Raw genomic sequence first — 55,560 nt, forward strand, 5'->3', positions numbered from 1 at the left:
GTGGCGGGCCTGGCGAGCCAGGTCGCGGCGCAGGTCGGCGGCCTCGGCGTCGCTGGCCTCGGCGGCCAGCGGGCGTGCGGCGCAGGCCAGGTGGAACACCCGCCGCTCCAGGCAGTCGGGCCCCCAGGAGAAGGCGTTCCACTTGCCGAACACCCGCCGCCAGTCGTCGAGCAGGCGCAGGGCGCGGCGCGCGCCGTCGGGGCCGGCGGCGACCAGGTCGGGCAGCCAGTCGAAGCGGTGCAGGCTGACGGCGAAGCGGCGTGTCGGGCTGGCGGTGTCGAACGGGTCGCCCGCCTCGCCGATGCGCAAGCTGCCGCCGTCCAGGGCCAGGGTCCCGGCCAGCACGCGGCGGCCCTGGCCGGCGTTGACGGGGCGCGGATCGCGCGGATGGGCGGCCAGGGCCTCGACCTTGCGGCCGGAGAGCAGCAGGCGGTGCGGACCCGAGCCGAACCACTCGCGCTCGATGTGGGTGGACAGCTCGGCCGACAGGGCCCGCCAAAGGACCCGGGCCCGCTTCCTGGCGGGAGGACGATAGCCGTTGGCGGAACGCTTGACGGCTGGAGCCAAGGGATCAGCCGCCCTTCAGCGCGCGGATATTGGCGGCGTAGGCCTCGCGGCCGCCCTTGAACACCGCCGAGCCGGCGACGAGGGCGGTGGCGCCGGCGGCCACGCATTGCGGGGCGGTGACCGGGGTGACGCCGCCGTCGACCTCCAGAAGGATGTCGAGGCCGGCCTTGTCGATCATCTTGCGCAGGGCCTCGACCTTGCGCAGCTGGCCGGGGATGAAGCTCTGGCCGCCGAAGCCGGGATTGACCGACATGACCAGCAGCAGGTCGACGTCCTCCAGGATCCACTCGACGTGGTCGATGCTGGTGGACGGGTTGAAGACGACGCCCGCCTTGGCCCCCAGCTCGCGGATCCGCTTCAGGGAGCGGTGCAGGTGCGGGCCGGCCTCGGGGTGAATGCTGATGATGTCGGCCCCGGCGGCGCGGAAGGCCTCCAGATACGGATCGGCCGGGCTGATCATCAGGTGCACGTCGAACGGGATCTTGGCGTGCGGACGGATGGCTTTGACGATATCGGGGCCCAGCGTGATGTTGGGCACGAAGTGGCCGTCCATCACGTCGACATGCACCCAGTCGGCGCCGGCCGCCTCGATGGCGGCGACCTCCTCGCCCAGGCGGGCGAAGTCGGAGGCGAGGATCGACGGGGCGATGAGCGGCGCGGTCATGACCCTGGGATAGCGGGCCTGACTCGCTCTGTCATCCCGGGCGGGACTCGTTAAGCGCAGAAATACCCAAGCTTGGGCGTTGGCTCAGCGCGCCTTGCGGAACCGGGCGGCGAAGAAGCCGTCCTGGCCGCCGTCCAGCTGGTGGGGCAGCAGGCGCAGCGTGCCGCGGGCGGTCAGGCTGGCCTCCGGCGCGCCGGCTTCGCCGGGCTGGATCGGGTCCAGTTCCATGTCCGGGCGGCGGGCCAGGAAGGCCTCGACCTGGGCCTCGCCCTCCTCGGGCTCCAGCGAGCAGACGCAGTAGACCAGGCGCGCGCCGGGCTTGAGGCGGCCGGCGGCGCTGTCGAGGATGCGGGCCTGGACATTGGCGAGGCTGGCGACATCGCCGGGCCGCGCGGCCCACAACACGTCCGGATGGCGGCGGAAGGTGCCGGTGGCGCTGCACGGGGCGTCCAGCAGGATGGCGTCGAAGGTCCGCGCGTCATCCCAGGCCGCGCCGTCGGCGACCACGACCTGGGCGGAAAGGCCGGTGCGGACCAGGTTTTCCTCCAGCCGCTTGAGGCGCGCGGCCGAGCGGTCGAGGGCGACGACATCCGCGCCTGCGGCGGCCAGCTGCAGGGTCTTGCCGCCGGGCGCGGCGCAGAGGTCGAGCACGGCCTCGCCGGTCTTGACGTCGAGCAGGCGGGCGGGGACGGCGGCGGCGGCGTCCTGCACCCACCAGCTCCCGTCCTCGAAGCCCGGCCAGGCGGCGACGTCGCCCTTGCGGCGCAGGCGCAAGGTCCCGCCGGGCAGGACCTCGCCCTCCAGCGCCTCGGCCAGGGCGGCCGCGTCGGCGTTCGGCTTCAGGGAGAGGTCGGTGGCGGGCTCCAGCGCGATCTGGCCGGCGATCTCGCGCGCCGTGGCCTCGCCGAACGCGGCGACCCAGCGCGAATAGAGCCAGGGCGGGGCCAGCAAGGTGGGATCATCGCCCAGGCTATCTGGGGTCGGCGCGTCGCGCAGCAGGCCGCGCAGCACGGCGTTGACCAGGCCCTTGAACGGGCGGCTGGCCTTGTTGGCGCCGGCCAGCTCGACCGAGGTCGCCACGGCGGCGAAGGCCGGGACCTCCAGGTGGAAGGCCTGGGCCGCGCCGAGACGCAGCAGGTGCATGACGCGGTCCGGCGGCGCCTTCTGCAGGCGGGCGGCCAGGGCGCGGTCGATGGGGCCGAGGTGGCGCAGCACGGCCATGGCCAGGGCGCGGGCGAAGGCCCGCTCGCGCGGTTCCAGGAAGCGGAAACCGTTGGCCGAGGCGGCTTCGTCGAGGCCGCCGCGCCGCGACAGGGCCGCGTCGATCAGGGTCAGGGCGGCCTCCCGGGCGGGGAGGCCGTCGTTCAGTTCTTGAGTCACCGCCCCGCCGTGCCAAGAGGCGGGCGCGAGCGCAAGCGGATTCGAACGGCGCGGCGCCCTAGGCGGCCTTCGCCAGGGCGTTGAACAGGCCCCGGATCGCCGTGATTCCGAACACGAAGAAGCCCAGCACGACCAGCAGCGAGCCCGCCGCGATCATCGGCTCGAACACCGACGAGGGCCCGGCCTGACCCAGATACATGAACAGGCCCGGGATCATCAGCAGCACGCCCAGGTTCGAGATGGCGAAGTTCGTCGCCTTGACCTTGTTCGACACGTCCTGGCCGAGGGTGGCGTAGAAGGTCCCCATCATCGCCAGGCTGAGCCAGCCCAGCAGATTGAGGTGGGCGTGCGCCGAATAGGTGGTGTGGTTGTGGGTGATCCCCATGGCCAGGCCCCAGCTGACCCCGACCATGGCGTAGAAGGCGGCCGACGCGAAGAAGGCGTGCGGCCAGCGACTGCGGTTCATCTCAAATTATCCCGGTCTTCGAACGTTGTTATCTTGGAGCGGGGTTTGAACAGCATGTGACTGGCGGCTTCAACCGCGATGATGTTAAACCTTTGTCATGTCTGATCTTCCCGTAGACCCGACCGACGCCCCCGAAGTCCCCGGCGCCGCGCCCGGCAAGGCCTTGAGCCCCGCCGCCCGCCGCGCGCTGGAGGAGGCCGCCGCCCGCCGCGCGGCCGAGGCGGCGCTGGCGCTTCCGCCCGAGAAGGGCGGTCGCGAAGGTCCCGAGCCGACGCGCTTCGGCGACTGGGAGAAGAAGGGCGTGGCGGTCGACTTCTAGGTCGTCGGGATCCGCGTCTGAGAAGGCGCTGGACGCGGCGGACGCGACGGGGTGACAGTCTAGCTCCGGGCGCGGCAATGCTCTTGTCCTGTCCTGGAAATCCAGAGTTGGCGGATCGGACGGCGGCATGTCGCGCGATGGCTTCACCGGACTGACCGAGGCCGAGGCGGCGCGCCGTCTCGCCGAGTTCGGCCCCAACGCCCTGCCGCGCGCCGTGGGGCGGGGTCTGGCCGAGATCCTGCTCGACACCCTTCGCGAGCCGATGTTTCTGCTGCTGATCGGGGCGGCGGGCCTCTATCTGGTGCTCGGCGATCTGGGCGAAGGCCTGTTCCTGATGGCGGGCGCCGTGGCGACCATCGGCCTGGTGGTGCTCCAGGAAGCGCGGAGCGAGCGGGCGCTGTCGGCCCTGCGCGACCTCTCCCAGCCCCATGCGCGGGTTGTCCGCGACGGGGTCGAGGTCCGGCTGGCGGCGCGCGACCTCGTTCCGGGGGACATCATCCTGATTGGCGAGGGCGAACGGCTGCCGGCCGACGGCGTGCTGCTCGGCGGCGACGTCCTGAGCATTGATGAGTCGGCCTTGACCGGCGAATCCGCCCCCGTCTCCAAGCGTCCGTTGACGGAGGGCGAGGCGGTGGACGCCGACGCTCAGCCCGGCGCTGAGACCGGACCCTATCTTTTCTCCGGCGCCTTGGTGGTGCGAGGCCAGGCTGTGGCCAGGGTTGAACGGACCGGCGGAAGAACGGCGCTGGGCCGCATCGGCGTCTCCCTGGCCGCGATCGAGCATCAGCCCACGCCGCTGCAGAAGACCGCCGGGCGGCTGGTGACTTTGCTGGGCGGACTGGCCATCGCCTTCTGCGCGGTCGTGGCCATCGCCTATGGTCTGATGCGCGGGGACTGGGTCGGCGGCGTGCTGGCCGGCGTGACCGTCGCCATCGCGCTGATCCCCGAGGAATTTCCGATGGTGCTGGCCGTCTTCCTGGCGCTGGGGGCGGGACGCCTGGCGCGACGGAAGGTGCTGGTGCGCCGCAGCGCGGTGATCGAGGCGTTGGGCGGCGCGACATTCCTTTGCGTCGACAAGACCGGCACCCTGACCGAGAACCGGATGCGCGTGGCGCGGATCTGGACGGCGGGTGAGGATTGGGCGGACGCGGCCGACGCGCCCCCGCTCGGCGCCGCACGCGCCTGCCTCGGCGCGGCCGGACTGGCTTGCGCCGTTAGGCCCGTCGATCCGATGGACAAGGCCGTCCGAACCTTGCTGGACGAAACGGCCGCTTCGGACACGGACGCCTTGGAGGCGCCGGAGCGGACCTGGCCTCTGCGGCCCGATCGGATGGCCATGATCCAGGCCTGGCGCGCGCCCCAGGGCCGCTGGCGGATCGCCGCCAAGGGCGCGCCGGAGGCGATCTTTCGGCTATGCGGACTGTCCGAGACGCAGGTCGGCGACCTGACCCCCGTCATACAGCGCTTCGCTCGCGACGGGCTGCGCGTGCTCGGCGTGGCGTCCTGCGTAACGGACGGAGCGCTCTCCGACGCCCCCGAGGACTCCCCCTTCGCGTTCGAAGGTCTTATCGGCTTCCTGGATCCCGTCCGCGCGGACGTCCCCGCGGCGCTGAGCGAGGCGAGAGCGGCGGGCATTGCGGTGGTGATGATCACGGGCGACCACCCGGCCACCGCCCTCGCGGTCGCCGAGACCGTCGGACTGGACGCCTCGAGCGGCGTGTTGATCGGCCCGGAGATCGCCGCGCTGGATGACGCGGCCTTGGCCGGGCGACTGCGCGAGACGCGCCTCTTCGCCCGCATCACGCCCGACCAGAAGCTGCGGATCGTCCAAGCCTTGAAGATCGACGGCGAGATCGTGGCCATGACCGGCGACGGTGTGAATGACGCGCCGGCCCTCGAGGCCGCCCATATCGGTATCGCCATGGGCCGGAAGGGCACCGACGTCGCGCGCGAGGCCGCCGACCTGGTCATCCTGGACGACAGTTTCGCCTCGATCGTGGGCGGGGTGCGGCTGGGGCGGCGAATCTTCGCCAACCTGCGCAAGGCGCTGGTCTATGTCACGGCCATCCACGTCCCGATCGCCGGCGTCGCCCTCATTCCGATCGTGCTCGGTCTGCCGCCGCTGCTGTATCCGATGCACGTGGTGTTCCTGGAGCTCTTGATCGATCCCGTCTGCGCCATGGTGTTCGAGGCCGAGCCGGGCGGCGCCCACGCCATGCGGCGTCCGCCGCGTCGGCGGGACGAGCCTCTGTTCGGACCTCGCCAGGTGGGCTTGGCCCTGCTCCAGGGCGCCGGCGTGCTGGCCGTCGTGCTGGCGACCTATGTCTGGGCGCTGAACCATCATTCGGAAAACCAGGCGCGGGGCGCGGCTTTCCTGGCGCTGGTGGCGGGCAACCTGATCCTGGCCCTGGCTGACGCCTCGTCGTCGGGAGGGCGGTTGTTCGCCCCCCACCGCCGGATTTACTGGACGATCGCGGCGGCGGCGTCCGGCGCCCTGGCCCTGATTTTCGCCGTCCCGCCCCTGGGCGACATCTTCAAGGTCGCGCCGCCGTCTCCGGGCTTGCTGCTTGGCGCCCTGGCGCTGGCGGCGGTCGGCGGGGGTTGGTTCGGCCTGGTTCGCGCTGTGGACCGTCGTCTCCCGCTTAGACCTCCGCGATCTCCGCGATCACCTTCAGCGCCGCTTCGCGCGGGTCGTTCGCCGCCGTGATCGGGCGGCCGCAGACCAGGTGGCTGGCGCCGGCGCGGATGGCGGCTTCGGGGGTGGCGGCGCGGGCTTGGTCGTTCTTGGCCGACCAGAAGGGGCGCACGCCCGGCGTGACGATCAGGAAGTCCGGGCGGCCGGCCTCTCTGGCGATCTCGCGGGCCAGCGCCGCCTCATGCGGCGAGGAGACGATGCCGTCGACCCCGCATTCGATCGCCTGGCGCACCCGGCGCTCGACCAGTTCGCGGGCCCCGAAGGCGTAGCCCATCTCGACCAGGTCGGCGTCGGTCAGGCTGGTCAGCACGGTGACGGCCAGGATCTTCAGGGACGACGAGCCCCGCGCCTGCACCGCGGCCTTCATCACCTGCGGCTCGGCGTGGACGGTCAGCAGGTCGCAGCCGCTCCCCGCCAGCACGCGGGCCGAGCGCTCGACCGTGGCGCCGATGTCGTGCAGCTTCCAATCGAGGAAGATCTGTTTGCCGCCAGCCTTCAGGTCGCGCGCCAGGGTCATGCCGTCGCTGGCCAGGAGCTCAAGGCCGATCTTGTAGAAGCTGACCGCGTCGCCCAGGCGCTCGACCATGTCGCGGGCTTCCTCGACGGTGGGCAGGTCGAGCGGCACGATCAGGCGCGGGTCGGCGGTCATATTCTAGTCCCCATGTTTGGTCGCAAGGGTTGGCGCGCGCGATCAGCCGCCCTAGGAAGGGCAAGCTTGGGCGCGATCTGAAAGGTAGGGACGTCGAATGACCGAGGCCAAACTCGCCGTCAACTTCTTCGTCGCCCTGTTCGCCCTGATCGACCCGATCGGCAACGTGCCGCTGTTCGCCGCCGCCACCCTGGGCGCGGCCGCGGCGGGGCGGCGGATGGTGGCCGTCTATATCGGCCTGTTCATGACCGCGTTCCTGATCTTCTTCTACTTCACGGGCGTGGGCCTCCTGGCCTTCTTCGGCATCTCGATGCCGGCCTTCCGGATCGCCGGCGGCATCATCCTGTTCATTCTGGGCCTGGACATGGTGCGCGACGACTTCACCACCATGTTCGCCGACGCCGCCGAGGGCGTGGAGGACCAGTCGCCGCGCGCCTACGCCCGGCAGCGGTTCGAGCGGCTGATCGTGCCGTTCGCCATGCCGTTGCTGATCGGCCCGGGCGCGATCTCGACGGTGATCATCTACGCCGCCGAGGCCAAGCCGCTGGGCCTGGCCGGTGCCGGGATCGGGGTGGCGGTGATCGTCGCGGTCTCGCTGGTTGTCGTGGCCGCCTTCTGGGCCGCGCCGCTGATCAGCCGGGTGCTGGGCCGCATCGGCATGAGCATCGTCGTCCGTGTCCTGGGCCTGATCCTCTGCGCCCTGGCCGTCCAGTTCGTGATGATGGGGGTCGGCGACGCCACGCGCGGGCTGATCCGCGGCGACGCCCAGAACCCCTACGCCGAAAAGGCCCCTTACGCGGAAAAGAAGTAGCCGCGCGTCTGGACAGGCTCTCCCCGAGGAGCCCATATCCCCGTCATGCGCGCTCATGATGCAGACGTGATCATCGCGGGCGCCGGCATGGCCGGCGCCACCCTGGCCCTGGCCCTGAAGTCCGGCGGCCTCAAGCCCCTGCTGGTCGATCCCCAGCCGTTCGACGCCCAGCTGGCGCCGACCTTCGACGGCCGCAGCTCGGCCATCGCCTATTCCTCGTTCCGCCAGTGGCGGGCGATCGGCGCCGGCGAGAGCCTGGAGCCGCACGCCCAGCGCATCGAGCAGATCCTGGTCACCGACGGGCGCACGCCTGGGGCGGCGGCGCGCAAGCCTTCGGCGTCCTTCCTGCGCTTCGACTCCGGCGAGATCTCGGGCCGCATCGAAGGCGAGCCGCTGGGCTATCTGGTTGAGAACCGCCAGATCCGCGCGGCGCTCTCCAAGGCCGTGATCGAGAAGGAGATTCCGGTCATCGCGCCGATGGCGGCCAAGAATCTGGAGGTCACGCCCGGCGCGGCCCGCCTGATCCTCTCCGACGGCCGCGCCCTGACCGCGCCGCTGGCGGTCAGCGCCGAGGGGCGCGGCTCGGTCCTGCGCCAGGCGGCCGGCATCGGCCACATCGGCTGGGGCTATGGCCAAAGCGGCGTCGTCTGCACCGTCAAGCTGGAGCGCCCCCACGAGGGCGTCGCCCACGAATATTTCCTGCCCAGCGGCCCGTTCGCCATCCTGCCGCTGACCGAGCAGCGGGCCAGCCTGGTCTGGACCGAGAGCACGGCGCGGGGCGAGGCGCTGCGGAACGCGTCTCCCGAGGTCTTCCACGCCCACCTGATGCGCCGGTTTGGCGATTTCCTTGGGCAGGTCGAGGTGGTGGGGCCGACCTTCGTCTACCCGCTGTCACTGCTGCTGGCCGAGCGGATGACCGCGCCGCGCCTGGCTCTGATCGGCGACGCCGCCCACGGGGTGCACCCGATCGCGGGCCAGGGCCTGAACCTGGGTCTGAAGGACGCCGCGGCCCTGGCCGAGGTGCTGGTCGAGGCCGTGCGCAACGGCGAAGACATCGGCGCCGAGGCGGTGCTGGAGCGCTACGCCCGCTGGCGGCGGTTCGACACCGTCACCAACGCCCTGGCCTTCGACGCCTTCGTGCGGATCTTCTCGAACGACAACCCGCTGCTGCGCGTCGCGCGCGGCGCGGGCCTGGCGGTCGTCAACCGCATCGCCCCGGCGCGGCGGTTCTTCATGCACGAAGCCGGCGGCGGCGTGGGGGACCTGCCGAAGCTGTTGCGGGGGCAGAGCCTGTAAAATCCTCTCCCTTTGGGAGAGGTGTCGGCGCAGCCGACGGAGAGGGGAATGGCCGGTTCGGCGGGACTTCCCCCACCGGCGCTTCGCGCCACCTCCCCCGCTAGGGGGAGGATTTAAGCCTCCAGCTCCCGCGCCTCTTCCGGCAGCATGATCGGCACGCCGTCGCGGATCGGGTAGGCCAGCTTGGCCGAGCGGCTGATCAGTTCGCCGGCGGCGCGGTCGTACTCCAGCGGAGCCCGGGTCACGGGGCACACCAGCACTTCCAGCAGGCGCGGATCGACATCGACGGGGGGAGGGGCGGCTTGGGTCATGGCGCCTGTCTACTGAATCGAAGTCGGTTCGTCATCGTCGCTCGCGGCCGCGTCGATCTCGAGCAGCGCCGTCAGGGTCGCCTTGCGCTCGAAGATGGTCTCGGCCTCGAGCAGGGCCTGCTTCTCCATCGGATCGAACGGCAGGGCCATGGCCAGGCTGTTGATCAAGGCGTCCGACGGCGCGCTCTCGGCGTCGCCCCAGTCGATGGCCAGGCCCCGGTGGTCCAGATAGCGGCGCAGGGCGACCAGCAAGCGGTCGATGTCGGCGGCGGTGCGTTCGCCCGCCCCGTCCTCGCGCAGGTCGGGCTCATAGGGGCTGAAGTCGACGCGCATCTGCCGGTAGGGCGTGCGGACCGGCAGCTCGTCGCCGGCTCGGAAGCGGCAGAGGCCGGTCAGGGTGATCAGGTAGCGGCTGTCGCTGGTCTCGGCGAAGCTGGTGACGCGGCCGGCGCAGCCGACCGGCGCCAGGGCCGGGCGCTGGTGGTCGCCGCCGGCCCTCGTCTGGATCATGCCGATGATCCGCTCGCCCGACATGGCGTCGTCCAGCATGTTCAGGTAGCGCGGCTCGAAGATGTTCAGCGGCAGCTGACCGCCGGGCAGCAGCAGCACGCCGTCCAAGGGAAAGACCGGGATCACCAGGGGTAGGTCGCCAAGCTTTCGATAGACGGCCGGCATGGACTCTCCGTGGGCTTTAAGGTCCTAGCTGAACAGGATCGAGGATAGCTTCCGTCGCCCTTGCTTGGCGACTTCCGAGGTCGGGCCGGCGGCCTCGAACACGGTCAGCAGCTGTTTGCGGGCAGCCTCTTCGTTCCAGGCTCGGTCGCGGGCGATGATCGTCAAAAGATGATCGGCGGCCGCCTGCAGATGGCCAGCGCCGGCCAGGGCCTTGGCCAGCTCGAAGCGGGCCTCATGGTCGTCGGGATCGGCCGCCAGGCGCTTCTCGACGGCGGCGGTCTCGGACGGGGCTTCCTCGGCCAGGGCGAGCGCCGCGCGGGCGGCGTCGAGGTCGGGATCCTTGGCGTCGGCGGGGGCCATGGCCACCACCTCGGCCGCGCCCTCCAGGTCGCCGCCGATCAGGTAGGCGCGGGCCATGCCGCCGATGGCCTTGACGTTGGTGGGGTCGGTCTGCAGGGCCTGGGCGAAGGCCTGGGCCGCGCCGCCGACGTCGCCGATCTCCAGCGACTCCTTGCCGAGCGCGATCAGTTCGTCGAGCGGGCTCTCGCCGCCCCCGGCCTTGGCCAGCTTCTCGACGAAGGCCTTCACCTGGCTCTCGGGCAGGGCGCCCTGGAAGGCGTCCACCGGGCGGCCGTCGACGAAGGCGTAGACGGTGGGGATCGACTGCACGCGCAGCTGGCCGGCGAAGGCCGGGTTGGCGTCGACGTCGATCTTGACCAGCTTGACCGCGCCCTTGGCGGCGTTGACGACCTTCTCGATCGTCGGGGTCAGCTGACGGCACGGGCCGCACCAGGTGGCCCAGAAGTCGACGATGATGGGCTGGGTCTTCGACGCCTCGATGACGTCGGCCATGAAGGTGGCGTCCGAGCCATCCTTGATGTGTTCGCTTTTGCCCGAGGCGGGGGCGGCGGGCTTTTCGCCGATCAGGGACATCGGGTCTCTCGTATGCGGTGCTGGGGCAGGAAACGCGTCAGCCGCCAAGATGGTCCCTGGCGGGCGCTCGCGCAATGATGAGATCGCTTGACGGCGGGGATCAGATCACCGCCATCGCCTCGAAGTCGACGATCATGGGCGCGATCCCCAGGGCCTCCAGGAACTTGCGAAAGCCGGCCTGGCTGACGGCGGTGGTGGCGTCGTTCTTCAGCGGGTGAAAGTTGACCGGGTCACTGTCCGCGAGGGCCTTGTCCAGCACGAAGCGGACGCGCTTGTCCGTATCGTTGATCAGGCCGAAGGCGGTGACCGAGCCCGGGGTCACGCCCAGGGTCTCCAGCATCATCGCCTCGGGACCGAACGACAGCCGGCCAGACCCGATCACGTGGTGCAGCTTCTTCAGGTCGATCCGGGTCTCGCCCAGGGCCGAGATCAGCCACAGCTGGCCCTTTGCGTCCTTCAGGAACAGGTTCTTGGTGTGACCGCCGGGCAGGGCGGCCTTGATCTCCAGCCCCTCCTCGACACGGAACACCGGCGGGTGGTCGAGGGTCTTGTGGTCGACGCCGTGGGCGTCGAAGAAGGCGAACAGGTCGGCGCGGGTCTTCATGCGGTCTCTCTAGACGGCCGGAGGGCCGCAGGGCTAGACCAGACGACAGGGGCAGGAAGCCAAGAAAAGGACCGGCATGGAACTGGAGTGCTATCCCACCGAGAACCGTCCGCCGGAAATCGTGCCGGGCCGGCCGCAGCGCGCCTGGATGGATCGGTTCGCCGAGCGTCACCCCTATCGCTGCCTGCCGCTGACCATGGCCAACACCACCGGCTGGGATATCCTCTGTCCGGTCGGCTTCTCGATGACCTGGGACGGCGGGGCGCACCAGGAGTGCATCAAGTTCCAGCCCGACCACCCCTATCCGGGCTTCACCGACTTCGTGAAGTCGCACTTCACGCGGGGGGTGGTGACCTTCCACACCGGCTATCTGTTCCGCACGCCGCCGGGCTGGTCGATGATGGCCATGGGGCCGCCCAACCACGTCAAGGACGGCATCCAGCCGCTGGCGGGCGTGATCGAGACCGACTGGCTGCCGTTCCCCTTCACGATGAACTGGATCTTCACCCGGCCGGGCACGGTGCGGTTCGAGAAGGGCGAGACCTTCTGCTTCCTGATGCTGTTGCAGGACAAGGCCATCGAGTCGTTCCAGCCGGTGATCCGCTCGATGAACTCCAATCCCGAGCTGCGCCGCCAGTACGACGTCTGGGCCGAGAAGCGCACCGAGTTCAACAGCCTGATCTTCAAGCGCGACCCGGAGGCCACCAAGGAGGCCTGGCAGCGCTTCTACTTCAAGGGCGAGTACCCCGAGGAGATCCAGGCCGAGGCCCCCAGCCACCACGTCAACAAGCGCCGCCTGAAGTCGCCGAAGCTGGGGGTTTAGGCGCCGGCCCGATCCCTCTCCGCCAGCGCCAAGCGCCGCCGTGACTTCGCTCGCCTTCCCCCTTAGGGTCGCGTCCAAACGGGCCTAGGGGTCATGGGGGAAATCGAATGAATCGTCGGCTGACGGCGCTGGCCGCCTTGTTGTTGATGTCGGGATCGGCTCTGGCCCATCAGGCCTTCGCCCAGGCGACACCGCCCAGCGCGACCCCGGCCGCCGGCGCGGTCAAGTCGGACAAGCCCGAGAAGTGGAACGTCAACGCCCCGCCAGGCGTCGCCACCCGCGAGGTGCGCATCGCGGTCGACAACGGCACCTGGATGAACGTCGACGTCTCGCGCGACGGCAAGCTGATCGCCTTCGACCTCTTGGGCGACATCTACACCCTGCCGATTGCCGGCGGGACGCCGACGCGGATCGCCGAGGGTCTGGCCTATGACCAGCAGCCGCGGTTCTCGCCCGACGGCAAGCGCATCGCCTTCACTTCGGATCGGGCCGGCGGCGACAACATCTGGGTGATGAACGTCGACGGTAGCGACAAGCGCCAGGTCACCAAGGAGGAGTTCCGCCTCCTCAACCAGCCCAGCTGGAGCCCGGACGGCCGCTTCATCGTGGCTAAGAAGCACTTCACCACCGGCCGGTCCCTGGGCACAGGCGAGGTGTGGGTCTACCACGTCTCGGGCGGCGGCGGCGTCCAGCTGGTCAAGCGCGCCAGCGAGGCGCTGCAGAAGGAGCTGGGCGAGCCGATCTACGCGGCCGACGGCAAGAGCGTGTTCTACACCCGCAACGTCACGCCGGGGCCGATCTTCGAGTACGCCCAGGACTCCAACACCGCCCTGTTCGACATCGAGCGCTACGACCTCGAGACCGGCGAGGTCACGACCGCCGTGTCGGGCCTGGGCGGCTCGGTGCGGCCGACGCCGTCGCCCGACGGCGGCAAGATCGCCTTCGTCCGCCGCGAGCGGACCAAGTCCAAGCTCTATGTGAAGGACCTGACCTCGGGCGAGGAACGCAAGATCTACGACGCCCTGGACCAGGACGTGCAGGAGACCTGGGCGGTCACCGGCGTCTATCCGAACATGGCCTGGACGCCGGACGGCGCGACCGTGGTGTTCTGGGCCGGGGGCAAGATCCGACGGGTGAACGTGGCGGACGGCGCGTCCAGCGTGATTCTGTTCAAGATCGACGACACCCGCGTCGTCGTCGACGCGACCCATCCGCAGGTCGAGATCGCCCCCGATCGCTTCGCCACCAAGATGCCGCGCTGGGCCAGCGTGTCGCCCGACGGCAAGTCGGTGGTGTTCGAGACCCTGGGCAAGCTCTGGATCAAGCCCGCCTCGGGCGGCGAGCCGCGCCGGCTGGTCACCGGCGGCGACGAAGCGGCGTTCGAGCTCTATCCGTCCTGGTCGCGCGACGGCCGCACGGTGGTGTTCGTCAGCTGGACCGACGCGGGGCTTGGACGCCTGCGCACCGTGGCGGCCAGCGGCGGCGCGGCCAAGGACGTGATCGCCCAGCCCGGCCACTACGGCGCGCCGCGCTTCTCGCCGGACGGCAAGACCATCGTGTTCGAGCGCCGCCGTGGCGGGGGGCTGACGTCCTCGCGCTGGTCGCAGGACCCGGGCGTGTATCGCGTGGCGGTGTCGGGCGGGACCCCGGTGCGGGTCTCGCGCGGGGGCTCGTCGCCGCAGTTCGGGGCCGCCAACGATCGCGTGTTCATGCTGATGTCCGAGAAGGACAAGCGGCAGCTGGTCAGCACGGACCTGAGCGGCCAGGCCAAGCGGGTCCACGCCAGCGGCGAGATGATCAACGACTACCAGGTCTCGCCCGACGGCCGGAACGTCGCCTTCCGCCAGAACTACGAGGCCTTCGTCATGCCGCTGATGCCCGGGACCCAGGAGGTCGCGGTCGATCAGAAGGGCGGGCCGCTGCCGGTGACGCGGGTCAGCGCCGAGGGCGCGGACTTCATCAACTGGTCCAAGGACGGCAAGCAGGTCCACTGGAGCATGGGGCCGACGCTGTTCACCGCCGAGACCGACGCGCTGTACGCCAGCGCGCCGGCCGCCGAGGGGGCGGGCAAGGACGACGGCAAGTTCAAGCCGGTCAAGACCGGACTGGACCTGTCGATGCAGGTGGCGGCCGACAAGCCGACGGGCGTCGTCGCCCTGACCGGCGCGCGCATCGTCACCATGGCCGACAAGACCGGCGGGATCATCGACGACGGCGTGATCGTCATTCGGGGCGACCGCATCGTCGCGGTGGGACCCAAGGCCAGCACGCCGGTTCCCGCCGAGGCCAAGGTGGTGGACGTCGCCGGCAAGACCATCATCCCCGGCCTGGTCGACGCCCACGCCCACGGGCCGCAGGGTGATGACGACCTGGTGCCGCAGCAGAACTGGTCGTCGATGGCCAACCTGGCGATGGGCTCGACGACGATCCACGACCCCTCGTCCCGCGCCGCTGAGATCTTCGTCGCCGCCGAGCTGCAGCGCGCCGGCAAGATCCTGGCTCCGCGCACCTTCTCGACCGGCGAGATCATCTACGGAGCCAAGGCGGCCGAGGTCTATGCCGAGATCAACAGCCTGGACGACGCCCTGGCCCACGTCCGCCGCCTGAAGGCGCAGGGCGCCCACAGCGTCAAGAACTACAACCAGCCCCGTCGGGAGCAGCGCCAGATGGTGGTGGTCGCGGCCCAGAAGGAGGGCATGGAGGTCGTGCCGGAGGGCGGGTCGCTGTACGCCATGGACGTGACCCTGGTTCAGGACGGCAACTCGACCGTGGAGCACAACCTGCCGGTGGACCGCTTCTACGACGACATCGTCAGCCTGTGGTCGCAGAGCAAGACCAACTACACGCCGACCCTCGTGGTGGCCTACGGCGGCCTGGCGGGCGATCCCTACTGGCGCCAGCACATGGACGTCTGGACCCACCCGCTGCTGTCCAAGCATGCGCCGCCGGCCCTTCTGGCGGCGCGCAACGTCCGCCGCGCCGCCGCGCCCGAGGAGGATTATGTCGACGCCTCCACGGCGCGCGAGGCCAAGAAACTGGCCGATCGCGGCGTGCAGGTGGCCATCGGCGCGCACGGCCAGCAGGCGGGGCTTGGCCCGCACTGGGAGCTCTGGTCGTTCGTTCGCGGCGGCTGGACCCCGGTCGAGGCCCTGGCGGCCGGCACGATCAACGCGGCGCGATCGCTGGGCTACGCCAAGGACGTGGGGTCGCTGGAGACGGGCAAGCTGGCCGACCTCCTGGTGCTGGACGCCGATCCGACCCAGGACATCCGCAACAGCGACAAGCTGTTCCGCGTGATGCTGGGCGGGCGGCTCTACGACCCCGCGACGCTAAACGAGACGGTGACCGGCCAGCGCGTCCGCCAGCCGTACTGGTGGGAGCGTTCCGGCGAGGCCTGGGGCGGCGGCCAAGGCGGGTCGGGGCACACCGACGACGTGGGGTAGGAAAGGGGGCGGCCTCCTTAGGCCGCCTTCACCGCGCCGACGATCGACTTGACCACCTTCTTGACCAGGGCGGGGTCGTCGCCCTCGGCCATGATGCGGATCAGCGGTTCCGTGCCCGAAGCGCGGACGACGATGCGGCCCGCGCCGTTCAGCTGGGCCTCGCCGTCGGCGATGGCGTCCTTGACGGTCTTGGCCTCCAGCGGCTTGCCGCCGGCGAAGCGGACGTTTTCCAGGAGCTGGGGCACCGGCTCGAACTGGCGGCCTAGCGCGCTCATCGGCTGGCCGGTCTCGACCATCACCGCCAGCACCTGCAGGGCGGCGATCAGGCCGTCGCCCGTGGTCGAGAAGTCCGACAGGATCAGGTGGCCCGACTGCTCGCCGCCGACGTTGAAGCCGCCCTCGCGCATGCGCTGCATGACGTAGCGGTCCCCCACGGCGGTGCGCTCCAGACTCAGGCCCTGGCCGTTCAGGCAGCGCTCGAGGCCGAGGTTCGACATGACGGTGGCGACGACGCCGCCGCCCTTCAGTGTTCCGGCCTTGGCCAGCGCCCCGGCGATGATCGCCATGATCTGGTCGCCGTCGACGACCACGCCCTTCTCGTCGCAGATCACCAGGCGGTCCGCGTCGCCGTCCAGGGCGATGCCGATGTCGGCGCGGTATTCGCGGACCATCTTGGCCATGGTCTCGGGGTGGGTCGAGCCGCACTCTTCGTTGATGTTTGTGCCGTCGGGGCTGACGCCCAGCGAGATGACCTCGGCGCCCAGCTCGTAGAGGGCGGTGGGGGCGACCTTGTAGGCCGCGCCGTTGGCGCAATCGATGACGATCCGCAGGCCCGACAGGTTGCGGTGGCGCGGGAAGGTCGCCTTGACGATCTCAACGTAGCGCGCCTGGGCGTCGTCGATCCGCTTGACCCGGCCCAGCTCGCGCGGCGCGGCGAGGCCTTCCTGCAGGCCCTCGTCCATCAGGGCCTCGATCTTCAGTTCTTGCTCGTCCGACAGCTTGTAGCCGTCGGGGCCGAACAGCTTGATGCCGTTGTCGGCGAAATTGTTGTGGCTGGCCGAGATCATGACGCCGAGGTCGGCGCGCATCGAGCGGGTCATCATCGCCACCGCCGGGGTCGGCAGAGGTCCGAACAGCCGCACGTCCAGGCCGACGCTGGTCAGGCCCGCCACCAGGGCCGGCTCGATCATGTAGCCGGACAGGCGCGTGTCCTTGCCGATCACCACCAGGTGCCGGCGCGCATCCTGCGAGCGGAACAGCTTGCCGGCGGCCAGGCCGACGCGCAGGGCGACCTCGGCCGTCATCGGGTGCTTGTTGGCCTGGCCGCGGATACCGTCGGTGCCGAAATAGGCGCGCTTGCTCATATGATTTCGTTGTCTCTTGGCGAGCGTACAGTCGTTGGGTCGCTCATTGTCCCAATTCTGAGCCATTCAGAAGCGATTGGCTCGCTGAAATTCGGCTCGCGAAACGATCCGAAATGCAGATTTATCGGAGCCGCTCCTGGACGGGTGCTAAAGCCGGCTTCGTAAAGCCGGCGCCCGCACCCGATCCGCAGGCGCGTTCTACAAAGGATCATGGCCCATGTGCGGCATTATCGGCATCGTCGGCAAGCAACCCGTCGCCGACCGTCTGATCGAGAGCCTCAAGCGGCTGGAGTATCGCGGCTATGACTCGGCCGGGATCGCCGGGGTCGTGGACGGAAAGGTCCAACGCCGTCGCGCCCAGGGCAAGATCAAGGCGCTGGAAGCCGTCTTGGCCGATGAGCCGCTGAACGCCGCCACCGGCATCGGCCACACCCGCTGGGCCACCCACGGCGCGCCGAACGTCAAGAACGCCCACCCGCACGCCGCCGGCCGCGTGACTCTGGTCCACAACGGCATCATCGAGAATTTCGCAGAGCTGAAGGCCGAGCTGATCGCCGCCGGCCGCGTGTTCGAAAGCGACACCGACACCGAGGTCATCGCCCAGCTGATCGACGCCGAGCTGGCGACGGGTCTGGCCCCCCTCGAAGCCTTCAAGGCCACGCTGGATCGCCTGACCGGCGCCTACGCCCTGGCCGTGCTGATCGAGGGCGAGGAGAACCTGATCCTGGGCGCTCGCCGCGGCAGCCCGCTGGTGGTGGGCGAGGGCCAGGGCGAGATGTTCCTGGGCTCAGACGCCCTGGCCGTGGGCCCCTTCACCAACCGCGTGATCTATCTGGACGAGGGCGACTACGTGGCGCTCGACCACGACAGCCATCGGATCTTCGATGTTTCGGGGACGCCGGTGACGCGGCCGGTGCGGGTGGTCCCGACCTCGGCGGTGATGCTGGAGAAGGGCAACTACCGGCACTTCATGGAAAAGGAGATCCATGACCAGCCGGAGGGCTGCCAGCGCACGATCGCGGCCTATGTCGACACCCTGACCTCGCGCGCGGCGATTCCCGGCGATATCGACTTCGCCAAGCTGGAGCGCATCCAGGTCGTGGCCTGCGGCACCTCGTACATCGCCGGCGTGGTCGGAAAGTACCTGATCGAGCAGCTGGCCGACCTGCCGGTCGACGTCGAGATCGCCTCGGAGTTCCGCTATCGCCAGCCGGCCCTGCGGCCAGGCTCGCTGGTCATCGCCATGTCGCAGTCGGGCGAGACCGCCGACACCCTGGCGGCCCTGCGCTACTGCAAGGCCAAGGGCATGAAGAGCGCCGTGGTGGTCAACGCCCAGGAATCGACCATGGCGCGCGAGGTCGACGTGGTCTGGCCGATCCACTGCGGCCCCGAGATCGGCGTCGCCTCGACCAAGGCCTTCACCGCCCAGGTCAGCGTGATGATCGCCCTGGCCATCGCCGCCGCCAAGGCGCGCGGCACGATCGACGCGGCCGAGGAGCGGCGCCTCGTGAAAGTGCTGCTGGAAGCGCCGCGCCTGATCGCTGAGGCCATCGGCCTGGAAGACGCCATCAAGGAGATCGCCGCCGATGTCGCCAAGGCGCGGGACGTGCTCTATCTCGGTCGCGGCCCGATGTCGGCCCTGGCCCTGGAAGGCGCGCTGAAGCTGAAGGAGATCAGCTACATCCACGCCGAGGGCTACGCCGCCGGCGAGCTGAAGCACGGCCCGATCGCCCTGGTGGACGACCAGACCCCGATCGTCATCCTGGCCCCCTACGACAGCTATTTCGAGAAATCGGCCTCGAACATGAGCGAGGTGATGGCGCGCGGCGGCCAGGTGATCTTCATCACCGACACCGAAGGCGTGAAGCACGCGCCGGCCGGGGCGAAGGTGGTGGTCACAGCGCCGGCCTCGGACCCGCTGGTCTCGACCCTGGTCATGTCGGCCCCGATCCAGCTCTTGGCCTACCATGTCGCCGTGGTGAAGGGCGCGGACGTCGACCAGCCGCGCAACCTGGCCAAGTCCGTGACGGTGGAGTGAGGATGGCGTGCGTCAATCGACGCGCGATGTCGCTTGCTTGACACTTACTGAGTGTGGCGAGACGCTCGGAGTCCAATCAGGGGGTGCTGATGGATCTCCATGACAACCTGCGGGCGGAGTATGTGCTGATCCAGGGCCAGTACGAGGCCTTCGATCAACGGGCCCTGTCGCTCAAGGCGCTGGCGACTCCGCTGCTGGGGACGGGCCTCGCTTTCGGCGTCAAGGAACACAGTGTCCTGATCGTGCTCGCCACCGCCATGATCGCGATCTGTCTTTGGGCGCTGGAAGCGATCTGGAAAGGGTTCCAGTACGCCTACATCGACCGGATCTCATTGCTTGAGGCGTGGTTCCGGGGCGAGGTGGCGGATTTGAAGCCCTTCCAGGTCTTTCAGGCCTGGAGCGCGGCGTACCGAACTCGATATGGAAGGTTGGGGGCCACGGTCCGTCTCATGGGCGCGCCCTTCGTGGCCTTGCCGTATGCGGTCATTGTTCTCGGCGCGCTTCTGACCATTGGATATCTGACGGGTGGTCGAGGCTGACGCCAAGGATCTAGCGCGTTCCCCTGACCCGGTCCCGTTGGGCTTACGCCAGTTTCGAATTCCGCATGGAATAGCCGAAGTAGATCGCGCACGCTCCCGCCACCCACGCGGCGAACAGCAGCCAAGTGTCCAGCGGCAGGCCGACGATCAGGTAGGCGCAGAAGGCCACGCTGGCGATCGGCAGCACCGGGTAGAGCGGAACCTTGTAGCCGCGCGGCAGGTCCGGCTGGGTCCGGCGCAGGATGATCACGCCCAGCGAGACGATGGCGAAGGCGATCAGCGTGCCCATGCTGGTCAGGTTGACCAGCACGTCCAGCGGCACGAAGGCCGCCAGCACCGCGATGAAGGTCGCGACGATGTAGGTGTTGAGATCCGGGCTGCGGGTCTTGGGATGCAGGCGCTGGAAGACCTTGGGCAGCAGACCGTCGCGGCTCATGGCGTAGAGGATCCGCGTCTGGCCGTACATGACGACGAGCGTGATCGAGAAGATCGAGACGATCGCGCCGACGCACAGCACCAGCGAGGTCCAGGCCTGCCCCGTCAGGTTGCGCAGGATCACGGCGAGGCCCGCCTCCTGGCCGGCGAAGGCGGTCCAGGGCTGGGCGCCGACCGCCGCCAGGGCGACCAGGATGTAGATCGCCGTGACGATCAGCAGGGACAGCACGATGCCCAGCGGCAGGGTGCGGCGCGGGTCCTTGACCTCCTCGCCCGCCGTCGAGACCGCGTCGATGCCGATATACGAGAAGAAGATCGACGACGCGGCCGCGCCCACGCCCGCCACGCCCATCGGCATGAACGGCGTCAGGTTCCGGGCCTGGAAGCCGCTGAAGGCGATGACGACGAAGAACAGCAGGACCAGCAGCTTCAGGATGACCAGGATCGCGTTGGCCCGCGCCGACTCCTTCACGCCGCGCAGCAGCAGGATCATGCAGGCGCCGACCAGCACCACGGCCGGCAGGTTGACGATGCCGCCCGCGCCGGGCGGCTTGGCGATGGCGTCGGGCAGCCGCCAGCCCACGAGGTCGACCAGCATCTCGTTCAGGTACTGGCCCCAACCCACGGCGATGGCCGAGGCCGAGACGGCGTATTCGAGCAGCAGGCACGCGCCGACGAGGAAGGCCACGAACTCGCCCAGGGTCGCGTAGGCGTAGGAATAGGACGAGCCCGACACCGGAATGGTCGAGGCCAGCTCCGCGTAGCACAGCGCCGTCAGGGCCGCGGTGATCCCGGCCAGCACGAACGAGACGATCACCGCCGGGCCGGCGGCGGGCACGGCGGTGGTGAGGGCCACGAAGATGCCCGTGCCGATCGTGGCGCCGACGCCCAGCATCGTCAGCTGGAAGAGGCCCATCGAGCGATGCAGGCTCTCGGGCGGATGCTCGCCCTCCACCTGGGCGACGGGCTTGCGGCGCAGAAGGTCGGCCGCGCGGAACGGGGCCATGGCGGCTCCTTCACGGGAAATCAGGCGGCGCCTATGAACGCCGGCCGCTTTCCCGTCAACCGCCAGCCTTCAGCAGATAGTCCCGGGTCAGCGGAACGGCGTCGCGCTTCTTGGCCAGCTGGATCTGGAAGACCATGTGGCCGCCGTGCCGAAAGCCCAACTCCGCGCCCGCCAGGTAGAACTCCCACATCCGCCGGAACCGCTCGTCGAACATCTGGGGGATGTCGGGATCGGCCATGAAGCGCTCGCGCCAGATGCGGCAGGTCTCGGCGTAGTGCAGCCGCAGGATCTCGATGTCGGTGATCCACAGGCCGGCCCGCTCGATAGCGGTGACGATCTCCGAGAGGCCGGGAATGTAGCCGCCCGGGAAGATGTACTTCTGGGTGAAGGCGTTGGTCGCGCCCGGCCCGTGCATCTTGCCGATCGAGTGGATCAGGGCGACGCCGTCCTCGTCCAGCAGGCGGGCGATGGTGTCGAAATAGGTCTGGAAGTTCGGGGCCCCGACGTGCTCGAGCATGCCCACCGAGACGATGCGGTCGAAGGGCTCGTTCAGGTCGCGATAGTCGGTCAGGCGGAAGTCGATCCGGTCCCCGAGCCCGGCCGTCTCGGCGCGTTCCTTGGCCAGGGCCAGCTGCTCGGTCGACAGGGTCACGCCGGTCATCCGCGCGCCGAAGTCCTTGGCCAGGGTCATGGAAAGCCCGCCCCAGCCCGAGCCGATGTCCAGGGTCTTCATGCCGGGTTGGATCAGCAGCTTGCGGCCGATCAGCGCCTTCTTGGCGGCCTGCGCCTCCTCCAGCGTCATGTCGGGACGCTCGAAATAGGCGCACGAGTACTGCATGTCGGCGTCGAGGAACCGCCGGTAGAGGTCGTTGGAGAGATCGTAGTGGTGGGCGACGTTGCGGCGTGAGGCGACGCGGTCGTTGACCTGCTGGATCCGCCGCTTCAGCGCCTTGCGGAACCGGGTGAGCGCCGAACCGCGCTTGGGTTTACGCCCGCCGCTCTCGCCGACGATGGTCAAGAGGTCCGAGATCGTCCCCCGCTCGAAGACGATGTCGCCTTCCATATAGCCTTCGCCGAGGCCCAGGCTGGGATTGGCGAGGCGGCGCAGGCCGCGGCTGTTGATCCGGATGACGACGGGCGGACCCGAACCGTCTCCGGCCTTGACGATGCGACCGCCGGGCAGGTGCGCCGTGAAGTCGCCGGTCTTGATCATCTTCGCGAGCAGAGCTTCGATCATCCGACCAACTTAAGCGGTCGTACGCCCGCGACAACCTGTCGCACACGGAGGAAAGCGCATGGCGATCGAAATGATCCCGATCGGACGTGTCGAGGGTGGTCGCGCCGCCCCCGAGGACGACGACTGGGGAGACAGCCGGGCGCGCATCGTCCTGGACGACGAGCGCTTCGACGACGAGGCGCTGATGGGGCTCGACGCGTTCAGCCACGCCGAAATCGTCTACGTCTTCGACAGGGTGGGCGCGGACGAGATCGTCGCCGGCGCGCGTCATCCGCGGGGGAACAAGGCCTGGCCGCGCGTCGGCATCTTCGCCCAGCGCGGCAAGAACCGGCCCAACCGCATCGGGGTGACGATCTGCGAGGTCGTGGCGGTGGAGGGGCGAGCCCTGGAGGTGAGGGGACTGGACGCGATCGACGGCACGCCGGTCTTGGACATCAAGCCGGTCATGAGCGGCTTCGCGCCGCGCGGGCGGGTTCGCGAGCCGGATTGGGCTCGGGAGATCATGCAGGCGTACTGGTAAGGCGGCGGCCTACATCTTCCTCAGCTCGGGGCAGGCGTTCGGTTCGGCCGTCCAGCTGATGCTGGCGATCTTCCAGGCCCCGTCCTGCTTGGCGAGCGTGAAGACGTCGATCCCGCAATGCAGGGTCTTGCCGTCGCGGCTGATCTCGTAGGGCGCGGTGACGGTCGCGAGGGCGCCGCGGCGGATGATCACCGGCGACCACATCCATTCCTTGAGACCGGGATCCACGCGCTTGCCGTAGCTGTCCTCGAAGGCGACGCGCCGAACGGTCACGCTTCCATCGGGCTGGGCGCGCACCCCCATGAACTGGGCGCCGGGCAAGACGGTGGCGCGCAGGGCCTCGGTGTCGGCGGCGGCCATGCCATCGAAGAAGGCCTGAGCCGCGGCCAGCACGGCCTTGTCCTCTGGATCGGCCGCCGGCGGCGGGGCGGGGGTCTGACTCGTGACAAGGGCGGCGATCAGCAGCGGCAACATGGCGGTCTCCGGTCTGGCGTCAGCTTCGCATGCCGGGGGCGCCGGCGAACATGGTCGGGCGGCCCGCCTCAGGTCTCGTCGGAAAGGCGCGCCAGGAAGGCCTGGGCGGCTTCCTTATGGCGCGGCTTCAGGGTGCGGCCCAGGATCGCCACCAGGGCGGCGAACACCGCCGCGTCGTCGGTGAAGCCGATGACCGGCAGGATGTCGGGCAGCGCGTCGGTCGGCAGGACGAAATAGGCCAGAGCCGCCAGCATCATCCCCTTGGCCGCCGTCGGCGTCTCGGGGTCGCGGGCGCACCACCAGACCGACAGGGCGTCGGCGGCGAAGGGGACCTTGGCGGCCACCTTTCGGATCTTGGGCAGGAAGCCGCGCGCGACGCGTTCCTCGTTGACGCGCACCGTGGCCGGGACCAGGGCCTTGGAGGGGTCCAGCACGTCGTTGACGTTTACGTCGGGGGACGGTTTGGCGTCGCGGCTCATCGGTCTATTTCTCTTTTCCAACCGATCCTAAACGCAAACTCTGGGGAAACGTCCATGAAACTCGACAACACCGTCGCCGCCGTCGTCACCGGGGGCGCTTCGGGCCTTGGCGAAGCCACCGCGCGCGCCCTGGCCGCCCAAGGCGTCAAGGTCGCCATCTTCGACATGAACGAAGCGCGCGGCGAAGAGGTCGCCAAGGAGATCGGCGGCGTGTTCTGCAAGGTCAACGTGACCAGCGACGCCGATGTCGACGCCGGCTTCGAGAAGGCCCGCGCCGCCCACGGCCAGGAGCGGATCCTGGTCAACTGCGCCGGCACCGGCAACGCGGCCAAGACCGCCAGCCGCGACAAGACCACCGGCGAGACCAAGCACTTCCCGCTCGACGCCTTCGACCGCATCATCCAGATCAACCTGGTCGGCACGTTCCGCTGCATCGCCAAGTCGGCCAAGGGCATGCTGGACCTGGAGCCGCTTCAGGACGGCGAGCGCGGCGCGATCGTCAACACCGCCAGCGTGGCGGCCGAGGACGGCCAGATGGGCCAGGCGGCCTATTCGGCGTCGAAGGGGGGCGTCGTCGGCATGACCCTGCCGATCGCCCGCGACCTGATGGGCGAGGGCATCCGCGTCAACACCATCCTGCCGGGCATCTTCAACACGCCGCTGATGAATGGCGCGCCCGAAGCGGTGAAGGCGGGCCTGGCGGCCTCGGTGCCGTTCCCCAAGCGCCTGGGCAATCCCGAGGAATACGCCCAGCTGGCCCTGACGATGATCACCTGCGGCTATTTCAACGGCGAGGACGTGCGCCTGGACGGCGGCATCCGCATGGCGCCGCGGTAGGCAGGCGGTTCCTCCCCCGCGATGCGGGGGAGGTGGCTCAGAGGGCCGGAGGGGGCGAGCTGGACGTAGGCCGCGCTAGCCCCCTCAGTCACTGCGTGACAGCTCCCCCGCGTCGCGGGGGAGCATCTTGCTTATCTACTTCGGCGGCGCCGGGCGCTGGATCGTGCTGGCGAGGTTCGCCATGATCTCGCGAGCGTCGTAGGCGCGCGGGTCGCCTTGCGGCTTCTGACCCTTGTGCATCACGATCTCGGCGCCGGCCTCGAACTTCTCGACGGTTCGGATCTGAGCGCGGTCGGCGAAGAAGGGGTCACCCCAGAAGGGATCCCAGGTGCGCCAGCCATAGCCGCCGCCGTAATAGCGCCAGGACGGACGCCAGTAGCCGTACGGATAGCCGTAGCCGAAGCCCGGACGCGCCAGCGGATCAGGCTCGACATAGGAGCGAGCCGTGCGGTCGGTGCGGTGGTCGGCGGTTTCGAACCAGTCATAGCCCTGCTGCACGGTCAGTTCGGCCGACCGATACAGGAGGTAGCGCTCGACGGTCTCGCGCGAGGTCAGGCTGTTGCCGGCGAAGCTGACGCGATAGCGGTCGCCCTCCAGCTTCTGCTCGGAGAAGCCGCCCGTGACGGCGCCGGAGGTGACCTTCGGCTGATACGGGGTGGGCGTGGCGCAGGCCGATAAGGTCGCGGCGAGCGCCAATGTCGCGGCGATGGCGACCTTCTTCATAGACATGACTTGCTCCTTCAAGCGGAGTCCTCGGTATTGGACACAACTCTGGCCGGGCTTTGTGGTTTCGCCAAGGCGCAGTTTGCAACCGTTTTGAAATCTAGGGTGTCGACGCTAGCCGCGCGAGACGATCAGGACGGCGGCGGTGATCAACAGAACGCCGACCAGCAGAGCGAAAACGCGCCGGAACCCGGGTTCGTTCATCCGGCTCGACAGGGCGGCGCCGCCCAGGCCGTAGCTGGACATGCTGATCAGGTCCATGCCGATGGTCGCGCAGGCGAACATGACCAGCTGCGGCGCCAGCGGTCTTTTGATGTCCAGGAACGGCGGCAGCACGCCGGAGAAGAACAGCAGGATCTTCGGATTGGCGATTTGGACCATGAAGCCGTCGACGAAGGCCGATCGGCCGGCGCGGACGGTGGCCGAGGCGTGGCTCTCGAGGTTCTTGATCCCGGCCCATAGAGACTTCAAGCCCAGCCAGACCAGATAGGCCGCGCCGGCCAGGGCCAGGACGTGGAAGGCCTGAGGGAAGGCGATGATCAGGGCGCCCAGGCCCAGGGCCGAGCCGGTGAACCACACCAGGGTCGCCGTGTTCATGCCGACCACGCCCAGAAGCGCCGCGCCCTTGCCGCGCTCCATGCCCGTGGCGATGGCGAAAAGGTTGGCCGGGCCTGGGGTGATGGCCATGACGAACATGGCGACGAGGAAGGCGCCGTAGCGGGCGGGATCGACGGGCAGGTGGTCCATGGCGCGGATATAGGCCGCCGCGCCATGGGGCTCCAAGCCGCTTTACGCGCCGATCACCGCGTAGACCCAGATCGCCCGTCCCAGGGCGCCGAACACAAGGATCGCCGTCGCCAGCGCCTGGATGATGAAGCCCAGCTCTCGCTTCTTGGGATCGGCCGCGTAGCCCAGGGCGTAGATGATCCGGCCGACGATCCAGACCACGCCCATGGCCGCCGCGAACAGGTCGTTCCAGTAGATGGCGAACAGCCAGAGCGCCGGCAGGTAGATGACCAGCCATTCGACGGTGTTGGCTTGGACGCGGATGTGGCGCTCCAGTTCCGGATCGCCGGTCATGGCGGGCGCGTCGATCCCGGTCCGCCGCCGCGCGCCAGGGATGCGCAGGATCATCCAGACGTAGACCAGCAGGGACAGCAGGGTGACGATCGCCACCAAGGCGTGGGATTGATGCATGTTCGGTCTCCTCCCGCGGCTTCGCGCCGCTCCGCGCCGACACTATTCGTATTCGCCCTGAGTTTGCACGCGGGTCTCGGGAGCATAAGAGGCGGGGGCACGCCGGGAACCCGGCCGGGTTTCGTTCGCTCCTAGGACTGAACGATCCCCTTTGCGGAGGCTTCGTAAAGCCATGCATGTGGACTCAACGGCGATCCAAGCGATCGACTACTCACCCGAGCACGGCAAGCTGTTCGTCACGTTCCAGGACGGCGACGAATATGTCTATGTCGGCGTCCCCGAGCGCGTCAGCCGGGCGTTCTTCCGCGCACCCTCCAAGGGCCGGTTTTTCCAGCGGATGATCCGGGACCGATATCCGTACAACCGGGTGTGAGGCCCCAAGAAAAAGGACGCCGCGGTTGTCCGCGGCGCCCTTCGGTCGTCTCGCTCTAGACCCGCGCTACCCGCGCTTGTCGCGCTTGGCCAGGACCCGCAGGCGCAGGGCGTTCAGCTTGATGAAGCCGCCGGCGTCGCGGTGGTCGTAGGCGACCTTGCCTTCCTCGAAGGTGACCAGGTCTTGATCGTACAGGCTGTAGGGGCTTTCGCGGCCGATGACCGTGACGTTGCCCTTGTAGAGCTTCACGCGGACACGGCCCATGACCTTCTGCTGGCTGTAGTCGATGGCGGCCTGCAGCATCTCGCGCTCGGGCGTGAACCAGAAGCCGTTGTAGACGAGCTCGGCGTACTTCGGCATCAGCTCGTCCTTCAGGTGCATGGCGCCCCGGTCCAGCGTGATGCTCTCGATGCCGCGGTGGGCGGCCAGCAGGATCGTGCCGCCGGGGGTCTCGTAGACGCCGCGCGACTTCATGCCGACGAAGCGGTTCTCGACCAGGTCGAGGCGGCCGACGCCGTTGTCGCGGCCCAGCTCATTCAGCTTGGTCAGCAGGGCGGCCGGCGACAGGGCGACGCCGTCGATCGCTACGGGATCGCCCTTCTCGAAGTCGATGGTGATGACGGTCGGCTTGTCCGGGGCGTCCTCCGGCGCGATCGTGCGCATGTGGACGAACTCGGGGGCCTCGACCGCCGGGTCCTCCAGGACCTTACCTTCCGAGCTCGAGTGCAGCAGGTTGGCGTCGACGCTGAACGGCGCTTCGCCGCGCTTGTCCTTGGTGATCTGGATCTGGTGCTTCTCGGCGAAGTCCAGCAGGGCCTCGCGGGACTTGAAGTCCCACTCGCGCCAGGGGGCGATCACTGTGATGTCGGGCTCGAGGCCGTAGTAGCCGAGCTCGAAGCGGACCTGGTCGTTGCCCTTGCCGGTCGCGCCGTGGCTGACGGCGTCGGCGCCGGTCTTGCGGGCGATCTCGATCTGCTTCTTGGCGATCAGCGGGCGGGCGATCGAGGTGCCCAGCAGGTACTGGCCCTCATAGACCGTGTTGGCGCGGAACATCGGGAAGACGTAGTCGCGCACGAACTCCTCGCGCACGTCCTCGATGAAGATGTTCTCGGGCTTCACGCCGGCGGCCAGCGCCTTGGCGCGCGCCGGTTCGATCTCTTCGCCCTGGCCCAGGTCCGCCGTGAAGGTCACGACCTCGGCGTTGTGCTCGGTCTGGAGCCACTTGAGGATGATCGAGGTGTCGAGGCCGCCCGAATAGGCGAGCACGACCTTCTTCACGGGCTTCTCGGCCATGAAAGGGTCCTTCCGAAGAGAAACACAAAGTCGCGCGCCTTCAACGGCGAAAGGCCGCGCGGGTCAAGCTCAAATGAGCGCGGTTACAGTTGACCCTCTTCCTGCAGCGTCTTGATGACGAACCGCAGGTGGAACAGCTGGCTGAGCGCCAGGCTGGCGGCGAGCGTGGCGCGGACCAGGAAGATGATCATCGCCTGGATCGGATCGGTGGTGAACGTCGCCTGGGTCAGGGTGAAGGACAGCAGCACGACGATCGCGATCAACGGGACCGCGAGCAGGCCGAGCGGCTTGGCCAGGCGCGCGACCGGCTTGCCGTCGCGGCCCCACAGCATCGGGATCGAGACGTCCTTGCCGATCCGTTTCCACGCGCCCTGGGCGGTGGCGGCGATGATGGCCAGGGCGGCGATCGACAGGCCGTCGCCGAGGACGCGGAGGGTCGTTTCCACGGCCCTACACCGTCACCTGAGCGCCCAGCTCGACCACGCGGCCGGGCGGGATCTTGAAGAAGTCCGTCGGATTGGCCGCGTTCTTCATCAGGTAGATGAACAGGCGGTCCTGCCACAGCGGCATGCCGCTGTTGGCCGACGGCACGATCGAGCGGCGGCCGAGGAAAAAGCTGGTGGCCATGATGTCGAACTTCAGGCCCTGCTTGCGGCACACCGCCAGGGCCTTGGGGATGTTCGGGCTCTCCATGAAGCCGTAGTTGACGATGACCTTCTTGAAGTCGTCGTTGACCTTCTCGATCTTGACCCGGTCCTCCTCGTTGACGCGCGGCGTCTCGGTGGTGCGGACCGTCAGGATGACGTTGCGCTCGTGCAAAACCTTGTTGTGCTTGAGGTTGTGCATCAGGGCGACCGGCGTCATGTCCGGGTCGGAGGTCAGGAAGATGGCCGTGCCCGGCGCGCGGTGCGGAGCCCGAGCGCGCAGGATCTCCATCAGGTCGACCAGGGGCACGCTGTCGCGGCGGGTCTTGGCCGTGAGGATCTGGCTGCCCCGGACCCAGGTCGCCATGATCAGGAACAGCACCGCGCCGATCAGCACCGGCAGCCAGCCGCCGGAGAAGAAGCGCAGGGCGTTGGCGCTGAGGAAGGTGATGTCCAGCGTCAGGAACGGCACCATGAACAGCAGGGCCATGGGCATGCTCCACTTCCACAGCTTCCGCATGACGATGAAGGCCATGCAGGTGGTCACGATCATCGTGCCGGTGACGGCCAGGCCATAGGCGTGGGCCAGGGCCGAGGACGTCTGGAACGTGAACATGATGGCCAGCACGCCCACCAGCAGCATGGTGTTGAGCTGCGGCACGAAGATCTGGCCCGATTGGGTCTCCGACGTCCGGCGCACGTCCAGTCGCGGCAGCAGGCCCAGCTGGATGGCCTGCTGGGTGAGGGAGAATGCGCCGGTGATCACGGCTTGGCTGGCGATGACGGTGGCCGCGCCGGCCAGCAGCACCAGCGGCAGACGCACGCGCCGCGGGCGCCATTTCGAAGAACCAGTTCAGCTCTGGCATCGCGGTCCCGGCGGCCTCCGCGGTTTGCAGCGTGGTCAGGGCGAAGGCCCCTTGGCCCAGATAGTTCATGGCCAGGCAGGGCAGCACGAAGAACAGCCAGGCGGCCTGGATTGGCCAGCGGCCGAAGTGGCCCATGTCCGCGGTCAGGGCCTCGACCCCGGTGACGGTCAGGAACACCGCGCCCAACACGATGAAGCCGGTCAGGCCGTGCTGAGCCAGAAACTGGACGGCGTAGAACGGATTCACCGCCATCAGGATGCCGGGATTGGCCGCCAGGTTCACCAAGCCCAGCACGAACATCACGCCAAACCACAGGGCGCAGACCGGGCCGAAGAGCTTGCCCACCGAGGCCGTGCCACGGCTCTGGATGAAGAACAGGCCCAGCAGCATCACGGTGGCGATCAGAAGCACCACCTGGTTGTTTACGCCGTGCTCCAGGGCGGGGATGGTTCGAAGGCCCTCGACGGCCGACAAGACGGACATGGCCGGGGTGATGACCGCGTCGCCGTAGAACAGGGCGGCGCCCGCGACCCCAAGCGCGAAGACCAGGCCGGTGCGCCGGCCCATGGCGTGCTGGGCCAGGGCCATCAGCGACAGTACGCCGCCTTCGCCCTTATTGTCGGCGCGCATGATGAAGACGACGTACTTGATCGTCACGATCAGGAACATCGCCCATAGGGCCAGGGACACGACGCCGAAGATTTCCGAGCGAACGATGCCGTCATGCGAGGCCGCGGCCAGCGCCTCCTTGAAGGCGTAGAGCGGGCTGGTGCCGATGTCGCCGAACACCACGCCAATGGAGCCCAAGGCGAGCGCGAAGAAGCCATGGCCCTTCAGATCATGGCCGTTGCCGGATCCATTTCCCGACCCGTTTGGCGGGCCGCCATCCTGCAACGGAATGTCGGAAGACGCGGGGGCGCAGTCGGGAGCGGATGCGCCAAAGGCTTCGGAAGCCATTCAATCCCTCCGGGCCGCCCTCGCAAAACGCTGTGGGCCGACCCATATCGATCAAGCGCGGCACGATACACCCAATTCACGGCGGGTTCAATCGTCCCCTAACGTCGCGGCGCGATACGACGTTAGGATTAAGCAGTTTTCAGTTGAACGCGTCCGCGACAACCTTACGGTCCCAGTAGAGATGTCCGACAGTCAAAAATTTCCCGTGGCCGCCCACGCCCTGGCCTATCTGGCGCACAAGGAGGCGTTTTCCGCCGACCGCGCCGTGGCCAGCGCCGAGCTGGCCGCGTCGGTCCCGACCAATCCGGTCGTGGTCCGCCGGGTCACCGCCATGCTGGGCAAGGCGGGGCTGATCGGCGCGCGCGCCGGCGCGAACGGCGGCGCCTGGCTGCTCAAGCCCGCCGAGGCCATCACGCTCGACATGGTTCTGAAGGCGGTCAACGGGTGCGCCCACCTCGGCGTCGCGCCCAAGGGGGTCAAGGGGTGCCCCGTGGGCGAGAAGATCCCCGACGCGGTCCGGTCAGCTATCGAGGCCGCCGATGCGGCCGCGGCCGCGCGCCTGGGTGAGATCACGGTCGCCGACCTCCTGGCCAGCGCTCACTAGAGCGCGTTAGGTTAAGTGTGAGCGGTTAAACCGCTCGAACGCGCTCTCAGGCTCTAGCGCCCGGCCGAGCCTTCAGCGGCGCTGAAAATCGCTCATAGAAAAATTGCACCAACTTTTGTTGCTGATCCCTCTAGCGGCCGCGCTTACGCCTATTACGTAATCGCTACCGTTTCAGTTCCCAATTGGAGGGATCACAATGACCACCGTCGCCATCGCCTACCATTCCGGTTACGGCCACACCGAAGTCCTCGCCCAGAAGGTCGCCGAAGGCGTTCGCGACGCCGGCCAGACCCCGGTGCTGCTGAAGATCGAGAGCGCTTCGCAGGACTTTGCGCCCTTCATCGACGAGATCACCAAGGCCGACGCCGTGATCTTCGGCGCGCCGACCTACATGGGCGACGTCTCGGGCGTGTTCAAAGTGTTCGCCGACGCCACCTCGGCGGCGTTCTTCACCAGCGCCTGGAAGGACAAGCTGGCCGCCGGCTTCACCAATTCGCACAGCTTTTCCGGCGACAAGGCCCACGCCCTGGCCAGCCTGACGATCCTGGCCGCTCAGCACGGCATGAACTGGGTCAACCTCGGCATCGCCCCGCCGAACGTGACCGCCGCCGAGCGTGGTCCGGACACGATCAACCGCGTGGGTTCGTTCATCGGCGTCGCCGCGCAGTCCGACAACGTCTCGCCGGAACTTTCTCCGCCGGCCGGCGACCGCGAGACCGCCCGTCTGCTCGGTGAGCGCGTGGCCAAGGCCGCCGTTCGCTGGGCCGCCGGCGCCTCGGCCGCCGAAGCGGTGGCCAGCAAGGCCGCCTAATCGGTCGCGGCCGCGGCCCATTCCCCTCCCAGCCGCGGCCAGGAAGGCGCGCGCCCCGTCGGCGCGCGCCTTTCGACTTTTAGATTATTCCTCGTCCCCGACCGGCTGGTCGTAGGCGGCCATCATGGCCATGTTCAGGATCTTGGACACCGAGGCCGACAGCGGCGCGATCTGGATCGACTTCGACAGGCCCAGCAGCACTGGCCCAATGACCGTGGCGCCGCCCAGCGACTGCACCAGCTTGGTCGAGATCGAGGCGGCGTGGATGGCCGGCATGACCAGGATGTTGGCGCTGTCGGTCAGGCGCATGAACGGATAGTTGGCGCGGCGTTCCGGATCCAGCGCCAGTTCGGGCGGCATCTCGCCCTCGTACTCGAAGTCGACGTCCATCTCGTCGAGCATGGCCACGGCCTCGCGCACCTTCTCAGAGCGCAGACCCATCGGGTTGCCGAAAGTCGAATAGCTCATGAAGGCCACGCGCGGCTTGAAGCCCAGTCGCCGGACGGCGCGGGCCGCCTCGCAGGCGATCTCGACCAGCTCCTCGGCCTCGGGCAGTTCGGTGACGTTGGTGTCGGCCACGAAGATCGTCCGGCCCTTGGCCAGCACCACCGACATGCCCATGATCCGGCCGCCGGGCGCGGGATCGACCACGCGCAGCACTTCCTCCAACGCCTGGTCGAAGCTGCGGGTGACGCCGGTGACCATGCCGTCGGCCTCGCCCAGGGTGACCATCGAGGCGGCGAAGCTGTTGCGGTCCTGGTTGATCAGGCGCTGGACGTCGCGCTTCAGATAGCCCTGGCGCTGCAGGCGCGCGTAAAGGGCGTCGACATAGTCCGGATTGCGGTCCGAGAGGCGCGCGTTGACGATCTCGAGGCCGGCCGTCTCGGGATCCAGGCCCACGAGTTTCATGTTCTCGTGCACCAGGTTCTCGCGGCCGCAGAGGATGGCCTTGCCGTAGCCGCCGGTCTGGAAGGCGTAGGCGGCGCGGATGACGCTGGGGTCCTCGCCTTCGGCGAACACGATGCGCTTGGGATTGGCCAACACCGCGCCGGAGATCTTCTGCAGGAAGCCGGCGGTCGGGTCGAGGCGCTGGGCCAGGCCCGCGCGATAGGCGTCCATGTCGGCGATCGGCTTGCGCGCCACGCCGGTGTCCATCGCCGCCTGGGCCACGAAGGGCGGCACGTACCAGATCAGGCGCGGGTCGAAGGCCGAGGGGATGATGTATTGCGGACCGAACTTCAGCTGGCGTCCGTGATAGGCGGCGGCGACCTCGTCCGGCACGTCCTCGCGCGCCAGCATCGCCAGGGCCTGGGCGCAGGCGATCTTCATCTCGTGGTTCACGCGACGGGCGCGCACGTCCAGGGCGCCGCGGAAGATGTAGGGGAAGCCCAGGACGTTGTTGACCTGGTTGGGATAGTCGCTGCGGCCCGTGCCCATGATGGCGTCTGGGCGCACGGCGTGCACCTCTTCGGGGGTGATCTCCGGATCAGGGTTGGCCATGGCGAAGATGACCGGGTTCGGCGCCATGCTGGCGATCATCTCGGGCGTGAAGGCGCCCTTGGCGGAGAGACCCAGCAGCACGTCGGCGCCGGCCACGGCCTCGGCCAGGGTGCGCTTGTCGGTCTTGACCGCGTGGGCGCTCTTCCACTGGTTCATGCCCTCGGTGCGCCCCTCGTAGAGCACGCCCTTGCTGTCGACCGCGATGACGTTGGCCGGGTGGACGCCCATGGCCTTGATCAGCTCCAGCGAGGCGATGCCCGCGGCGCCGGGACCGTTCAGCACGACCTTCACGTCCTCCAGCTTCTTGCCGGTGATGTGGCAGGCGTTGATCAGGCCGGCGGCGCAGATGATGGCCGTGCCGTGCTGGTCGTCGTGGAACACTGGGATGTCGAGCAGCTCCTGCAGCTCGGTCTCGATGCGGAAGCACTCGGGGCTCTTGATGTCCTCGAGATTGATGCCGCCGAAGGTCACCCCGATGTTCTTGACCACCGTGATGATCTCGTCGGGGTCCTTGGAGGTGACCTCGATGTCGATCGAATCGACGTCGCCGAAGCGCTTGAAGAGGACGCTCTTGCCCTCCATCACGGGCTTGGAGGCCAGGGCCCCCAGGTCGCCGAGGCCCAGGATGGCTGTGCCGTTCGAGATCACGGCCACCAAATTGCCCTTCGAGGTGTACTCGTAGGCCATGTCGGGATCGGCGGCGATGGCGTGGACGGGGACCGCGACGCCGGGCGAATAGGCCAGCGACAGGTCGCGCTGGGTGGCCATCGGCTTGGTCGGCACGATGGCGATCTTTCCGGGTGTCGGGTACCGGTGGAAGGCCAGGGCCTCCGCGTCCGTGAAGGTCTTGCGTTCCGCGTCGCTCATCCGGCGTTTCCCATTCCTGCTGCGCAGTCGATGAAGGGACGCGCCGATCTGTGCGAACGCGTCCTTATCCTTTCAGCGTAGCGACCGGGAACCAGCGTCACAACCGGTCAAGACACCGAAAAGTCCAGCAAACGCTTGTTGGAATTGGCGTTGCGTCAAGCTCGCTGACCTTCCGTCACCCGGCGCGAGGTTGACCTTCGGGGGGCGGATGGGCGATCAGCAGGGCGAAGAGCGCGAGAGGACGACCGTTGACCCAGCCCGTGAAGATCGCCGTCGCCGGCGCCCTCGGCCGCATGGGCCAGGCCGTGATCCAGACGCTGGAAGGCCGCCACGACGTGGTCCTGGCCGCCCGCTTTGATCGCCCCGACGCGGAGGGCGACCTTTTGGTCAGCGCCGACGCCGCCCTGGCCGCCGCCGACGCGGTGATCGACTTCACCCTGCCCGAGGCCTCGGCCCTGCTGGCCGAAGCCGCCGCGGCGCGCGCCGTCCACCACGCCCACGCGCCGGCCCTGGTCATCGGCTCGACCGGCTTCTCGCCCGAGCAGCTGGCCCGCATCGAGAAGGCCGCCCAGAAGGTCGTGATCGTCCGGTCGGGCAACTATTCGCTGGGCGTCAACATGCTGATGGGCCTGGTGCGCCAGGCCGCCGCCGCCCTGCCGGCCTCGGAGTGGGACATCGAGGTCTTCGAGGCCCACCACAAGCGCAAGGTCGACGCGCCGTCGGGCACGGCCCTGATGCTGGGCGAGGCGGCCGCCGAAGGGCGGGGCGTTGGCTTGGGGCAAGTCGCCGATCGGGCTCGCGACGGGGTCACCGGACCGCGCAAGGAAGGCGCTATCGGCTTTTCGGTCGTGCGCGGCGGCGGGATCATCGGCGAGCACAGCGTGATCTTCGCCGGGGAGTCCGAGTCCCTGACCCTATCGCACTCGGCCATCGACCGGGGGCTGTTCGCCCGAGGCGCGGTGGCCGCCGCGGCCTGGACAAAAGGCAAGCCGCCGGGGCTCTATGATATGCAAGACGTGCTCGGCTTTACGAGGTAGGGATCCAAAGCTGAGCCGGGGGGCTTCTTAGGAACCAGACTTCAGGATCTGATGACCGAACCCTCCACCGCCGCCGAGAAAACGACGCTCCCCAAGGCGTGGGGACGCGCGCGACTGGTCGATCTCGGCCTCGAGGCGGTCTCCCTTTCAATGCTGGCCTTCATCGCCACGGGCCTCGTCGTCTGGTCAGGTCGGCGCGAGATCAGCCGCGAACTGGCCGAGAGCTGGCTGCGCGATCATGGAATCCAGGCCGCGGTCGAGATCGACGACCTGGACGCCACCGGCTTCTCCGGCCGCGTCCGACTGGGCTCGCGCGACAATCCGGTCTTCGCCGCCGACCGGCTGGAGGTCGCCTACGACCTCGCCGCGCCATGGACCGGCGAGCGATTCGGCATCCAGACCAAGGCGGTGCGGCTGGTGCGCCCTCGCATCCTGGCCAGCGTCGACGACAAGGGCCGCCTGCGCTTCGGGCCGCTTCAAGCCCTCATCGACGAGGCGTTGAAGGCGCCGAGGAACCCCAATGTCCCCGGACCGGCGATCCTGGTCGAGGACGCTCGGCTCGATCTCGCCACGCCCGGCGGCCGCGTGCGCCTGACCGGCGACGCCAGCCTGGATGACGGTCAGCTGCTGCGACTGGACGGGCGGCTGGCGCCGCTACGCTATGCGTCGCCCGACCTGGCGCTGACGGCGAAGGGGGCGACGGTCTCGGCGCGCAAGCGCGGCGACCGCCTGACCGTCGAGGTTTCGCTGGCGATCGACAGCCTGGAGGCGAATGACGCCGATCTTGCCGGCGCGGCCGCCACGCTGTCGGCCGACCTGCCTTACCCCGACCTGGCGGGCATGAGGGCCAGCGGCCCACTTGAGGCCCGGCTGGCGGTGAAGGCCGAAAATGGCCGGTTCGGCGAAGGCCAGGCCCGCGGCCTCACCGCCGACCTGAGCTTGGCCGGACGTTTCGACGGCGGTGTCGACGCTTTCGCCTTCCTCGGTCGATCGCGCGCGGCCGTGCGCGGCGAGCGGCTGTCCGGGCCCTCGCTGGACGCGCGTTCGGCGAGCCTGGCGCTGGCGGCGCCGCGGATCACCATCGATCATCGCCGCGCGCGCACGACTGTTCGCGGCGCCGTCCAGTCCACGGTGTTGGCCGGCCAGGCCTTGGCGGGCGGCATGGCGCTGCGCGACCTGAAGGCCGCGGTGACCTCCACAAATCTCGGCCTCGCGCTCGACGACCGCGGCGCCGCCGTCAACGGCCCCGTTGGCGTCGAAGCGACCGCCGGCCGGCTGGCCAGCGGCGCGCTGGCCTTGGCCGACGCTCGGCTCGAGGCGAGCGGAAAGATCGACCAGGCCGCCGCAGGCCTGACCGTGGCCCTCGACGGCTCGGCGGGCGGCCGTAGCGGCATTTCAGGTCCTGACGCCGAACGCTTTGCGGCGCTCGTCCCCAATCCCGCCTACGCCAAGCCGTTGTCGCAAGCCTTGCGAGGCTTCGAACTGGCCGCGCCCGCGATCGGACTGGACATCAGGGGCGGGCGGACGCGAGCGACCTTGGCGCGGGGCACCAGGCTTTCGGCCCCCAACGGCGTGACCGTCGCCGTCACGGCGCCCAAGGGGCTGCTGCTGGACGCCGGACCCGAGGGCGCGCGGGGCGCGCTGCAGGCGTCGCTGGCCGGCGGCGGCCTGCCGACGGTGAAGGCGCTGGCGCCGCAGTGGCGAATGGCGGGCGGCGTCCTGACCTCACCGCTTTCCCTGGCCGTCGAGAACTTCGACCTGCCGCCGATCCAGGGCGTGACGGGCCAGGTGGATGGCCAGGCGAGGTTGGCGGGCGGCCGCTTCACCCTCACCACGTCAAAGTGCTCGCCGCTGACGGCCAAGGCCTATGCGCTGGGCGACAACCCGGTCACCGACATCCAGGCCAAGCTGTGCCCGACCAAGGCGCCGCTGCTCCTGGCTGGCGCGACAGGCTGGACCGCGGCCCTGAAGTTCGAGGACGGCGAGGGCGCTCTGGCTGTCGCCGAGGCCAAGCTGCAGGGGATCAAGGGCGAGGCCAGCTTCGGCGGCGCCGGCGGCTTCGACCGCGCCAGCGTTCGGGTGGAGCAAGCCGCGGTCGCCGACGCCGCGCCCGAGCGGCGCTTCAACCCGATGCTGGCCAAGGGCCAGTTGGCGCTTTCGGCTGGCGTCTGGGGCGGGACCTTCCAGGCCGCGACGCCCACCGGCGCGGCGCTGGGCGAGATCCGCCTGCGCCACGTGGTGGCGACCGGCAAGGGCCAGGCCGACATCGACGCGTCCAAGCTGGTGTTCGCCAAGGACGGCCTGCAGCCGGGCGACCTGTCGCCGCTGGCCGGCGTCGCCCGCGAGGCCAACGGACCGGCCAGCTTCACCGGAGTCTTCGCCTGGGACGAGAAGGGCGCGACCAGCCGGGGACGTCTGGAGGCCGACAAGATCGACTTCACCAGCCCGATCGGCTTCGTCGCCACCCTCGACGGGGCGATCGACTTCGACAGCCTGGCGCCGCTGACCACCCGGCCGGGCCAGTCCTTGAAGGTCGTGCGCATCGACTCGCTGGTGCCGCTGACGGCCGTGGAGTCGGTCTTCCAGCTGGGCGCCGACGCCCTGCACATCTCCAAGGCGACGTTCGAGGCCGCCAAGGGCCGGATCTCGATTGAGCCGACCGACGTGCCGCTCGGCGTCGACAAGACGATCAGCGGGGTGATCGTCGTCGAGCACCTGGATCTCGGCGAGCTGATCGCCGCCTCCTCCCTGGCGGACAAGGTCAAGGTCGAGGCTGTGGTCGACGGCCGTTTGCCCTTCACCTTCGGTCCGGCGGGCCTGCGCTTTCAGCAGGGCAAGATCAGCGCGATCCAACCCGGGCGGCTGGAAATCTCCCGCGCGGCCCTCTCCAACGTCGCCGCCAGTCCGGCCGACGCCCCCGGCGCGCCGCCCGCCCAGCCCGCTCAGGTCAACGCCATTCAGGACTTCGCCTATCAGGCCATGGAGAACCTGGCCTTCGACCAACTGGAGGCCGGGGTGAACAGCACCGACAAGGGGCGCCTGGGCGTCCTGTTCCACATCAAGGGCCGGCACGACCCCAAGGTCGCCGAAAAGGCCAAGGTCGGTCTGATCGACCTGATCCGCGGCCGCGCGTTCAACAAGCGCATCGCCCTGCCGGCCAAGACGCCGGTCGACCTCACCCTCGACACGTCCCTGAACTTCGACGAGCTTCTGGCCGACTGGCGCAGCTGGTTCGAACGCCAGGGCTCGGAGACCTCGACCCGTTCAGGTCCGGTTCAACCGTGACCGGTCACCCTGAACATGAACTGGAGACTAGACGCATGAGAAAGCGCGCCCTCTTGCTGGGCCTGGCCATGACGGGAGCGTTGGCCGCCGCCTGCACGCCCACCGTCCGGGTGAAGGTCGATCCGATCAACATCTACGCCAAGCTGGACGCCGACGTGCGCGTGCGGCTGGACAAGGAAGTCCAGTCGCTGATCCAGCAAAACCCGAACCTGTTCTAAGAGGAGGACCGACATGATCCGCAAGACGATGACGGTTCTGGCGCTGGGCCTGGCGATGACCGCCGCCGGCGCCAACCTGGCCCTCGCCCAATCGGCCGCCGCCAAGGCCGCCGTGGACGCCGCCAAGGCTTCCGGCGTGGTCGGCGAGCAGGCCGACGGCTATCTGGGCATCGTGTCCGGCGGCGACGCCGCCCTGCGCGCGGCCGTGGCCGAGATCAACACCGGCCGCGCCGCCGCCTACAAGGACATCGCCGCCAAGACCGGCGTGACCCCCGAGGCCGCCGGCCAGGCCACCGCCAAGCAGCTCTACAGCCGCCTGGCGCCGGGCCAGTACTGGAAGCCGCTGGATGGCGGCTGGGTGAAGAAGTAAGCGACACGCGGGGCGGCTCACGCCGCCCCGCAATGTCAGCGTCGCGCGGTCCGGCTAGGCGGCCGCGCGGGCGCGGTGGTCCAGGCCGCTCGCGCCGACGCCGATCCTGAAGCGCCCGACGAGCTGGGCGAGGGCGCGGGTCTCGACGCTCATGTTCGCCGCCGCCGCCGTGGCCTCTTCCACCATGGCCGCGTTCTGTTGCGTGACCTGATCCATCTGGTTCACCGCGGCGTTCACTTGATGCAGTCCTGTGGACTGCTCCTGCGACGAGACCGCGATCTCACGGATCAATCTGTCGATCTCACTGACCTTGGCGACGATGCCGGCCAGGGCCTCGCCCGTGTCGCCGACGAGGCGCACGCCACGTTCGACCTGGTTGGTGCTGCTGGCGATCAGGACCTTGATCTCCTTGGCCGCCTCGGCCGAGCGCTGAGCCAGGGCCCGCACCTCCTGGGCGACCACGGCGAAGCCGCGACCGGCCTCCCCGGCGCGGGCGGCCTCGACACCGGCGTTCAGGGCCAGCAGGTTGGTCTGGAAGGCGATCTCGTCGATCACGCCGATGATCCGGGTGATCTGGCCCGAGGAGTTCTCGATTTCACCCATCGCCGCGACGGCCTGGGCGACGACATCGCCCGAACGATCGGCGTGGGCGTTGGCGGCGGCCGCGGCGGCCGAAGCCTGCTGAGCGCCTTCCGCGCTGCGCTTGACGGTGGCCGTGATCTCATCGAGCGCGGCCGCCGTTTCCTCCAGGCTCGCGGCCTGCTGCTCGGTGCGGCGCGACAGATCGCTGGAAGCGCTGGCGATTTCACCCGAACCCGCCTCCAGGTTGGCGGTCGCGCCGGCGATGGCGCTCAGCGCCTCGCGCAGGCTCTCCACCGAACGGTTGAAGTCGCCCTTGATGCGCTCGTACTGGTTGGGAAAGGCGTCGATCTCGGCGGTCAGGTCGCCCTCGGCCAGGCGACCCAGCTTCTCGGCCAGGATCGAGACGACCTGGTCCTGGACAGCCGCCGCCTTCTCACGCTCGGCGCGGGCGGCTTCCTGCTCGCGGCGCACCGCCGTGATGTCCGAGGCGAACTTGATGACCTTGTACGGCTTGCCTTCGGCGTCGAACACCGGATTGTAGCTGCCCTGGATCCATATTTCGTCCCCGCCAGCGCCTACGCGCCGGAAGGCGTCCGAGAAGAACTCGCCCGCCCGCAGACGCTCCCAGAACCGCGCGTATTCGGGGCTGGCGACGTCCTTCGGATCGACGAACAGGCTGTGGTGACGGCCGCGGATCTCTTCGATCGTGTAGCCCATGGTGGCGAGGAAGTTCTCGTTGGCGTCGATGATCGTTCCATCGAGCTGGAACTCGATCACCGCCTGCGAGCGGTGGATCGCCGTCACGGTCGCCTTCAGTTCCGCGCTTTCCGTGCGCAGCGTCCTGATGCGCTTGTCTTCGATGCCAAACATAATCGTGCCTTTTGAAGCGGAGAGGCATCGTACGATCAGATGCTTAAGGCTTGATTATATCGACTTCGATATTTTCAATTGTGATCTGGTTACACCATATTAAGCAAAGGGGACCACCCTGGCGCGTATGGTCGAAGATATCGCGTCCGTCACAGCTTCCGTCCCCGCGCCGCGTCGTCTTGAAGCGCGCGACCCGGGCTATCAGGAGCTGCACCTGGACAATCAGCTTTGCCTGGCGATTCAGATCGCCGACAGCCTCGTGACGCGGCTTTACCGCGGGCTGCTCGAGCCGCTCGGCCTGACCCATCCGCAGTATCTGGTCCTGATCGCCCTCTGGGAGCGCACCGAGCGCTGCAGCATGGGGGATCTGCGCCGGAGCCTGTGCATGGATACGGGCGCGGTGACGCCGCTGGTCAAGCGCATGGAAGCCGCGGGCCTGCTTCGGCGATCCCGCGACGCGGCGGACGAGCGTCGGGTGTGGGTCGACCTTACCGACGCCGGCTGGGCCTTGCGCGACAAGGTGCTGGAAGTCAGGCGCAACGTCGTCGCGCGCCTGCCTCTGTCGGGCGCCGAGATCGCCACCATGCGGGCCAGCCTTCAATCGCTCAACGCCGCCATGCTGGCCCGGGAAGCGCCGCTCCGGTAGGCGATCCAAGGCGCCGACGACGACGTCGGGCGGCCTAGCCCTTCGAGACCGTCCCGCCTAAACACGGCGCCATGGCCGCCGCTTCACGCCCTCATCTGCTCCCCTACGCCGCCTTGATGGGCGCGATCGTCGTGCTGTGCGTGGGGACGTCCTTCGCCAAGAGCCTGTTTCCGCTGGTCGGCGCGGCGGGGACGACCGCGTATCGCGTGGGCTTTTCGGCCCTGATCCTGCTGCTGGTCTGGCGGCCCTGGCGTCATCCGCTTTCACGCGCGGATCTTGGCCGCATCGCCGCCTACGGAGCGGTGATGGGCTTGATGAACCTCAGCTTCTACATGGCGATCCGCACGGTGCCGCTGGGCCTGGCGATCGCCATCGAGTTCATGGGGCCGCTGGCCGTGGCGGTCGCCAGCTCACGCAAGCTGATCCACTTCGTCTGGATCGGTCTGGCTGGTCTGGGCCTCTCCCTGCTGCTGCCGATCGATCCCGGCGCCAAGCCGTTGGATCCGATCGGCGTCGGCTTCGCGTGCGCGGCGGCGGTGATGTGGGCGCTCTACATCATCCTGGGCAAGCGGACCGGTCACCTGCATGCGGGACGCTCGGTCGCCTTGGGCATGACGACGGCCGCCCTGATCGTCGCGCCGATCGGCATCGCCTCGGCGGGCGCCAGCCTGTTCCACCCGAAGGTCCTGCTGCTGGGCCTGGTCGTCGCCGTGCTGTCCAGCGCCATTCCCTATTCGTTGGAGATGATCGCCTTGCGCGGCATCCCCAAGCGCAGCTTCGGCGTGGTGCTCAGCATCGAGCCGGCCGTCGGGGCGCTGGCGGGTCTCGTCATCCTGGGCGAGCATCTCGCCGCCTCGCAATGGATGGCCATCGGAGCGATCGTCGCCGCGTCCGTGGGCGCGATTCTGACCACTCCGGCCAATGCTATGGCCGAGGAGATCGCGCCTTAGGCAGATCCGCCGTCCGCGACATCATGACTCTTGAGCGACTCACTCCGTGGACTGAAGCTTCGATCACGTCCGCTTGGAGCGTTGTCATGACGATCAGTGCGTTCGAGAAGCAGCTTATGGGTTACGGCCTGACCACGGCCGAGATTCACTACCACATGCCCGACCATCCCGGGCTGCTGCAGCTTTATGTCTGGCAGGACTACGACCTGGCTCCGAAATTCCCCACCCTGAAGGGCTTCCTCGACTTCTGGAGCCGGGAGCTGGACGGGGTGCTGCACTCGGTCCGGGTGGCCCACAACAAGCTGATCGGCCCGCGAGAATGGCGGGCGGTGAACGGGGTCTTCACCCTGCAATAGTTTCGCTGGGCTTGCTTCGCGCGCGCTCCGACCGTAATTCCCCGGCGATGAGCGCTGGCGCCAAGATCTGCGGACTGTCGACGCCCGAGACGGTCAAGGCCGCCTTCGACGGCGGCGCGGCCTTTCTGGGCTTCGTCTTCTTCGCGAAGAGCCCGCGCAACCTCACGCCTGAGGCCGCCGCGCGGCTGGTCGAGCCGGTCCGCGGCCGGGGCGTGAAGACCGTGGCTGTCACCGTCGATCCCGACGACGCCCTGGTCGACCGCCTGATGGCGACGATGCGGCCCGACCTGATCCAGGTCCACGGCAAGGAGACACCCGCGCGCGTCCGCGAGATCGCCGCCCGCGCCGGCGTCGGGGTGATCAAGGCCTTCTCCGTCTCGACGACGGCGGATGTCGATCAGGCCGCCGCCTTCGACGGGGTCGCCGAGCACCTGATGTTCGACGCCAAGCCGGTGGAAGGCTCTGCCCTGCCGGGCGGCACAGGCGCGCGGTTCGACTGGGGGCTGCTGTCCGGTCGCCGCTTTTCGCGCCCGCATTTCCTGGCTGGAGGGCTTGATCCGTGGAACGTGGCCGAGGCGATCACGGTCTCGGGAACCCCGCTCGTGGACGTTTCTTCTGGCGTGGAGCGCGGTCCCGGCCTAAAGGACCCCGCTCTGATCACGGCGTTCCTGGACGCCGTCAAACGCGCCAAAGACTAGACAAGCCCAGCTGGGAAGCTTTCGTGAACGCTCCTGCGAAACCTAACGACTACTCGGCCTATCCCGATGCGAACGGCCGTTTCGGCGACTTCGGCGGCCGGTACGTGGCCGAGACGCTGATGCCGCTGGTGCTGGACCTGGGCAAGGCCTACGCCGAGGCCAAGGCCGATCCCGAGTTCCAGGCCCAACTGACCAGCTACAACACCCACTACGCCGGCCGGCCCAGCCCGCTCTATTTCGCCGAGCGGCTGACCGAGCACTTCGGCGGGGCCAAGATCTATTTCAAGCGCGACGAGCTGAACCACACCGGCTCGCACAAGATCAACAACGCCCTGGGCCAGATCTTGCTCGCCATGCGCATGGGCAAGACCCGGATCATCGCCGAGACCGGCGCGGGCCAGCACGGCGTGGCCACCGCCACCGTCTGCGCGCGCTTTGGCCTGCCATGCGTCGTCTACATGGGCGCCACCGACGTCGAGCGTCAGAAGCCCAATGTCTTCCGCATGAACCTGTTGGGCGCGGAAGTCCGTCCGGTGACCTCGGGCACGGGCACGTTGAAGGACGCCATGAACGAGGCGATGCGCGATTGGGTCACCAACGTGCACGACACCTACTACCTGATCGGCACCGCCGCCGGCCCGCACCCCTATCCGGTGATGGTCCGCGACTTCCAGAGCGTGATCGGCGCCGAGGCGCGCGAGCAGATCCTGGAGATGGAAGGCCGCCTGCCCGACGCGGTGGTCGCCTGCATCGGCGGCGGCTCGAACGCCATCGGCCTGTTCCACCCGTTCCTGAACGACGCCAGCGTGCGCCTGATCGGCGTCGAGGCGGCCGGCCACGGCGTCTCCACCGACAAGCACGCCGCCTCGCTGACCGGCGGGCGTCCGGGCGTGCTGCATGGCAACCGCACCTATCTGCTGCAGGACGACGACGGCCAGATCATCGACGCTCACTCGATCTCGGCCGGTCTCGACTATCCGGGCATCGGTCCCGAGCACTCGTTCCTGCACGAGGTCGGCCGCGCCGAATATGTCTCGAGCACCGACGAGGAGGCCCTGGCGGCCTTCCAGCTGTGCTCGACCCTCGAAGGCATCATCCCGGCGCTGGAGCCGGCCCACGCCCTGGCGCGCGTCGGCGAGATCGCGCAGGAGCTCGGCAAGGACAAGATCGTGGTGATGAATCTCTGCGGTCGCGGCGACAAGGACATCTTCACGGTGGCCGAAGCGCTCGGGCGCAAGATCTAGGACCGACCCCGCGTGACCAAAGACCGTATCGACCGCCGCTTCGCGGCGCTGAAGGCCGAGAACCGCGCCGGCTTCGTGACCTATGTCATGGCCGGCGATCCCGACGCGGCCACGACGCTTTCGGTGCTTAAAGGCTTGCCGGCCGCTGGCGCCGACCTGATCGAGCTGGGCTTTCCCTTCTCCGACCCGATGGCCGAGGGGCCGACCATCCAGCGCGCGGCTCAGCGCGGCCTGAAGTCCGGCATGACCCTGCAAGGAACGCTGGACCTCGTCGCCGCCTTCCGCGAAGGCGACCAGGACACCCCGATCATCCTGATGGGCTACCTCAATCCGGTCCTGCACCGGGGCTTCGAGAGCTTCGCGGACGCCGCCGCCAAGGCCGGGGTCGACGGCCTGATCATCGTCGACTGCCCGCCCGAAGAGGCCGACCCGCTGTCGGACGCTCTTGAGGCGGAAGGCATCGCCCTGATCCGCCTGGCGGCCCCGACCACCGACGACGCGCGCCTGCCGATGGTGGTGCGCCGCACCTCGGGCTTCGTCTATTACGTGTCGGTCGCCGGGGTGACCGGCGTGAAGTCGGCCGACGCGGCCGAGGTCGCGCCCGCCGTCGAGCGCCTGCGCAAGGCCTCGGGCCTGCCGGTGGCGGTGGGCTTTGGTATCCGCACGCCGGATCAGGCCGCCGCCGTCGCCCAGGTGGCTGACGCGGCCGTCGTGGGTTCCGCTCTTGTGGATGAAATCGAATCCGCGGCTCGGTTGAACGAAAACGTGACCGAGAAGGTTCTTCTAAAAGCGTCGGAGCTGGCTAAGGCTGTGCGTTCGGCGCGAGTCGGGACGAAGTGAGGCTCTAAGGCTATGGCTATGGCTGAACCCCAGGACCCGAAAAAGGGCGACAAGAAAGCAGCGAGCGACCGCCGAGGCGGGGGTTGGCTGTCGCGGATCGCGCCCGGCGTGCGCGGCGCGTTCGCCAAGCGCGAGACGCCCGAGAACCTTTGGGTCAAGTGCCCCGACACGGGCGAGATGATCTTCCGCTCCGACCTGGAGGCGGCCTTGTGGGTCACGCCGGCCGGTCGCCACATGCGGATCGGACCGGAAAACCGGTTCAAGTTCACCTTCGATGACGGCCAGTACGAGGCCCTGCCGACCCCTGCGGTCGTCGAGGACCCGCTGAAGTTCTCGGACGGCAAGCCCTATAAGGACCGTCTGGCGGCCGCCCGCAAGGCGACCGGCGAGCCCGACGCCATGGCCATCGGCTACGGCAAGGTCGGCGGCGTCGACGCCGTGGTGCTGGTCCAGGACTTCGCCTTCATGGGCGGATCGCTGGGCATGGCCGCTGGCGAAGGCTTCATCGCCGCCGCCAAGGCCGCCCTGGAACGCCAGGTCCCGCTGATCGCCTTCACCGCCGCCGGCGGCGCCCGGATGCAGGAAGGCGCGCTGTCGCTGATGCAGATGGCCCGCACGACCCTGGCGATCAATGAGCTGAAGGACGCGGCCCTTCCGTACGTCGTGGTCCTGACCGACCCGACGACCGGCGGCGTCACCGCCTCCTACGCCATGCTGGGCGACGTCCATCTGGCCGAGCCGGGCGCCCTGATCGGCTTCGCCGGCCCGCGCGTCATCGAGCAGACCATCCGCGAGACCCTGCCGCCGGGCTTCCAGCGTTCGGAATACCTCGTCGAGAAGGGCATGGTCGACCGCGTCACGCACCGCAAAGAGCTGCCGCAGGTCCTGGGCTCTATCCTGGGCACCCTGATGATGGGTCGCAACCGCAAGGCGGCCTGAGCGCCGCCTTGGTCGAGCACCTCCGCGCCCACGACGCCGCCCTTGAGCGGCTGAAGGCGCTGCATCCCAAGCTGATCGACCTGTCGCTGGACCGGATGCGGCGGCTGTGCGCCGCCTTGGGCGACCCGCAGGACCGCCTCCCGCCGGTGATCCACGTCGCCGGCACCAACGGCAAGGGCTCGACCGTCGCCTATCTGCGCGCCATGGCCGAGGCGGCGGGCCTGAAGGTCCATGTCTTCACTTCGCCACACCTGGTGCGCTTCTCCGAGCGCATCCGCCTGGCCGGGGCCCTGATCACCGACGACCACCTGGCCGACGTGCTGGATCGGGTCGAGCGGGCCAATGAGGGTCAGCCGATCACCTTCTTCGAGATCACCACGGCCTCCGCCTTTGCCGCCTTCGCCGAGGTCCCAGCCGATCTCTGCATCGTCGAGGTGGGTCTGGGCGGTGTTCTCGACGCCACCAATGTCATCCAGAGACCGGCCGTCTGCGTCATCGCCCCGATCGACCTCGACCATCGCGAGTTCCTCGGCGACACGATCGCCAAGATCGCCGTCGAGAAGGCTGGAATCATCAAGCCCGACGCCCCGGCCGTCTCGGCGCGGCAGGAGCCCGAGGCCGAGGATGTGCTGGACACGACCGCCGCCCTGGCAGGCATCGATCTGACCCTGATGGGCCGTGACTTCGACGCCTGGAACGAGCGTGGCCGGCTGCTGGTGCAGATGCAGGACCGTCTGCTGGACCTGCCCGCGCCGTCGCTGCCGGGCGAGCACCAGTTCGCCAACGCCGGTCTCGCCGTCGCCGCCCTGCTGGCGCTCGGCGATTCGCGCATCGACGAGGCGGCGATGGCCAGGGGGATCGCGAGCGCCGTCTGGCCCGCTCGCTTCCAGCGCCTGACCGCCGGGCCGTTAGCCGAGCGCGCCAAGGCGGCCGGCGCCGACCTCTGGCTGGACGGCGGCCACAATCCGCACGCCGGCCGGGCCGTTTCGCGCGCCGTCGCAGACCTCGCCGCCCGCGACGGCCGGCCCGTGGCGCTGATCTCGGGCCTGCTGGCCAACAAGGACGCGACCGGCTTCTTCACGCCGTTCCGGGGGGTGGCGGCCAAGGTCTTCACCGTGAGCTTCGAAGGCCACGCCGCCGCCAGCGCCGCCGAGACCGCTGCCGCCGCCGAGCTGGCGGGCCTGCGCGCCGCCGCGTGCGACAGCGTCGAGGACGCGCTGACCCGCGCGCTCCAGATGGAGCCGACACCCCACGTGCTGATCTGCGGCTCGCTGTACCTGGCCGGCGAGGTGCTGGCGATGAGTCCCGAGACGTGGCCGAGCTAAACGCGTAAGGCTGGGGGACGCCGATAGGGCGGCACGGCCCGCCGGACATCCTCGGCAAGCGCGCCCGCCCTGGCAGGAACCGCCGATGGCCAAGGGTCAGAAGAAATCGAACAAGGAAATCCGCAAACCGAAGGCCGAGAAAAAGGCCCCGCCGGTCTCGGTCTCGCCGTTCATCGTGACGCCCAAGAAATAGGGACCACGAAAAACGCCCGCCCCGGAGACCGGAGCGGGCGTCTTCAATTCAGCGGCTGAAACGCGATCAGGCGGGCTGGACGCCGGCTTCGTTCAGCCATTCCAGGATTTTCTGCTTGGGCATGGCGCCGACCTTCATCGAGGTCATCTGGCCGTCGCGGAACAGCATCATGGTCGGGATGCCGCGAACGCCATAGCGCGACGGGGTCGTCGGGCTGTCCTCGATATTGACCTTGGCCACCGTGACGACGTCGGCCAGTTCCTCGGAGATCTGCTCCAGGGCCGGCGCGATCTGCTTACAGGGGCCGCACCACTCGGCCCAGAAGTCGACGAGAACGGGCTTGCTGGCCTTCAGGACGTCGGATTCGAAGGTGGCGTCGGTCACCACAACGGTGCTCATGGCTTGCTCCAGTCTGGCGTCGCGCGGCGGTGTCCGGCGCGGAGGACGCGATGAATTCACAAAATTGCCCGGGGTCGCTCCGGGCGGTTGTCCAAAGATGTAGGGGGCCAAGGCGCGTCCGGCAACGGGATTAAGCCAGCCTGGCCAACGCCTGGGCCATCACCTTTTCTGGAACCGGCATCAGCTTCGGACCATCCGTCCAGACCAGAGCCGCCTCGACGGCCCGGCCCGGAAACACCTCGCGCAGCACCGCCGCGTAGACCGCCATCTGGGCCAGATAGGCCGGATCGGCGTCCTCGATGCGGTCGGGGGAGGGGCGGTTGGTCTTGTAGTCGACGACCAGGACGCGGCCTTCGTCCACCACCAGCCGGTCGACGCGGCCCGAGACGGCCAGGCCCTGGGGTAGATGCGCGCTGGTTCCGGCCAACGCCACCTCGGCCCGCGAGCCCGGGCCAAACACCGCGGAAAACCGTGCGTCGTCCAGAACGCCAAAGGCCGCCGCGGCCATCTCCTCGCGCTGATCGTCGGTCAGGTCCCGCTCGGCCGCCAGCAAGCGGCGCGCGGCGCTCGCCCGCTGATCGGGCGCCAGGTCGGGCAGGATTTGCAGCAGCTTGTGGACCAGCTCGCCCCGGCGATAGCGGCCCAGGCCCGCGACCCGCGCGAGCGGCGAGGGGGCGGGAACCCGGGCGTTGTCCTCGATCCGTGAGGGCGCGGCGTAGCGGGCGGCCGCTGGCTCGGGCGGCGCGGCGTGGGTCATCCAATCCGGCGCGGTGGCCGGGACGCGGATGTCTTCCTCCGCGCGCGGCGCAGGCGCCGGATCGGGGCCGTAGCGCAGGAAGGCGGTCTCGTCCTCGCCGAGGGGCCGCACGTGCGGGGCGATGTCGGCATGGGCGAAGGCGGCGCGGACGGCCGCGTACCAGCCGCCGACCTTGTCGTCCTTGGTCCGCGCGTCGATGCGGCCGCACAGGATCAGCCGGTCACGGGCCCGGGTCAGGGCGACGTACAGCAGGCGCAGCGCCTCCTGGCTTTCCTTGTCGTCGCGCAGGCGGCGGGCCTTGGCCGAGGCGTCGCAGTCGCCCTTGCCGCTGGCGCACCATAGAAGACCGCCGTCCTCGGTCACCAGCAGCGGCGAGCCGCCGGCTCCGCGCTTCACCGTCGTTTCGGGCAGGAAGACGATCGGCGCTTCAAGGCCCTTGGAGCCGTGGGCCGTCATCACCCGCACCTCGCGGCGCGCGCCCTCCATCTCGCGTTTGACGATGATATCCAGGGCCGCGAAGTCGGCGACCAGGGCCTCGAGGTCGCGCACGCCGCGTTGCTCGGCCTCCATGACCTGGGCCAGGAACTCGTCCAGCGCCTCTTCGGCCTCCGCGCCCAGGCGGGTCAGGACCTTGGCACGGTGCGAGCGGCCGTCTTCGTCCGTCAGGCCCAGCCAGGCGGCGTAGAACTCGAACGGCTGCCGGCGGCGGCCTTCCGCCAGCGCCCACTCCAGCACGGCGCGCGCGGCGGTCCATTCGGCGCGCTCCTGGGACCGCCGTTGGAGCTCCGTCCACAGCGTGGCGCGACGGCTCTTGGCCAGGGCGTAGATATCGTCATCGGCAAGGCCGCAGAACGGCGCCTTCAACAGCGCCGCTAGGGTCAGATCATCGTTCGGGAACAGGACGAAACGGCCCAGGGCGAGCAGGTCCTCGAAGGCGATGTGACTGGACAGCGACAGGCGGTCGGCGCCGGCCACGGGCACCCCGCGCCGCTTCAGGGCGCGGATGATCTCCTCGAACAGCACCTTGCGGCGGCGGACCAGGACCAGGATATCGCCGGCGTGGGCGGCGCGGTGGCGGCCCAGCTCCTTGTCGAACACCGCGTCGCCGCGCTTGAGAATCGCGGCGGTCTCGGCGGCGATGGCCTCGGCCAGGCGCCGGTTGGCGCTCCGCTCGCCCTCGGCGTCCACCGGCGCCTCCCAGGCCTCGCGCTCCTCGCCGGGCAGCTCGCGGGTCAGCGGCCAGAGGTCGACGCAGCCGGGATGGCCGTGGCGGAACAGTTCGTGGCGGACCAAGTCGTGGCCCACCGGCGGCGGCACGCCCTCGCGCGTCTCGGGATCGGAGAACAGGGCGTCGACGAAGCTCAGCACCTGGTGGGTCGAGCGATACGAGACCGTCAGCGGCACGCCCTTGCCGACCGCGCCAACCGCCTCGATCCGGGCGATATAGCCTTGGGTCTCTTCCAGCAGGCGCGTCGGGTCGGCGCCCTGGAACGAATAGATCGACTGCTTTTCGTCGCCGACGATGAACAGCGTGCGCTCGGCGCGGCGGCCGCTCCAGCCCTCCGAGGTCGCGCCCGCGAAGAAGTCGGCGGTCAGGGCGCGCAGGATTTCCCACTGTTCGGGGGCGGTGTCCTGGGCCTCGTCCAGCAGGATGTGATCGACGCCGCCGTCCAGCTTGTAGAGCACCCAGGCCGCCTCGACCTTCTCGGTCAGCAGCACGCGGGTCTTGTCGATCAGGTCGGTGAAGTCGAGCGCCCCGCGCGCGTCCTTCTCCGCCATGTGGCGCTCGATATAGAGGCCGGCCAGCAGGAGCGCGTTCTGGGTGTCCTCGGCCACCTTGGCGGCGCGGACCTGTTCGCGGGCGGTCTCCAGCTTGGCCTGCTCCAGCAGCAGGGCCTCGCGCAGGTCCTCGCGGCTCTTCAGGCCCGAGGTCTTGGCCGGCCATGTCGCGGGCGTGCCTTCGCCGCCCTCGGTGAACAGGGCGCGCAGGGCCAGCTCCAACGTGGCGTCCTGATCGCGGGCCACGGCGGCGAGGGCTTCGGCGTACTTGGCGTCCTGCTTGCCGCCGCCGTCGAAGAGCACGGTCGCCGCCGCGCGCCAGGCGCCCAGATCGAGGCGGGCCATGGCCTTTGCGGCCAGCTCTTCGGCCGAGGTCGGCGCGTCGAAGCCGCAGCGCGTCCAGGCGTCTCCGATCGCTTCAGCGAGGCCGCCGCAACGCTGGACATAGGCCACGATCTGGCCGCGCCGCGCCTCGAACCCAGCGAACATCGCTTCGAAGCTCTGGAAGTCCAGCGCCACCGAGAAGCGGGCATAGGCCTCCGCGAACGCGTCGTCGTGGGTGTCGACCCAGGCGGCCACAGACCGGCGCGCGGCGCGGGCGATGGCGGCACCGGCCTGGTCGTCCATCACGGTGAAGCCGGGCGAGACCCCGGCCTCCAGCGGGAAACGCCGCAGCAGCTTCTCGCAGAAGGCGTGGATGGTCTGGATCTTCAGGCCGCCGGGCGTTTCCAGCGCCTGGGCGAACAGGGCGCGGGCTTCGGACAGGCGGCGGGCGTCGTAGATGTCGTCACTTTCGCCGACCAGCTTGGCCAGCTCGGCGCGCAGGTCGGCGTCACTGGTCACCGACCATTTGCCCAGGCGCTCGAACAGGCGCCGCTGCATCTCGGCGGCGGCGGCCTTGGTGTAGGTGACGCACAGGATCGCCTCGGGCGGCACCTTGGCCAGCAGCAGGCGCGCGACCCGGTCGATCAGGGTCTTGGTCTTGCCCGAGCCGGCGTTGGCCGTGACGAAGGCCGAAATCGCCGGATCGGCGGCGATGCGTTGAGGGTCGATCATTCGCCCTCTCCGTCGTCGCCGCTGGTCGACCATTCGAACACCCGCGCCAGGTGGGCGTAGTCGCCGGGGTGTTCCTTGACGAACTGGGGCGCGACCCGAGAGCGATAGGGCTCGTCGGGATCGTCGTAGCGGGCGATCAGCTTGACGAGGCCGTCCATCGCCTTGCGGGCGGCCTCCTCGCTCTCGCCGTTCGCCAAGGCGCGGACCTGCTCCTCGCCAGCGGGCCGCCGTCCGGTGACGCGGACATAGGTCAGCTCGCCGGGCGCTGGGCTGCCCAGGTCCGGGAAGCCGCCGTTCATCAGGATCGCCGCCGTCAGGGTCAGCTGGGGCGAGAAGCCGGTGTCGACCTGCTTCTGCGATGGCGCGGCGCCGGTCTTGTAGTCGAGGATGTGCGCGGTCCCGTCCTGCGTCGGCTCGATGCGGTCGGCCTTGGCGGTCAGGGTGAAGGCGCGGCCATTGATGGAGAGCTCCAGCTTGCCCTCGGCCTCGACCACGATCTTGCGCGCGCCGGCGCGGCGCTGGCGTTCCCAATCGGCGACCCACTGGGCGGCCTCGCGGGCCAGGGCTCTTTCGCGAGTCAGGGCCGTCGGCGGCATGCCGGCGCCGACCAGCGCCTCGATATAGAAGCGCTCGAACACGGCGGCGGCGTCGGCGGGCACGGAGTCGGGATAGGTCTCGGCGAACTTTTCGAAAGCCGCGTGGATGGCCGTGCCGCGCGCGCGCGCCTCGACCGGCTCGTCGGGGCGCTCCAGCGGGTAGAGCTTGAGGATATCGCGCGCCCAGACGGCGTAGGGGTCGCGGGTCAGGGCCTCGATCCGGGTGACGGCCATCTTGCGCGGGCGGTCCTCGACCGGCGGGCGTGGTTCGGGGCGCTTGATCGGCGAATAGGGCTCGGGCGCGTCGAGGGCGCGGACCCAGTCCAGCACGTCGTCGCGGCGGGGCAGGGCGAGGCCCGCGCCGGCGGCCAGGGTCTTCAGCCGCCACAGCCAGCGCGACTCGACGGCCGGCGCGCCGCCGCGCCGCTCGCAATGGACCAGCACCACGTCGGGCGCGCTGGCGGCCTGGGCGAAGTCGTGGGCGGTCAGGCCGACGCGGCGCTCGGGCGGCGGCAGGCCCAGGCGCGAACGCATCGGCCGCGACAGGAACGGATCGATCGGCGCGCCTTGCGGCCAGACGCCTTCCTCCAGCCCCGCCAGCACCAGGCGGTCGGCGCGCACCAGGCGAGCCTCGATGGCGCCCAGGATGCGAAGGCGCGGATGGGTGGCGCCGCCGACGCGGACGGTCTCTTCGTTGACCAGGCGGTCGAGAATGTCGGCGAAGGCCTGGGGCGAGGCGTCGGGCAGGGGCTCGCCGTCCTGGATCAGGGCGGCCATCAGCGCGCCCAGGCACTCGCCCGCGCCGCCGGCCCAGAGACGGGCGGGCGCGATCAGGCCTTCCAGCGCCTCGACCAGGGCCTTGGCCGCCTGGCAGGGGCGGGCGAAGCCGTCGGCATAGGGGCTGGCGGCGTGATCGACGGCGGCCAGCACGCGGTCGCAGAGGGCGAGGGCTTCCGGCGTGTCCTTCAGGCGGGCGCGCAGCCCCTCGGCCGAGCCCGGCGCGGCGCCGCGCAGGCCCTTGCGTTCCAGCACGGCGGCGGCCGGCGCCTCGTCCTCGCCCAGCACCAGCGGATGCTTTGCGACGGCCAGCAGGCGGACCGGATTGAGAGGCTCCTCGACGAGCCGCGCGAAGTGCAGGGCCAGGATCGCCGAGCCGGCGGCGGCCAGCGGCGCGCCGGCCGAGCTGTCGGGGATCACGCCCCAGCGCTGTAGGCGCGTCATCACCCGACGAGCCAGGGTCTGGTCGGGCGTCACGAGGGCGGCGGTCTTGTCCGGCGTCTCCAACGCCTCGCGCAGCAGCAGGGCGCAGGCGCCGGCGGCTTCTTCCTCGGCGCGGGCGGCGATGACCGAAAAGCCCATCAGGCCCTCGGCGATCGGATCGAGGTCTGGCGCCTCGGCGCGCAGGGACGCGATCTGGGCCAGCCAGTCGGCGGTGGCCTCGGCCGGGCGCAGGGCCTCGTTGACAATCCGACGGCGCCAGCGGCCCCGGCTGTCGGCGTCAGGGACCCAGGCGCGGACATCGCCGCGCGCCACCCCGGCACGGTCGAGCAGGCGCTTCATCGCGCCCTGTGGATGCTGCTCGCCCTGGCTGCCCTCGATCCGGTCCCAGGCGCTGTCGGCGAGGTCCTCGTCGAGGCCGGGCAGCACGACGGCGCCCTTGGGCGCGGCGGCGACCACGCGCAGCAGGTCGGCGGTGGCGGGGGCCGTGCCGGTCGAGCCGGCGGCGACCAGCACCTCGGTTGGCGGATTCTCCGACCACTGCTTCTCCAGCGCTCGCAACAGTCGGACCCGGCGCTCGGACACGTCGATCAGGCCAAGGTGCTTGAGCCGTTCCGGCCAAGCGCGCAGCACCGCCTTCAGGAAGCGGGCCGAGACCTGCCAGTGCTGGGCCAGGTCTCCTTCGGCGAGGCCGTCCAGCCTGTCCTCGAATTGAATCTCCTCGATCTGGCAGCTGTCGAGGAAGTCGGACAGGGCCTTGGCCAGCTCCAGGGTCTGGACCGGGCCGGGCTTGAACGACAGCAGGTCGCCGTGATCGACCACCAGCCGCGCCAGTTCGAACCGGCGGCGGCGCGAAGCGATGGCCGGCGGCAGGTCGATGGCGAGCTCGCCGGGCTCGAACGGCGGTTCGCCTTCGTCCAGGTCGCCGAGGGGGCGGATCTGCGGCAGCAGCAAGGCCCGCCCGCCGCCGACCGCCAGGAAGGCGTCGGCCAGGGCCCGGGCGCCGCGACGGGTGGGGGTCAAGACCGTGGCGCGCGGCAGGGCTTCGGGCCCTAGCGGCTCCAGGGCGTTCAGCAGGCCGCGCGCCAGGTCGTCGACGAACGGCCGGTGCGCGGGGATCGAGAACCAGCGCGGCCCCGGGCGCTCAAAGAAGGGGGCCTGGCCGCTCATGCCTCGGAGAGCCTCGCCTCAGCCGCCTCGCGGGCCACGGGATCACCGACGTGCATCCAGAGGCCGTCGGGCGCGACGCCGTGGACGCGACCCTGGGCGGCGAGCGTCTTCCAAAGCGGGGTTAGCGAGAACGGGCCTTCGGGACCGTCCTTGACGATGGCCGGGTCGCAGATGTGGACGCCGACATAGACGAAGGGCCCAGTCTCGCCGGGGCCCTTGAAGCGCACCGCGCCGTCGGGCTCCAGGAAGACGTCGCCGCTGTCGTGGAAGCCCAGCGAGGTCGCGGTCGGGGCCAGCATCAAGCAGACGTCCATGCGGGCCCGATCCCAGGCGGCGACCATGGCGTCGAGGGCCGGGGCGCCAGCCTCGATCCACACCGAGTCGATATTGGCGACCCAGACCGGGCCCTCGCCCAGCAGCGGCAGGGCGTGCTTCAGGCCGCCGCCGGTCTCCAGCGCCTGCGGGCGCTCGTCCGAGATGACGATGCGGGGCGCGAGGCCCTTGGCGACGCGGTCGTTTAGATGCGCCTCCAGCCGGTTGGCGAAGGCGTGGACGTTGACCACGGCGGTCTCGACCCCGGCGGCGGCCAGGCGGTCCAGCATGTGGTCGATCAGCGCCTTGCCGCCGACCTC

51 protein-coding genes and 1 pseudogene (2 of these 52 cut by a window edge) are annotated in these 55,560 nt (G+C 69.4%); 26 read left to right on the plus strand and 26 right to left on the minus strand.

What is annotated here, in order from left to right:
• From CSEG_RS00500 to CSEG_RS00515, 4 genes are all read right to left on the minus strand, one after another.
• On the minus strand, positions 1–567 hold the start of the coding sequence (locus tag CSEG_RS00500; RefSeq protein ID WP_013077300.1) for a heparinase II/III family protein. Its footprint begins 1,170 nt before the window's first position; the window shows 567 of its 1,737 coding nt (coding positions 1–567); its start codon is at positions 565–567; its stop codon lies off the left edge, out of view.
• Positions 568–571: 4 nt separating this feature from the next.
• Positions 572–1,231, minus strand: coding sequence for a ribulose-phosphate 3-epimerase (gene rpe, locus CSEG_RS00505; protein WP_013077301.1), 660 nt, complete (start codon positions 1,229–1,231; stop codon positions 572–574).
• Positions 1,232–1,315: 84 nt separating this feature from the next.
• Complete coding sequence (locus tag CSEG_RS00510) at positions 1,316–2,611, minus strand: RsmB/NOP family class I SAM-dependent RNA methyltransferase (protein WP_013077302.1); 1,296 nt, start codon at positions 2,609–2,611, stop codon at positions 1,316–1,318.
• Positions 2,612–2,669: 58 nt separating this feature from the next.
• Complete coding sequence (locus CSEG_RS00515) at positions 2,670–3,077, minus strand: hypothetical protein (protein ID WP_013077303.1); 408 nt, start codon at positions 3,075–3,077, stop codon at positions 2,670–2,672.
• 97 nt (positions 3,078–3,174) lie between these two features.
• Here CSEG_RS00515 and CSEG_RS00520 point away from each other — a divergent pair, with 97 nt between their 5' ends.
• Both CSEG_RS00520 and CSEG_RS00525 read left to right on the plus strand, forming a co-directional pair.
• Positions 3,175–3,396 (plus strand): DUF1674 domain-containing protein, encoded by a 222-nt coding sequence (locus tag CSEG_RS00520; RefSeq protein ID WP_013077304.1) that lies wholly within the window; start codon positions 3,175–3,177, stop codon positions 3,394–3,396.
• A gap of 127 nt (positions 3,397–3,523) precedes the next feature.
• A complete protein-coding gene (locus tag CSEG_RS00525; protein WP_013077305.1) occupies positions 3,524–6,103 on the plus strand; it encodes a cation-translocating P-type ATPase in 2,580 nt (859 codons plus the stop codon).
• Here the strand turns inward: CSEG_RS00525 and pyrF are convergent.
• Positions 6,039–6,740, minus strand: a complete 702-nt coding sequence (gene pyrF, locus CSEG_RS00530) for an orotidine-5'-phosphate decarboxylase (RefSeq protein WP_013077306.1) — start codon at positions 6,738–6,740, stop codon at positions 6,039–6,041. The genes CSEG_RS00525 and pyrF overlap by 65 nt on opposite strands.
• A gap of 97 nt (positions 6,741–6,837) precedes the next feature.
• Here pyrF and CSEG_RS00535 point away from each other — a divergent pair, with 97 nt between their 5' ends.
• Positions 6,838–7,551, plus strand: a complete 714-nt coding sequence (locus tag CSEG_RS00535; RefSeq protein WP_013077307.1) for a MarC family protein — start codon at positions 6,838–6,840, stop codon at positions 7,549–7,551.
• A gap of 45 nt (positions 7,552–7,596) precedes the next feature.
• A complete protein-coding gene (locus tag CSEG_RS00540; protein WP_013077308.1) occupies positions 7,597–8,847 on the plus strand; it encodes a UbiH/UbiF/VisC/COQ6 family ubiquinone biosynthesis hydroxylase in 1,251 nt (416 codons plus the stop codon).
• Positions 8,848–8,960: 113 nt separating this feature from the next.
• On the opposite strand, the gene CSEG_RS00545 is transcribed toward CSEG_RS00540, so the two are convergent.
• The 4 genes from CSEG_RS00545 to CSEG_RS00560 form a co-directional block, all read right to left on the minus strand.
• Positions 8,961–9,158, minus strand: a complete 198-nt coding sequence (locus CSEG_RS00545; protein WP_013077309.1) for a Trm112 family protein — start codon at positions 9,156–9,158, stop codon at positions 8,961–8,963.
• 9 nt (positions 9,159–9,167) lie between these two features.
• The gene (locus tag CSEG_RS00550) at positions 9,168–9,833 is read right to left on the minus strand and encodes an LON peptidase substrate-binding domain-containing protein (protein ID WP_013077310.1); all 666 of its coding nucleotides are present in this window, start codon (positions 9,831–9,833) and stop codon (positions 9,168–9,170) included.
• Positions 9,834–9,857: 24 nt separating this feature from the next.
• On the minus strand, positions 9,858–10,766 hold the full coding sequence (locus CSEG_RS00555; protein ID WP_013077311.1) for a thioredoxin family protein: 909 nt from the start codon (positions 10,764–10,766) through the stop codon (positions 9,858–9,860).
• 100 nt (positions 10,767–10,866) lie between these two features.
• Positions 10,867–11,370, minus strand: a complete 504-nt coding sequence (locus CSEG_RS00560; protein WP_013077312.1) for a prolyl-tRNA synthetase associated domain-containing protein — start codon at positions 11,368–11,370, stop codon at positions 10,867–10,869.
• A gap of 76 nt (positions 11,371–11,446) precedes the next feature.
• Between CSEG_RS00560 and CSEG_RS00565 the strand changes: the two genes are divergently transcribed.
• Both CSEG_RS00565 and CSEG_RS00570 read left to right on the plus strand, forming a co-directional pair.
• Positions 11,447–12,193 carry a DUF6065 family protein gene (locus tag CSEG_RS00565; RefSeq protein ID WP_013077313.1) on the plus strand — a complete coding sequence of 249 codons (747 nt, stop codon included), beginning with the start codon at positions 11,447–11,449 and terminating at the stop codon, positions 12,191–12,193.
• Positions 12,194–12,300: 107 nt separating this feature from the next.
• Positions 12,301–15,636 (plus strand): amidohydrolase family protein, encoded by a 3,336-nt coding sequence (locus CSEG_RS00570; RefSeq protein WP_013077314.1) that lies wholly within the window; start codon positions 12,301–12,303, stop codon positions 15,634–15,636.
• A gap of 17 nt (positions 15,637–15,653) precedes the next feature.
• Here the strand turns inward: CSEG_RS00570 and glmM are convergent, their stop codons facing one another.
• On the minus strand, positions 15,654–17,000 hold the full coding sequence (glmM, locus tag CSEG_RS00575) for a phosphoglucosamine mutase (protein WP_013077315.1): 1,347 nt from the start codon (positions 16,998–17,000) through the stop codon (positions 15,654–15,656).
• Between the two features lie 217 nt (positions 17,001–17,217).
• On the opposite strand from glmM, the gene glmS reads away from it, so the two are divergent.
• Together glmS and CSEG_RS00585 are read left to right on the plus strand one after the other, a co-directional pair.
• Positions 17,218–19,038 (plus strand): glutamine--fructose-6-phosphate transaminase (isomerizing), encoded by a 1,821-nt coding sequence (gene glmS / locus CSEG_RS00580; RefSeq protein WP_013077316.1) that lies wholly within the window; start codon positions 17,218–17,220, stop codon positions 19,036–19,038.
• 83 nt (positions 19,039–19,121) lie between these two features.
• The gene (locus CSEG_RS00585; protein WP_157038956.1) at positions 19,122–19,577 is read left to right on the plus strand and encodes a hypothetical protein; all 456 of its coding nucleotides are present in this window, start codon (positions 19,122–19,124) and stop codon (positions 19,575–19,577) included.
• 43 nt (positions 19,578–19,620) lie between these two features.
• Here CSEG_RS00585 and CSEG_RS00590 read toward each other — a convergent pair whose 3' ends face one another.
• Positions 19,621–21,018, minus strand: coding sequence for an amino acid permease (locus CSEG_RS00590; protein ID WP_013077318.1), 1,398 nt, complete (start codon positions 21,016–21,018; stop codon positions 19,621–19,623).
• Positions 21,019–21,073: 55 nt separating this feature from the next.
• Positions 21,074–22,255: an SAM-dependent methyltransferase gene (locus CSEG_RS00595; protein ID WP_013077319.1), complete on the minus strand. Its 1,182-nt coding sequence runs from the start codon at positions 22,253–22,255 to the stop codon at positions 21,074–21,076.
• A 58-nt stretch (positions 22,256–22,313) separates the two neighbouring features.
• On the opposite strand from CSEG_RS00595, the gene CSEG_RS00600 reads away from it, so the two are divergent.
• On the plus strand, positions 22,314–22,775 hold the full coding sequence (locus CSEG_RS00600; RefSeq protein WP_013077320.1) for an SAM-dependent methyltransferase: 462 nt from the start codon (positions 22,314–22,316) through the stop codon (positions 22,773–22,775).
• 9 nt (positions 22,776–22,784) lie between these two features.
• Here CSEG_RS00600 and CSEG_RS00605 read toward each other — a convergent pair whose 3' ends face one another.
• Positions 22,785–23,249 (minus strand): nuclear transport factor 2 family protein, encoded by a 465-nt coding sequence (locus CSEG_RS00605; RefSeq protein WP_013077321.1) that lies wholly within the window; start codon positions 23,247–23,249, stop codon positions 22,785–22,787.
• Positions 23,250–23,317: 68 nt separating this feature from the next.
• A complete protein-coding gene (locus CSEG_RS00610) occupies positions 23,318–23,728 on the minus strand; it encodes a YkvA family protein (RefSeq protein ID WP_013077322.1) in 411 nt (136 codons plus the stop codon).
• A gap of 54 nt (positions 23,729–23,782) precedes the next feature.
• On the opposite strand from CSEG_RS00610, the gene CSEG_RS00615 reads away from it, so the two are divergent.
• Positions 23,783–24,565, plus strand: a complete 783-nt coding sequence (locus tag CSEG_RS00615; protein ID WP_013077323.1) for an SDR family NAD(P)-dependent oxidoreductase — start codon at positions 23,783–23,785, stop codon at positions 24,563–24,565.
• A 135-nt stretch (positions 24,566–24,700) separates the two neighbouring features.
• Here the strand turns inward: CSEG_RS00615 and CSEG_RS00620 are convergent, their stop codons facing one another.
• The 3 genes from CSEG_RS00620 to CSEG_RS00630 all read right to left on the minus strand — a co-directional run bounded on the left by CSEG_RS00620 (position 24,701) and on the right by CSEG_RS00630 (position 26,485).
• On the minus strand, positions 24,701–25,294 hold the full coding sequence (locus tag CSEG_RS00620; protein WP_013077324.1) for a CC0125/CC1285 family lipoprotein: 594 nt from the start codon (positions 25,292–25,294) through the stop codon (positions 24,701–24,703).
• Positions 25,295–25,402: 108 nt separating this feature from the next.
• Positions 25,403–26,071, minus strand: a complete 669-nt coding sequence (locus CSEG_RS00625; RefSeq protein WP_013077325.1) for a LysE family translocator — start codon at positions 26,069–26,071, stop codon at positions 25,403–25,405.
• Positions 26,072–26,077: 6 nt separating this feature from the next.
• Positions 26,078–26,485 (minus strand): MAPEG family protein, encoded by a 408-nt coding sequence (locus tag CSEG_RS00630; RefSeq protein ID WP_013077326.1) that lies wholly within the window; start codon positions 26,483–26,485, stop codon positions 26,078–26,080.
• A gap of 172 nt (positions 26,486–26,657) precedes the next feature.
• Between CSEG_RS00630 and CSEG_RS00635 the strand changes: the two genes are divergently transcribed.
• Complete coding sequence (locus CSEG_RS00635; RefSeq protein ID WP_013077327.1) at positions 26,658–26,858, plus strand: KTSC domain-containing protein; 201 nt, start codon at positions 26,658–26,660, stop codon at positions 26,856–26,858.
• 66 nt (positions 26,859–26,924) lie between these two features.
• On the opposite strand, the gene CSEG_RS00640 is transcribed toward CSEG_RS00635, so the two are convergent.
• The 3 genes and pseudogenes from CSEG_RS00640 to CSEG_RS00650 form a co-directional block, all read right to left on the minus strand.
• The gene (locus CSEG_RS00640; protein WP_013077328.1) at positions 26,925–28,151 is read right to left on the minus strand and encodes an argininosuccinate synthase; all 1,227 of its coding nucleotides are present in this window, start codon (positions 28,149–28,151) and stop codon (positions 26,925–26,927) included.
• A gap of 83 nt (positions 28,152–28,234) precedes the next feature.
• Positions 28,235–28,597, minus strand: a complete 363-nt coding sequence (locus CSEG_RS00645; protein WP_013077329.1) for a hypothetical protein — start codon at positions 28,595–28,597, stop codon at positions 28,235–28,237.
• 4 nt (positions 28,598–28,601) lie between these two features.
• A pseudogene (locus CSEG_RS00650) lies at positions 28,602–30,618 on the minus strand (potassium transporter Kup).
• A 181-nt stretch (positions 30,619–30,799) separates the two neighbouring features.
• Between CSEG_RS00650 and CSEG_RS00655 the strand changes: the two are divergent.
• Complete coding sequence (locus CSEG_RS00655) at positions 30,800–31,222, plus strand: Rrf2 family transcriptional regulator (protein ID WP_013077330.1); 423 nt, start codon at positions 30,800–30,802, stop codon at positions 31,220–31,222.
• Between the two features lie 196 nt (positions 31,223–31,418).
• Positions 31,419–32,033 carry a flavodoxin family protein gene (locus CSEG_RS00660; RefSeq protein WP_013077331.1) on the plus strand — a complete coding sequence of 205 codons (615 nt, stop codon included), beginning with the start codon at positions 31,419–31,421 and terminating at the stop codon, positions 32,031–32,033.
• An 84-nt stretch (positions 32,034–32,117) separates the two neighbouring features.
• Here CSEG_RS00660 and CSEG_RS00665 read toward each other — a convergent pair whose 3' ends face one another.
• Complete coding sequence (locus tag CSEG_RS00665) at positions 32,118–34,400, minus strand: NADP-dependent malic enzyme (RefSeq protein WP_013077332.1); 2,283 nt, start codon at positions 34,398–34,400, stop codon at positions 32,118–32,120.
• 248 nt (positions 34,401–34,648) lie between these two features.
• Between CSEG_RS00665 and dapB the strand changes: the two genes are divergently transcribed.
• Genes dapB through CSEG_RS00685 form a run of 4 tightly spaced genes read left to right on the plus strand, consistent with a single transcriptional unit; the run spans position 34,649 to position 39,310 of the window.
• A complete protein-coding gene (gene dapB / locus CSEG_RS00670; RefSeq protein WP_013077333.1) occupies positions 34,649–35,437 on the plus strand; it encodes a 4-hydroxy-tetrahydrodipicolinate reductase in 789 nt (262 codons plus the stop codon).
• A gap of 51 nt (positions 35,438–35,488) precedes the next feature.
• Positions 35,489–38,722, plus strand: coding sequence for an intermembrane phospholipid transport protein YdbH family protein (locus CSEG_RS00675; RefSeq protein ID WP_013077334.1), 3,234 nt, complete (start codon positions 35,489–35,491; stop codon positions 38,720–38,722).
• 35 nt (positions 38,723–38,757) lie between these two features.
• On the plus strand, positions 38,758–38,940 hold the full coding sequence (locus CSEG_RS00680) for a YnbE family lipoprotein (protein WP_013077335.1): 183 nt from the start codon (positions 38,758–38,760) through the stop codon (positions 38,938–38,940).
• Between the two features lie 13 nt (positions 38,941–38,953).
• Positions 38,954–39,310 (plus strand): YdbL family probable chaperone protein, encoded by a 357-nt coding sequence (locus tag CSEG_RS00685; protein WP_013077336.1) that lies wholly within the window; start codon positions 38,954–38,956, stop codon positions 39,308–39,310.
• Positions 39,311–39,364: 54 nt separating this feature from the next.
• Here the strand turns inward: CSEG_RS00685 and CSEG_RS00690 are convergent, their stop codons facing one another.
• Positions 39,365–40,762, minus strand: coding sequence for a methyl-accepting chemotaxis protein (locus CSEG_RS00690; RefSeq protein ID WP_013077337.1), 1,398 nt, complete (start codon positions 40,760–40,762; stop codon positions 39,365–39,367).
• A gap of 127 nt (positions 40,763–40,889) precedes the next feature.
• On the opposite strand from CSEG_RS00690, the gene CSEG_RS00695 reads away from it, so the two are divergent.
• From CSEG_RS00695 to CSEG_RS00735, 9 genes are all read left to right on the plus strand, one after another.
• Positions 40,890–41,408: a MarR family winged helix-turn-helix transcriptional regulator gene (locus tag CSEG_RS00695; protein WP_013077338.1), complete on the plus strand. Its 519-nt coding sequence runs from the start codon at positions 40,890–40,892 to the stop codon at positions 41,406–41,408.
• A 71-nt stretch (positions 41,409–41,479) separates the two neighbouring features.
• Positions 41,480–42,358 carry an EamA family transporter gene (locus CSEG_RS00700; RefSeq protein WP_013077339.1) on the plus strand — a complete coding sequence of 293 codons (879 nt, stop codon included), beginning with the start codon at positions 41,480–41,482 and terminating at the stop codon, positions 42,356–42,358.
• 86 nt (positions 42,359–42,444) lie between these two features.
• On the plus strand, positions 42,445–42,714 hold the full coding sequence (locus CSEG_RS00705) for an usg protein (protein ID WP_013077340.1): 270 nt from the start codon (positions 42,445–42,447) through the stop codon (positions 42,712–42,714).
• 47 nt (positions 42,715–42,761) lie between these two features.
• Entirely contained in the window at positions 42,762–43,412 is a 651-nt protein-coding gene (locus tag CSEG_RS00710) for a phosphoribosylanthranilate isomerase (RefSeq protein WP_013077341.1), read from the plus strand.
• Between the two features lie 23 nt (positions 43,413–43,435).
• Entirely contained in the window at positions 43,436–44,656 is a 1,221-nt protein-coding gene (trpB, locus tag CSEG_RS00715; protein ID WP_013077342.1) for a tryptophan synthase subunit beta, read from the plus strand.
• A gap of 12 nt (positions 44,657–44,668) precedes the next feature.
• Positions 44,669–45,496, plus strand: coding sequence for a tryptophan synthase subunit alpha (gene trpA, locus CSEG_RS00720; protein WP_013077343.1), 828 nt, complete (start codon positions 44,669–44,671; stop codon positions 45,494–45,496).
• A gap of 12 nt (positions 45,497–45,508) precedes the next feature.
• Positions 45,509–46,435, plus strand: coding sequence for an acetyl-CoA carboxylase carboxyltransferase subunit beta (locus CSEG_RS00725; protein WP_013077344.1), 927 nt, complete (start codon positions 45,509–45,511; stop codon positions 46,433–46,435).
• An 8-nt stretch (positions 46,436–46,443) separates the two neighbouring features.
• Complete coding sequence (locus tag CSEG_RS00730) at positions 46,444–47,760, plus strand: bifunctional folylpolyglutamate synthase/dihydrofolate synthase (protein WP_013077345.1); 1,317 nt, start codon at positions 46,444–46,446, stop codon at positions 47,758–47,760.
• An 85-nt stretch (positions 47,761–47,845) separates the two neighbouring features.
• Positions 47,846–47,953, plus strand: coding sequence for a hypothetical protein (locus CSEG_RS00735; RefSeq protein ID WP_004617960.1), 108 nt, complete (start codon positions 47,846–47,848; stop codon positions 47,951–47,953).
• A gap of 66 nt (positions 47,954–48,019) precedes the next feature.
• On the opposite strand, the gene trxA is transcribed toward CSEG_RS00735, so the two are convergent.
• The 4 genes from trxA to murU form a co-directional block, all read right to left on the minus strand.
• On the minus strand, positions 48,020–48,352 hold the full coding sequence (gene trxA / locus CSEG_RS00740; protein ID WP_013077346.1) for a thioredoxin: 333 nt from the start codon (positions 48,350–48,352) through the stop codon (positions 48,020–48,022).
• Positions 48,353–48,482: 130 nt separating this feature from the next.
• Positions 48,483–51,944: a double-strand break repair helicase AddA gene (addA, locus tag CSEG_RS00745; protein ID WP_013077347.1), complete on the minus strand. Its 3,462-nt coding sequence runs from the start codon at positions 51,942–51,944 to the stop codon at positions 48,483–48,485.
• The gene (gene addB, locus CSEG_RS00750) at positions 51,941–54,928 is read right to left on the minus strand and encodes a double-strand break repair protein AddB (protein ID WP_013077348.1); all 2,988 of its coding nucleotides are present in this window, start codon (positions 54,926–54,928) and stop codon (positions 51,941–51,943) included. The genes addA and addB overlap by 4 nt, the downstream gene beginning before the upstream one ends.
• A protein-coding gene (murU, locus tag CSEG_RS00755) for an N-acetylmuramate alpha-1-phosphate uridylyltransferase MurU (protein ID WP_013077349.1) crosses the window boundary here: on the minus strand, positions 54,925–55,560 show its 3' portion. It continues 90 nt past the right edge of the window; 636 of the gene's 726 nt are visible here — the last part of the coding sequence; its start codon lies off the right edge, out of view — the gene reads right to left on this strand; its stop codon occupies positions 54,925–54,927. The genes addB and murU overlap by 4 nt, the downstream gene beginning before the upstream one ends.

The sequence above is a fragment of the Caulobacter segnis ATCC 21756 genome (assembly GCF_000092285.1).
In the GTDB taxonomy this organism is placed as follows: Bacteria; Pseudomonadota; Alphaproteobacteria; order Caulobacterales; family Caulobacteraceae; genus Caulobacter; species Caulobacter segnis.

Excerpts from the sequence above, each read along its gene's own strand:
- CSEG_RS00565 (WP_013077313.1), top strand. The coding sequence starts at position 11,447 with ATGGAACTGGAGTGCTATCCCACCGAGAACCGTCCGCCGGAAATCGTG.
- CSEG_RS00705 (WP_013077340.1), top strand. The coding sequence starts at position 42,445 with ATGACGATCAGTGCGTTCGAGAAGCAGCTTATGGGTTACGGCCTGACC.
- CSEG_RS00620 (WP_013077324.1), bottom strand. The coding sequence starts at position 25,294 with ATGTCTATGAAGAAGGTCGCCATCGCCGCGACATTGGCGCTCGCCGCG.
- CSEG_RS00605 (WP_013077321.1), bottom strand. The coding sequence starts at position 23,249 with ATGTTGCCGCTGCTGATCGCCGCCCTTGTCACGAGTCAGACCCCCGCC.
- CSEG_RS00630 (WP_013077326.1), bottom strand. The coding sequence starts at position 26,485 with ATGCATCAATCCCACGCCTTGGTGGCGATCGTCACCCTGCTGTCCCTG.
- CSEG_RS00700 (WP_013077339.1), top strand. The coding sequence starts at position 41,480 with ATGGCCGCCGCTTCACGCCCTCATCTGCTCCCCTACGCCGCCTTGATG.
- CSEG_RS00520 (WP_013077304.1), top strand. The coding sequence starts at position 3,175 with ATGTCTGATCTTCCCGTAGACCCGACCGACGCCCCCGAAGTCCCCGGC.
- CSEG_RS00655 (WP_013077330.1), top strand. The coding sequence starts at position 30,800 with ATGTCCGACAGTCAAAAATTTCCCGTGGCCGCCCACGCCCTGGCCTAT.
- CSEG_RS00545 (WP_013077309.1), bottom strand. The coding sequence starts at position 9,158 with ATGACCCAAGCCGCCCCTCCCCCCGTCGATGTCGATCCGCGCCTGCTG.
- CSEG_RS00535 (WP_013077307.1), top strand. The coding sequence starts at position 6,838 with ATGACCGAGGCCAAACTCGCCGTCAACTTCTTCGTCGCCCTGTTCGCC.
- CSEG_RS00525 (WP_013077305.1), top strand. The coding sequence starts at position 3,524 with ATGTCGCGCGATGGCTTCACCGGACTGACCGAGGCCGAGGCGGCGCGC.
- CSEG_RS00660 (WP_013077331.1), top strand. The coding sequence starts at position 31,419 with ATGACCACCGTCGCCATCGCCTACCATTCCGGTTACGGCCACACCGAA.
- CSEG_RS00695 (WP_013077338.1), top strand. The coding sequence starts at position 40,890 with ATGGTCGAAGATATCGCGTCCGTCACAGCTTCCGTCCCCGCGCCGCGT.
- CSEG_RS00680 (WP_013077335.1), top strand. The coding sequence starts at position 38,758 with ATGAGAAAGCGCGCCCTCTTGCTGGGCCTGGCCATGACGGGAGCGTTG.
- glmS (WP_013077316.1), top strand. The coding sequence starts at position 17,218 with ATGTGCGGCATTATCGGCATCGTCGGCAAGCAACCCGTCGCCGACCGT.
- CSEG_RS00685 (WP_013077336.1), top strand. The coding sequence starts at position 38,954 with ATGATCCGCAAGACGATGACGGTTCTGGCGCTGGGCCTGGCGATGACC.
- CSEG_RS00665 (WP_013077332.1), bottom strand. The coding sequence starts at position 34,400 with ATGAGCGACGCGGAACGCAAGACCTTCACGGACGCGGAGGCCCTGGCC.
- CSEG_RS00635 (WP_013077327.1), top strand. The coding sequence starts at position 26,658 with ATGCATGTGGACTCAACGGCGATCCAAGCGATCGACTACTCACCCGAG.
- glmM (WP_013077315.1), bottom strand. The coding sequence starts at position 17,000 with ATGAGCAAGCGCGCCTATTTCGGCACCGACGGTATCCGCGGCCAGGCC.
- addB (WP_013077348.1), bottom strand. The coding sequence starts at position 54,928 with ATGAGCGGCCAGGCCCCCTTCTTTGAGCGCCCGGGGCCGCGCTGGTTC.
- rpe (WP_013077301.1), bottom strand. The coding sequence starts at position 1,231 with ATGACCGCGCCGCTCATCGCCCCGTCGATCCTCGCCTCCGACTTCGCC.
- CSEG_RS00600 (WP_013077320.1), top strand. The coding sequence starts at position 22,314 with ATGGCGATCGAAATGATCCCGATCGGACGTGTCGAGGGTGGTCGCGCC.
- CSEG_RS00725 (WP_013077344.1), top strand. The coding sequence starts at position 45,509 with ATGGCTATGGCTGAACCCCAGGACCCGAAAAAGGGCGACAAGAAAGCA.
- CSEG_RS00590 (WP_013077318.1), bottom strand. The coding sequence starts at position 21,018 with ATGGCCCCGTTCCGCGCGGCCGACCTTCTGCGCCGCAAGCCCGTCGCC.
- CSEG_RS00555 (WP_013077311.1), bottom strand. The coding sequence starts at position 10,766 with ATGTCCCTGATCGGCGAAAAGCCCGCCGCCCCCGCCTCGGGCAAAAGC.
- CSEG_RS00570 (WP_013077314.1), top strand. The coding sequence starts at position 12,301 with ATGAATCGTCGGCTGACGGCGCTGGCCGCCTTGTTGTTGATGTCGGGA.
- CSEG_RS00710 (WP_013077341.1), top strand. The coding sequence starts at position 42,762 with ATGAGCGCTGGCGCCAAGATCTGCGGACTGTCGACGCCCGAGACGGTC.
- CSEG_RS00640 (WP_013077328.1), bottom strand. The coding sequence starts at position 28,151 with ATGGCCGAGAAGCCCGTGAAGAAGGTCGTGCTCGCCTATTCGGGCGGC.
- CSEG_RS00550 (WP_013077310.1), bottom strand. The coding sequence starts at position 9,833 with ATGCCGGCCGTCTATCGAAAGCTTGGCGACCTACCCCTGGTGATCCCG.
- CSEG_RS00675 (WP_013077334.1), top strand. The coding sequence starts at position 35,489 with ATGACCGAACCCTCCACCGCCGCCGAGAAAACGACGCTCCCCAAGGCG.
- pyrF (WP_013077306.1), bottom strand. The coding sequence starts at position 6,740 with ATGACCGCCGACCCGCGCCTGATCGTGCCGCTCGACCTGCCCACCGTC.
- CSEG_RS00735 (WP_004617960.1), top strand. The coding sequence starts at position 47,846 with ATGGCCAAGGGTCAGAAGAAATCGAACAAGGAAATCCGCAAACCGAAG.
- CSEG_RS00560 (WP_013077312.1), bottom strand. The coding sequence starts at position 11,370 with ATGAAGACCCGCGCCGACCTGTTCGCCTTCTTCGACGCCCACGGCGTC.
- CSEG_RS00610 (WP_013077322.1), bottom strand. The coding sequence starts at position 23,728 with ATGAGCCGCGACGCCAAACCGTCCCCCGACGTAAACGTCAACGACGTG.
- CSEG_RS00615 (WP_013077323.1), top strand. The coding sequence starts at position 23,783 with ATGAAACTCGACAACACCGTCGCCGCCGTCGTCACCGGGGGCGCTTCG.
- CSEG_RS00515 (WP_013077303.1), bottom strand. The coding sequence starts at position 3,077 with ATGAACCGCAGTCGCTGGCCGCACGCCTTCTTCGCGTCGGCCGCCTTC.
- CSEG_RS00690 (WP_013077337.1), bottom strand. The coding sequence starts at position 40,762 with ATGTTTGGCATCGAAGACAAGCGCATCAGGACGCTGCGCACGGAAAGC.
- trxA (WP_013077346.1), bottom strand. The coding sequence starts at position 48,352 with ATGAGCACCGTTGTGGTGACCGACGCCACCTTCGAATCCGACGTCCTG.
- CSEG_RS00595 (WP_013077319.1), bottom strand. The coding sequence starts at position 22,255 with ATGATCGAAGCTCTGCTCGCGAAGATGATCAAGACCGGCGACTTCACG.
- addA (WP_013077347.1), bottom strand. The coding sequence starts at position 51,944 with ATGATCGACCCTCAACGCATCGCCGCCGATCCGGCGATTTCGGCCTTC.
- CSEG_RS00540 (WP_013077308.1), top strand. The coding sequence starts at position 7,597 with ATGCGCGCTCATGATGCAGACGTGATCATCGCGGGCGCCGGCATGGCC.